The organism is Phaeocystidibacter luteus, from assembly GCF_008933115.1.
In the GTDB taxonomy this organism is placed as follows: Bacteria; Bacteroidota; Bacteroidia; order Flavobacteriales; family Schleiferiaceae; genus Phaeocystidibacter; species Phaeocystidibacter luteus.
Genome location: NZ_WBVO01000007.1, coordinates 57,672 through 115,342, shown reverse-complemented (window position 1 = coordinate 115,342; position 57,671 = coordinate 57,672). Strand labels below are relative to the sequence as shown.

Annotated in this window: 43 protein-coding genes (2 of these 43 cut by a window edge); 28 read left to right on the top strand and 15 right to left on the bottom strand. The window is 46.4% G+C overall.

Translation table 11 applies throughout. From position 1 onward, the window contains the following. Positions 1-533: the 5' portion of a methylmalonyl Co-A mutase-associated GTPase MeaB gene (gene meaB / locus F8C67_RS09630; protein WP_189660811.1), read on the bottom strand. Its footprint begins 532 nt before the window's first position; the window shows 533 of its 1,065 coding nt (coding positions 1-533); the start codon lies at positions 531-533; its stop codon lies off the left edge, out of view. 73 nt (positions 534-606) lie between these two features. Between meaB and F8C67_RS09625 the strand changes: the two genes are divergently transcribed. Further along, positions 607-2,646 carry a T9SS type A sorting domain-containing protein gene (locus F8C67_RS09625; RefSeq protein ID WP_151667626.1) on the top strand — a complete coding sequence of 680 codons (2,040 nt, stop codon included), beginning with the start codon at positions 607-609 and terminating at the stop codon, positions 2,644-2,646. 3 nt (positions 2,647-2,649) lie between these two features. On the opposite strand, the gene F8C67_RS09620 is transcribed toward F8C67_RS09625, so the two are convergent. From F8C67_RS09620 to F8C67_RS09610, 3 genes are all read right to left on the bottom strand, one after another. Continuing rightward, positions 2,650-2,955, bottom strand: coding sequence for a YbaB/EbfC family nucleoid-associated protein (locus F8C67_RS09620; RefSeq protein WP_151667682.1), 306 nt, complete (start codon positions 2,953-2,955; stop codon positions 2,650-2,652). 442 nt (positions 2,956-3,397) lie between these two features. After that, positions 3,398-5,536, bottom strand: coding sequence for a methylmalonyl-CoA mutase (gene scpA, locus F8C67_RS09615; protein ID WP_151667625.1), 2,139 nt, complete (start codon positions 5,534-5,536; stop codon positions 3,398-3,400). A 2-nt stretch (positions 5,537-5,538) separates the two neighbouring features. After that, entirely contained in the window at positions 5,539-6,924 is a 1,386-nt protein-coding gene (locus F8C67_RS09610; protein ID WP_151667624.1) for a methylmalonyl-CoA mutase family protein, read from the bottom strand. A gap of 111 nt (positions 6,925-7,035) precedes the next feature. On the opposite strand from F8C67_RS09610, the gene F8C67_RS09605 reads away from it, so the two are divergent. The 5 genes from F8C67_RS09605 to F8C67_RS09585 all read left to right on the top strand — a co-directional run bounded on the left by F8C67_RS09605 (position 7,036) and on the right by F8C67_RS09585 (position 9,221). Then, complete coding sequence (locus F8C67_RS09605; RefSeq protein ID WP_151667623.1) at positions 7,036-7,305, top strand: hypothetical protein; 270 nt, start codon at positions 7,036-7,038, stop codon at positions 7,303-7,305. A gap of 2 nt (positions 7,306-7,307) precedes the next feature. Next, on the top strand, positions 7,308-7,934 hold the full coding sequence (locus F8C67_RS09600) for a hypothetical protein (protein WP_151667622.1): 627 nt from the start codon (positions 7,308-7,310) through the stop codon (positions 7,932-7,934). A gap of 14 nt (positions 7,935-7,948) precedes the next feature. Continuing rightward, on the top strand, positions 7,949-8,209 hold the full coding sequence (locus tag F8C67_RS09595) for a hypothetical protein (protein WP_170266425.1): 261 nt from the start codon (positions 7,949-7,951) through the stop codon (positions 8,207-8,209). A 20-nt stretch (positions 8,210-8,229) separates the two neighbouring features. Beyond that, positions 8,230-8,835 (top strand): hypothetical protein, encoded by a 606-nt coding sequence (locus F8C67_RS09590; RefSeq protein ID WP_151667620.1) that lies wholly within the window; start codon positions 8,230-8,232, stop codon positions 8,833-8,835. A gap of 74 nt (positions 8,836-8,909) precedes the next feature. After that, entirely contained in the window at positions 8,910-9,221 is a 312-nt protein-coding gene (locus F8C67_RS09585) for an FtsB family cell division protein (RefSeq protein ID WP_151667619.1), read from the top strand. A gap of 1 nt (position 9,222) precedes the next feature. Here F8C67_RS09585 and F8C67_RS09580 read toward each other — a convergent pair whose 3' ends face one another. Then, positions 9,223-10,218: a glutaminyl-peptide cyclotransferase gene (locus F8C67_RS09580; protein WP_151667618.1), complete on the bottom strand. Its 996-nt coding sequence runs from the start codon at positions 10,216-10,218 to the stop codon at positions 9,223-9,225. Continuing rightward, positions 10,218-12,032 carry an ABC transporter ATP-binding protein gene (locus F8C67_RS09575; protein ID WP_317132318.1) on the bottom strand — a complete coding sequence of 605 codons (1,815 nt, stop codon included), beginning with the start codon at positions 12,030-12,032 and terminating at the stop codon, positions 10,218-10,220. The genes F8C67_RS09580 and F8C67_RS09575 overlap by 1 nt, the downstream gene beginning before the upstream one ends. 142 nt (positions 12,033-12,174) lie before the next feature. On the opposite strand from F8C67_RS09575, the gene F8C67_RS09570 reads away from it, so the two are divergent. Next, positions 12,175-18,060 (top strand): PKD domain-containing protein, encoded by a 5,886-nt coding sequence (locus F8C67_RS09570; RefSeq protein WP_170266424.1) that lies wholly within the window; start codon positions 12,175-12,177, stop codon positions 18,058-18,060. Positions 18,061-18,131: 71 nt separating this feature from the next. Here F8C67_RS09570 and F8C67_RS09565 read toward each other — a convergent pair whose 3' ends face one another. The 5 genes from F8C67_RS09565 to F8C67_RS09545 form a co-directional block, all read right to left on the bottom strand. Beyond that, on the bottom strand, positions 18,132-18,944 hold the full coding sequence (locus F8C67_RS09565; protein WP_151667616.1) for a hypothetical protein: 813 nt from the start codon (positions 18,942-18,944) through the stop codon (positions 18,132-18,134). Positions 18,945-18,995: 51 nt separating this feature from the next. Further along, a complete protein-coding gene (locus F8C67_RS09560; protein WP_151667615.1) occupies positions 18,996-20,168 on the bottom strand; it encodes a kelch repeat-containing protein in 1,173 nt (390 codons plus the stop codon). Between the two features lie 4 nt (positions 20,169-20,172). Then, entirely contained in the window at positions 20,173-21,006 is an 834-nt protein-coding gene (locus F8C67_RS09555; RefSeq protein ID WP_151667614.1) for a 2OG-Fe(II) oxygenase, read from the bottom strand. Position 21,007: 1 nt separating this feature from the next. Beyond that, a complete protein-coding gene (locus tag F8C67_RS09550) occupies positions 21,008-21,790 on the bottom strand; it encodes an SDR family NAD(P)-dependent oxidoreductase (RefSeq protein ID WP_151667613.1) in 783 nt (260 codons plus the stop codon). A gap of 85 nt (positions 21,791-21,875) precedes the next feature. Next, entirely contained in the window at positions 21,876-23,546 is a 1,671-nt protein-coding gene (locus tag F8C67_RS09545) for a T9SS type A sorting domain-containing protein (protein WP_170266423.1), read from the bottom strand. A gap of 280 nt (positions 23,547-23,826) precedes the next feature. Between F8C67_RS09545 and rpmH the strand changes: the two genes are divergently transcribed. From rpmH to F8C67_RS09515, 6 genes are all read left to right on the top strand, one after another. Next, on the top strand, positions 23,827-23,985 hold the full coding sequence (gene rpmH / locus F8C67_RS09540; protein ID WP_151667611.1) for a 50S ribosomal protein L34: 159 nt from the start codon (positions 23,827-23,829) through the stop codon (positions 23,983-23,985). 98 nt (positions 23,986-24,083) lie between these two features. Then, entirely contained in the window at positions 24,084-26,933 is a 2,850-nt protein-coding gene (gene carB / locus F8C67_RS09535) for a carbamoyl-phosphate synthase large subunit (protein WP_151667610.1), read from the top strand. Then, positions 26,933-27,178 (top strand): hypothetical protein, encoded by a 246-nt coding sequence (locus F8C67_RS09530; RefSeq protein WP_151667609.1) that lies wholly within the window; start codon positions 26,933-26,935, stop codon positions 27,176-27,178. The genes carB and F8C67_RS09530 overlap by 1 nt, the downstream gene beginning before the upstream one ends. A 9-nt stretch (positions 27,179-27,187) precedes the next feature. Continuing rightward, complete coding sequence (locus F8C67_RS09525; RefSeq protein WP_151667608.1) at positions 27,188-28,474, top strand: glycosyltransferase family 4 protein; 1,287 nt, start codon at positions 27,188-27,190, stop codon at positions 28,472-28,474. A 34-nt stretch (positions 28,475-28,508) separates the two neighbouring features. Continuing rightward, positions 28,509-30,494: a LamG-like jellyroll fold domain-containing protein gene (locus F8C67_RS09520; RefSeq protein ID WP_151667607.1), complete on the top strand. Its 1,986-nt coding sequence runs from the start codon at positions 28,509-28,511 to the stop codon at positions 30,492-30,494. An 81-nt stretch (positions 30,495-30,575) separates the two neighbouring features. Further along, entirely contained in the window at positions 30,576-32,561 is a 1,986-nt protein-coding gene (locus F8C67_RS09515; protein ID WP_151667606.1) for a LamG-like jellyroll fold domain-containing protein, read from the top strand. A 52-nt stretch (positions 32,562-32,613) separates the two neighbouring features. Here F8C67_RS09515 and F8C67_RS09510 read toward each other — a convergent pair whose 3' ends face one another. Beyond that, positions 32,614-35,112, bottom strand: a complete 2,499-nt coding sequence (locus F8C67_RS09510) for a hypothetical protein (RefSeq protein ID WP_151667605.1) — start codon at positions 35,110-35,112, stop codon at positions 32,614-32,616. A 176-nt stretch (positions 35,113-35,288) separates the two neighbouring features. Between F8C67_RS09510 and F8C67_RS09505 the strand changes: the two genes are divergently transcribed. The 8 genes from F8C67_RS09505 to F8C67_RS09470 all read left to right on the top strand — a co-directional run bounded on the left by F8C67_RS09505 (position 35,289) and on the right by F8C67_RS09470 (position 45,319). Then, positions 35,289-36,536, top strand: a complete 1,248-nt coding sequence (locus F8C67_RS09505) for a DUF7033 domain-containing protein (protein ID WP_151667604.1) — start codon at positions 35,289-35,291, stop codon at positions 36,534-36,536. 49 nt (positions 36,537-36,585) lie between these two features. Beyond that, a complete protein-coding gene (locus F8C67_RS09500) occupies positions 36,586-37,452 on the top strand; it encodes a sulfotransferase family protein (RefSeq protein ID WP_151667603.1) in 867 nt (288 codons plus the stop codon). A gap of 8 nt (positions 37,453-37,460) precedes the next feature. Further along, entirely contained in the window at positions 37,461-38,942 is a 1,482-nt protein-coding gene (locus F8C67_RS09495) for a lipopolysaccharide biosynthesis protein (protein WP_151667602.1), read from the top strand. Further along, positions 38,939-40,060, top strand: a complete 1,122-nt coding sequence (locus tag F8C67_RS09490; RefSeq protein WP_151667601.1) for a glycosyltransferase — start codon at positions 38,939-38,941, stop codon at positions 40,058-40,060. The genes F8C67_RS09495 and F8C67_RS09490 overlap by 4 nt, the downstream gene beginning before the upstream one ends. After that, positions 40,057-40,884 carry a sulfotransferase gene (locus F8C67_RS09485; protein ID WP_151667600.1) on the top strand — a complete coding sequence of 276 codons (828 nt, stop codon included), beginning with the start codon at positions 40,057-40,059 and terminating at the stop codon, positions 40,882-40,884. The genes F8C67_RS09490 and F8C67_RS09485 overlap by 4 nt, the downstream gene beginning before the upstream one ends. 5 nt (positions 40,885-40,889) lie before the next feature. Next, positions 40,890-41,774 (top strand): hypothetical protein, encoded by an 885-nt coding sequence (locus tag F8C67_RS09480; RefSeq protein WP_151667599.1) that lies wholly within the window; start codon positions 40,890-40,892, stop codon positions 41,772-41,774. Between the two features lie 93 nt (positions 41,775-41,867). Beyond that, positions 41,868-42,761 carry a sulfotransferase family protein gene (locus F8C67_RS09475; protein ID WP_170266422.1) on the top strand — a complete coding sequence of 298 codons (894 nt, stop codon included), beginning with the start codon at positions 41,868-41,870 and terminating at the stop codon, positions 42,759-42,761. A 104-nt stretch (positions 42,762-42,865) separates the two neighbouring features. After that, a complete protein-coding gene (locus F8C67_RS09470) occupies positions 42,866-45,319 on the top strand; it encodes a LamG-like jellyroll fold domain-containing protein (protein ID WP_151667597.1) in 2,454 nt (817 codons plus the stop codon). A gap of 32 nt (positions 45,320-45,351) precedes the next feature. Here F8C67_RS09470 and F8C67_RS09465 read toward each other — a convergent pair whose 3' ends face one another. After that, positions 45,352-45,798 carry a DUF2147 domain-containing protein gene (locus F8C67_RS09465; RefSeq protein ID WP_151667596.1) on the bottom strand — a complete coding sequence of 149 codons (447 nt, stop codon included), beginning with the start codon at positions 45,796-45,798 and terminating at the stop codon, positions 45,352-45,354. A 127-nt stretch (positions 45,799-45,925) separates the two neighbouring features. Between F8C67_RS09465 and F8C67_RS09460 the strand changes: the two genes are divergently transcribed. Continuing rightward, on the top strand, positions 45,926-46,843 hold the full coding sequence (locus F8C67_RS09460) for a DUF6263 family protein (RefSeq protein WP_151667595.1): 918 nt from the start codon (positions 45,926-45,928) through the stop codon (positions 46,841-46,843). A 1,118-nt stretch (positions 46,844-47,961) separates the two neighbouring features. Here the strand turns inward: F8C67_RS09460 and F8C67_RS09450 are convergent. Further along, entirely contained in the window at positions 47,962-48,909 is a 948-nt protein-coding gene (locus F8C67_RS09450) for a YihY/virulence factor BrkB family protein (protein ID WP_170266421.1), read from the bottom strand. Continuing rightward, positions 48,906-49,757 (bottom strand): carboxylating nicotinate-nucleotide diphosphorylase, encoded by an 852-nt coding sequence (nadC, locus tag F8C67_RS09445; protein ID WP_151667593.1) that lies wholly within the window; start codon positions 49,755-49,757, stop codon positions 48,906-48,908. Before nadC ends, F8C67_RS09450 begins: the two co-directional genes overlap by 4 nt. A gap of 61 nt (positions 49,758-49,818) precedes the next feature. On the opposite strand from nadC, the gene rlmH reads away from it, so the two are divergent. The 6 genes from rlmH to F8C67_RS09415 all read left to right on the top strand — a co-directional run. Continuing rightward, complete coding sequence (rlmH, locus tag F8C67_RS09440) at positions 49,819-50,292, top strand: 23S rRNA (pseudouridine(1915)-N(3))-methyltransferase RlmH (protein WP_151667592.1); 474 nt, start codon at positions 49,819-49,821, stop codon at positions 50,290-50,292. Positions 50,293-50,343: 51 nt separating this feature from the next. Continuing rightward, a complete protein-coding gene (gene holA / locus F8C67_RS09435; RefSeq protein WP_151667591.1) occupies positions 50,344-51,342 on the top strand; it encodes a DNA polymerase III subunit delta in 999 nt (332 codons plus the stop codon). A gap of 78 nt (positions 51,343-51,420) precedes the next feature. After that, complete coding sequence (locus F8C67_RS09430) at positions 51,421-53,757, top strand: TonB-dependent receptor (RefSeq protein WP_151667590.1); 2,337 nt, start codon at positions 51,421-51,423, stop codon at positions 53,755-53,757. A 79-nt stretch (positions 53,758-53,836) separates the two neighbouring features. Continuing rightward, positions 53,837-55,462: a CTP synthase gene (locus tag F8C67_RS09425; protein ID WP_151667589.1), complete on the top strand. Its 1,626-nt coding sequence runs from the start codon at positions 53,837-53,839 to the stop codon at positions 55,460-55,462. A 3-nt stretch (positions 55,463-55,465) separates the two neighbouring features. After that, positions 55,466-57,244, top strand: coding sequence for a membrane protein insertase YidC (yidC, locus tag F8C67_RS09420; protein WP_151667588.1), 1,779 nt, complete (start codon positions 55,466-55,468; stop codon positions 57,242-57,244). Positions 57,245-57,593: 349 nt separating this feature from the next. Further along, positions 57,594-57,671, top strand: the 5' end (the start) of a protein-coding gene (locus tag F8C67_RS09415; protein ID WP_170266420.1) for a hypothetical protein. It continues 597 nt past the right edge of the window; the window shows 78 of its 675 coding nt (coding positions 1-78); its start codon is at positions 57,594-57,596; its stop codon lies off the right edge, out of view.

Below are 57,671 nucleotides of genomic sequence, written 5' to 3'. Positions count from 1 at the left end.
TACCCTGCAGCTTCACAAAGAATCATGGTTTCACGCGTCTTTCGGGCAACACCTCCAAGGCTGCCGGCGCTTGGGCTAGGGCGAATGAAGGCGTTTTCATTTTGAGAAAGACGATTCATGCGTGTTTTATCTCCAAGGATACTTCCGCCGGTTTTAGCTGAGCTTGGGTCGACCGCCAATACGGCGACTTTGTGATTTTTCTCAATCCACTCCAATCCAAAGCGCTCAACAAATGTGCTTTTCCCTACCCCTGGAACACCAGTAATTCCGATTCGAATGCTTTTGCCTGAGTGCTCTAGACACGCTTGCACGAGCTTGTCGGCGGTTGGAAAATCTGATGGCCGAGTTGATTCAACCAAAGTGATGGCTTGAGAAAGTGCGGTGCGATCACCTGCCAAAAGTTTCTCGAGCGTTGATTCAACATCAATCTGCTTGCGCTTGATGTTTCGCTGCTTCAAGTTTGGATTCAGGCTCGCTTGTGCGTCAACACCAGGAACTTCAGAAAGGGCGGATTTGCTTGGCTTCTTAGTCACGAGATAAAGGTAGGGAATAGGGGGTGACTTTGGGAATTAGTTTCGTTTTGTAACTTTCTTGAAAATTCTCAGCATGCTCTCTCGCAAACTTATCATTGCGTTAGCAATTGTCATCAGCCTTCCTGTCAGTTCACAAACCTTCACGGAGCTTTTTCGGACGAGCTCTCCATGGCCTACAACCAATGTGAAATTCGGCAGTCATGTGGAGCTCAATTATCCCTATTTATTTGTTGCCAATCCTGAGCGACCGGATACTGTGAATGGTTCAACTGTATATGATGTAGGTGGAATTGCTGTCTATAAACCAGATGCGCAAGGTCAATGGCAACTTCTCCAAACTCTTTCGCCGGATACAGCCGTAATAAACACTTATTTCGGAAGGAATATAAGCTCATATGGTGATAGAATGGTTTGTACGGGAAGTAAGCATACTACATCGACTGGTTATATGTATTCTTTTGTGAAAGGAGCAAACGGAATGTGGGTGCTTGATCAAGTTCTAACACACCCTAACCCAATAGATTCCATAGGTTTTGGCTCTAGCACTGCTATGAATGACAATACTCTAGCGGTTGGTTGTTTGGGGTATGATTTTACATCAAATCAAAATGGAACAGTAGCACTTTATTCGTTAGACTCTTTGGGTCAATGGCAGTACGATTATTCTGTTACTGATACCTCGGCTTCAGCTTTCGGATCTTCCGTTGCACTTGAAAAAGATTGGTTATTAGTTGGAGCAAGAGCAACGAATCGTTCATCCGCTTGGGGTGGTATTCAACAACAAGCTGGATCTGCACATTTCTTCAGACAAGATTCAAGTGGCCAGTATGTCTATTATCAGGATGCAATCACTTATCCGGCTTGGCAGTCTTTCATAGGTACCGACGTAGCTATGGATGGAGATCGAGCAGTAGTAGGGGCATCAGGTACAGATACGTATTGGTGGTATGGCTCAGCCCAACCTGGGGCAGTTTATTGTTACTCATGGAATCCGACTACTGGCGCTTGGGGGCTCGATGATTACTTGTCTGAATCCATGGGGATTTATGGATACTCAGTTGACGTTTCGGGCGACAAGGTATTTGTCGGATCTCCTTATCACTTCCGCACCAATCCATATAACAGTCGAACGGGTAAAGTATTCATTTACGAATATGACAGCGTAACCAATCAATATCCTAATATTGGTGAGTTGTCTTCGGGGTCTCTAGATTCTAACACATTCTTTGGCTTCTCCATTGCGGCGGATAAGAATACAATCTTAGTAGGTGAATCAAGCGTTATTCAAGTTTCATCGCGGCCGGGGAGGGCATTTCTCTTTGGTGATTCATGCCAAGTTTCAGTCTGGGATACTGTTACCAACTGTGCCGGTTCCTACACTTGGAGAGATAACGTCACTTATGCGCAGTCGGCCGATACACTTACATATTTGCACTATTCAACTGTCGGTTGTGATACACTCTATAACTTACATCTGACGGTTAATTCCGCGGATACGGCAATTCAAATCATCGTTAGTTGCGAACCATATACATGGATTGATGGTATCACGTACACCACCACAACCGATTCAGCTTCGGTCTCCTTTCTAAATAAAGCTGGTTGTGATTCGACAATTCTACTCGAATTCTACTTGAATGCGCCCGATAATTCGGTTACCCAAGTTGATTCTGTGTTAACCGCTAACGATCTATTCGCCGATTATCAATGGGTTGATTGCTTAAACGGTTATACTATCATTCAAGGAGAAACGAATCAGACATTCACCGCGAGTGCGAATGGGCAATACGCAGTTATTGTCAATCGAGGCAGTTGCTACGATACATCCGCTTGTTATATTGTTGAAGGTATCGGAGACGATGAGTACTTTTTGCTTGGCGACATTGTGTTAACCCCAAATCCGAGCAATGGTAGTTTCAGCCTACAATCCTCAAATTCGCTAGGCGGTTACATAATGCGTATCGTAGATGTTCAAGGAAAAGTATGTACGGAAAAGCAGTTGGGAAGTGAGACGAATTACCGCTTTGAGACGGAGCTTATTCCAGGCGTGTATACGGTGCTATTGATAGGTGAGAACCGAACGAATCATCACTTCAAACTAATCATCCAATAGAGTTTACTTCCCAAACATTCCACCCATTCCCGGCATGGATGATTTGGCTGCAGCACCCATTTCGGCTTCATTGACAGAGTTGGCCTTTTCAAGTGCGTCGTTCATGGCGATGACCATGAGATCTGCGATTTCGTCCGTATCCGATAAACTCTCGTCAATCACCACATCCGTAACCTTGCGGTTACCGGTCATGGTTACGGTTATCTTCCCGTTGCTTGACGAACCTTGAACGGTTATTGTATTCAAGCGTTCTTTCGCTTCTTCTACCTTGGCCTGAGCTTCTTGTAGCTTAGCCATCATGTCTTTCATTCCTCCGAACATCTCTTCTTTCTTTTAAGTGATTCTCGCTTGCTAGCGAGAAAAGGGTTCTCCGCTTGGCAGCGCAGAAAGGATTTAACGACTTGCGTCGTAAAAAAGGCCAGGAGTTGTTCAAGCCGAACTTAAGTCCAAAAGTCTCCCAAATCGGCTGCGCCTCTCGGGATTCCTCCTTGCAGTCGGAACATAGGTCCAACCCTCTCCCGAATCGGCTGCGCCTCTCGGGATTCCTCCTTTCAGTCGGAACATAAGTCCAACCCTCTCCCGAATCAGCTGCGCCTCTCGGGATTCCTACTTTTAGTCGGAACATAAGTCCAACCCTCTCCCGAATCGGCTGCGCCTCTCGGGATTCCTCCTTTTAGTCGGAACATAAGTCCGACCATCTAAAGGTCTATTAGTCCAACCCTCTAACCCTCTAAAAGTCTAACCCTCTAAATTACTGTCTCGACTCAATCAAAACATCCAATATCGCCCCAGCGGCCTTCGCGATCATTGTGCCTGGACCGAATATTCCAACGACTCCAGCGTCGTACAAGTAGGCGTAGTCCTGTTGCGGGATCACACCACCAACCACCACCATAATGTCGGAGCGGTCGAGTTTTTCTAATTCCGCAATTACTTGTGGAACGAGAGTTTTATGTCCGGCTGCGAGTGAACTTACACCCAGAATGTGAACGTCGTTTTCTACGGCCTGACGTGCCGCTTCGGCTGGAGTTTGGAATAGTGGACCAATGTCTACGTCGAAGCCTAAATCAGCAAAGGAAGTTGCAACGACTTTGGCTCCGCGGTCGTGGCCATCTTGGCCCATTTTGGCGACCATAATTCGTGGTCGGCGACCTTCGAGTTCTGCGAACTTGTCGGCCTTGTCTCTAGCTTCTGCGAACATCGGGTTCGATTTAATTTCCTTTGCGTAAACGCCTGCAATAGAGTGTATAGTTGCCGTGTACCGACCAAAGGCTGTCTCCATGGCATCGGATATCTCACCGAGCGTTGCTCTATTTCTCGCAGCTTCAACTGCCAAAGCGAGTAGGTTGCCGTTGCCCGATTTCGCCGCTTCCTCTATAGCTTTCAAGCTTGCCTGAGTCTTCTCCTCATCGCGGTTGGCGCGCAGTTCTTTCAATCTTTCAATTTGAGAATTGAGTACGCGAGTGTTGTCAACCTCAAGAATGTCAATTGGATCTATGGTGTCAGGCTCAAAGGCATTCACACCAACAATGATATCAGATCCTGCATCGATTCTGGCCTGCTTTCTGGCAGCCGCTTCCTCAATTCGCATTTTCGGAATACCCGCCTCAATGGCTTTTGTCATGCCGCCGTGCTCCTCTACTTCTTGAATCAAGGCCCAGGCTTGGTCTGCAATCTCCTTCGTGAGAGTTTCTACGTAGTGACTACCGCCCCATGGGTCGACAGTCTTCGTGATTCCCGCCTCCAGTTGAAGGTGAAGTTGGGTATTTCGGGCGATACGTGCAGAGAAATCGGTAGGAAGAGCAATAGCCTCATCTAACGCATTGGTATGCAAACTCTGCGTTCCGCCGAATGCGGCGGCTAGTGCTTCGATGCTCGTACGAGCTACGTTGTTGTATGGGTCTTGCTCCGTCAAACTCCAACCTGAAGTTTGAGAGTGGGTTCGCAAGGCCATCGACTTTGCGTTCTTTGGGTTGAATTGCTTCACGAGCTTTGCCCAAATCATTCGAGCGGCTCGCATCTTGGCAATCTCCATGAAGTGATTCATGCCAATGGCCCAGAAAAAACTGAGTCGTGGTGCGAAATTATCAATGTCAATTCCAGCAGCCAATCCGGTTCGGATATATTCTAACCCATCGGCCAAGGTGTACGCCAATTCGAGGTCGGCGGTCGCTCCAGCTTCTTGCATGTGGTATCCTGAAATGGAAATGCTGTTGAAGCGCGGCATATTCTTGGAGGTAAACTCAAAGATATCCGCAATGATTTTCATGCTGTGCTTCGGCGGATAGATGTACGTATTTCGTACCATGAATTCCTTCAGGATATCATTCTGAATGGTCCCTGAAAGCTGCTCTGGTTTAACACCTTGCTCTTCGGCTGCGACGATGTAGAAGGCCATTACCGGAATCACCGCTCCGTTCATCGTCATGGAAACCGACATTTCGTCGAGAGGAATCTGATCGAATAACACTTTCATGTCCTCTACGCTGTCGATAGCCACTCCCGCCTTACCAACATCACCAACCACTCTCGGGTGATCTGAGTCATAGCCGCGGTGCGTGGCAAGGTCGAATGCTACGGATAAACCCTTTTGACCAGCAGCCAAGTTTCTTCGATAAAAGGCGTTGGATTCTTCAGCTGTGGAGAACCCTGCGTATTGTCTGATTGTCCACGGCCTGGAAACATACATGGAACCGTACGGACCGCGGAGGTAGGGAGGAACCCCTGCTACATAACTGAGGTGTTCGAGGTTCTTATCGTCCTCCGCGCTGTATTCACGTTTAATAACGATGTTCTCTGGGGTTGTCCACTGCGTGTCCGCGTTTTGTCCACTGTTTGTCCCCGTCTTTGGAGCCGACCAATCGATGTCGCTGAAATCTTTCCTACTCATGATTACTCGGCGTTTAGTCGTTCACGTTCCATAGATTCTGAAAGCCTGACAGCTTGGATTTTTTCAATCACGTCGCCATCAGAAGTGCTGAGGTTGAAGAGAGGCGTTGTTGCTACTTCACCCATCTTTTCGTCCTTGTTCGGGAATTTGTTGGTTCCAACCAGAACGATGTCTCCGCGTTCGAATGCGTCATACTCGGCATCTGCTTCCTCCCTAATGCGGGATTGAATCCATCCGTCTTTCAATCCTTCTAATAACCCGCCTTTAGATTCTATTTCTCTGAAGAAATCCCATGCCTTTTCACATAATGATTCTGTCAGAGTTTCAATAGCATAGCTACCAGAAGCTGGATCATGGACCTTGGTAGCAAACGCTTCATATTGCATGACCAAGGCTTGATTTCTTGCGATTCTCTGTGCAAGTGGGGTAGGCGTTCGGTAAGTTAGGTCGTAAGGTAGAATCATCACCTCATCTGCGCCACCAACTAAGGCGCTCATGGCCTCAGTTGTGGTTCTAAGCATGTTCACATTTGGATCGAAGATAGTCTTGTTTCTCAGTCCAGTTTCCGCATAGATGTGCAGTGGTGAATCCGCGTTGTACCCTTCGAGCAATTTGGCCCATAGTAAGCGAATAGCTCTGAACTTGGCTACTTCCGTCAGGTAGTTTCTTCCAATAGCAAGATTCATCCAGAATCGATGGGCGTGCTCTGGACCGAACTTCGCGATAAACTCATGGCCATGCGCAAGGGCTAGACCAAGCTCAGTTGAGGTGGTAGCACCGGCATTGTGGTACAAGTTTGCATTCACACAAAGCGTTTTCATCGAGCTGAGCGAAGTTGATAGTAGTGCTCCGAGCTCTTCGAAATCTTCAATTTCATCTTCAAACCAATCGCCAGAACGGGCTAGGTTTTCAATAGGATCTATATTAATACTTCCTCGGATTGAGGATAGGTCGAGATCTCGTTCTACCGCGATTCCTTCAATCTGCTTCGCGATTTCAGATCCGTTGCCTTCTACCACGTAATGAACGGCAATATGCTGAATGAGAACGTCTTTCAGAAGTACAGAAAGATCAACATCTTCTTGAAGGTAAAGGAGGATGGAACTAGCACCTCTGTTGAGCACATCCAGAATCTTCTTGTTCGATTCACTCTCGTTATACACCTCAATAGCTTCAACGAGGTCTACGTGTGATTGTCCTTTTGCAGGTAGTTCTACAGTCTCGATTAGGTCTTCTTTCGTGTAGGCAGGCTCGAGTACGATTCCACCTTCCAAATCTGTATGAAGGCTGCTCCATTCGGCACCGCGAAGTTCTTTTTCTATCTGCTGAGTCCAGTCCGATTTTTCATTCGGGCCAAACTCTTGGAAGGATAGTTTGGACGTTGACATGAACGTGTGTTTTATTTGATTCAAAGGTAAGGTATATGCATGGTCTAGGCGAATTCAGATTTAGCGAGAATTTCGTATATTCCTGTTCGGCTCTCTAATCAACTATCATTCATGGGTTTCATAGGATTTGGTGCGGTTCGCGCCATGCAAGATTCACTTAAGAACAATAAGGCTCTGCGCAATTCCAATAGCTTCAAGCGTGAGGCGAATGGAATAAACCTCACAATGGAAAAGATGGGGGGAATGGATAAGGTAGCTTCAGAAGAAGTGCTTTCTAACATCCGAGCGCGTGCAAGAGCCGAACGAAGAAGAAACGCCACGGTATTCGTTGGGATCTTCATTGTGTTAGGTACGGTGTTGTATTTTGTGATGAACGCTTAACTATGGGATATTCAGGAAACAATGGGCCGGAGCAGCTTAAGGCTATTCGGAATCTAAAGGGACGGCATGCAGCCAATTCCTTCAAGAACTTACGGAAACGAACAGAGCTCAAGATTGAAGAGCTTCATGTCGACCGTTCATCTCCCGCGGTAATGGCCGCTATACGTGCAGATATTGAGGCTGAACGGAAGAGGCGGAATCGTTGGATTTATGGAGTCATGGCGGCTTGTATTGCTGTGCTGTTTAGTGTGTTTTATTACTTGGATACGACACCGATGACACATGGAGTGATGTCCAGTATCGATGAATGTAATCAGATTGAGAATCCAACACGCCGCTTTGAATGTCATTTGAGAAAAGGCAAGCTGAATATGTCCCGATATCCAAGCTTGTCTACTGTCCACTTTGAATCTGCGGTTCAAATTATGCCTCAAAACATCAGAGCTAGGGAGTATTTCATCCAAAGCTTAGTCGATGGACCAATTTCTCCGGAGAGCCTAAGTAAAATAGATGGACAGATTTCCGAATACAAGAGTATGCATGGATATACGAGATTCATTATTGATTACGAACAACGGTTTGAAAGGATTCTTCAGAGTGAAAATCGGTGGACTAAATCTGAGAGTTAAGAATTATGGGTTATATGGGTTCAAGCGGAACCGATCAGCTTAAACAGCTTCGGCAGCTCAAAGGCCGTCGGACGAACGGAGTATTTAAACCACAGGCAGGAGCGAGAATGGAGGGGAGTCCTGCTGTCGAATCTGACCCCAAAGTCGTCGCTCAGTACAAGGCATTAGCAGAGAGAAGTAGAAAGCGCAGAAGAATCGTCACTTTTGTGGTATTGCTAAGCATCGGCGCCTTGTTTGGCGGTGTGATGTATTGGTTTGGTCACACTAGTATGTGACGTTATTCAAAATTAGAATAATGGGAGGTTATTTCGGAAGTCACGGTCCAGAACAATTGAAAAAACTCGCGCAGTTCAAAAAGCGCCGAGCCAAGGTGGCGTTCCCCAGACTAAAGGACCGCACCACATTCAGTATCAAACCAAATAATGTTGTAAAGCTCTCTGTGGAAGAAAGAGCTAGATACGCCATGCAAGCCAATGCCGATCGACGAAAGCGAGTGGCAAAAGCCCTGATCATCACCTCTGCGCTTCTGCTTATGCTGGGTTTTACTGCTTTCAAATACGGACATTTGGATTCCGGAATTAATGCTGGTCTAGTAGGTTCAGTATGCCTTGAAGAGACAGATTTGCAGCAGAAATACCTGTGCCACATGGAGCATGGACGCAGCTATCGGATCCAGAAGCTTTGGAGAAAATCCATTTCCCAATACGAGCATGCGCTCGAGATTAATCCTCACCATCTTCGAGCACGTGAAGTTGTGATTGAATCGCTTTTCATTCTTCCTCCTTCGGACGAACTCAGGATGCGAATAGACGAGCATCTTGACGCCTATTTGAAGTTTCATGGCGAGACAGATTTTTACACAAAACACAAGGCGGAGCAAGAAAGAAGGAGGTCATCCTAGAACGAACGCCCCACTGTGGATAAGTTGAAATTCTACTGCACCATTCGAGCTTGAATTGCCGTTATCTTTGAATCATGCTCAAGAAATGGCGCTCATCCCGATGGTTTAAAATTGTTAGCAACAGCTACGTGCTGGCTACTATCATCTTTGCGTTTTGGATGCTCTTTCTGGATCGAAACAATGTCGGTCTGCACGTTGAGCTCGATGAGCGAATTGACGAACTCGAGGAGGCCAAAACTTACTTTGAGACGGAACTAGAACAGAATCAGCGAGAACTCGAAGAGCTAGAATCAGACCCCGAAAAGCTAGAGAAGTTTGCTCGTGAAAAGTACTGGATGCACCGAAAAGGCGAGGAAGTATTTCTAATTGAAATAGAAGAGGAGTAAACTACCAAGTAAGCTTCAATTCGTACATCACCGGCCAGTTCTTGCCTGTAACTATCAGGTTTTCACCATTGACCATCATGCCGTTCAACACACCTGCATTTCTATGTCGGTCGGCCAACTCATTCAAATCAAGGACGTGATCTACCAAGCCATTCTCGGGATTGATGAATGCAATTCTGGATGTCTGCCAGAGGTTCGCAGCCACTCTGCCATTGTACATTTCCAACTCATTCAAGTTGGCGAACCACCCCAAGTCTGAAAGTACTTTTACGGTTCGTTGAATCGACATGTCTTGAGGGTCTACAAAGCGAAGTTTTTCGGATCCGTCTGTCCAGAGCAACATGCCATTCAAAGAGGTAAGTCCCCAGCCTTCTCTATTTTGATAGCGGAAAGCGCGTGTTACTTCGAACTTGGTTCCATCCCAATAGTAGGTTTGCCCTTCACCACGTTTCCATGTCACTTGAAAAAGCGTATCTCCAAGTATAGCAAGTCCCTCGGCAAACCAGCTTCCTGGAACTTTGTGTTGTTGAATTATTTCATCGCTTCCGAGCTTATATACGGATAGCGCCGATTCGCCGTACTGACCCGAGCTTTCGAGAACCATGTCGCCATCGAGAATTAAGCCTTGGGTAAAGAGCTCTTCCGGATGCGGGTAGGTGTTTACAATCTCGTACTGAACTGAGGTCGGAGACTCACTTGGGATGACCGTTACCCGAAACTCGGCATCGGTAGTGTCCTCACCGCGGTAAACTGCCATTCGAACCTTGTGAACGCCAAAGTCAAACTGATTGAAATTCAATTGATTTGAGTTCGATACAACGTTTCCGTCGTTTAAGATTACAACGCCATCTCCATTGTGTTCTACGGGGAATGTAGCCGTTCGATTTTGCTGAAACAGTTCGCCTTCAACACCACTCAGATTGAACTTGGCACTTAGCTTTTCTTCGGAGCAACCAAAGAGGACGAGCAGAGGGAGAATGTAAACGAGCTTTTTCATCAGTCGGTAAATTGCATGGAAGAGAGTTGCTTGTACAGACCTTCTTCTTTAGAGGAAAGTTCGGTGTGTGTGCCAGACTCCACAAGTTCGCCGTTTTCAATCACAACGATTTTATCGGAAGAACGCACGGTGGCAAGTCGGTGGGCGATGACGATCGAGGTTCTGCCTACCATCAGCTTATCCAATGCGTCTTGAACCAATCTTTCTGACTCAGAATCGAGTGCCGAAGTGGCTTCATCGAGAATAAGAATACACGGGTCTTTAAGTACGGCGCGAGCGATGGCGATACGCTGACGTTGACCACCACTGAGTTGAACACCTCGCTCGCCAACGATAGTATCTAGGCCTTCAGAGAAATCTGATATGAACACCCAAGCGTTGGCTTTTTTGGCTGCCTCGATGATTTCACTTTCAGAGGCATCGGGCTTTCCGTAGGCAATATTCTCGCGAATCGAACCTCCAAATAGGAGTACATCTTGCGGAACCACGGCCATTTGATTTCTGAGTTCGGATAGTCCGTATTCGGTGGCGGGTTTGCCGTCGAATGAAAGTCTACCCGAAGTTGGTTCGAAGAATCGCAAGACTAACTGAACTAAGGTAGATTTCCCCGCACCAGATGGACCTACCAATGCTACTTGTTCGCCTGATTTGATTTCTAACGACAGGTTTTTGATCACATTGGTTTCAGCTCTAGTGGGGTAGGCAAAAGTCACATTGTCGAAGTGGATATTACCCTTGAAGTTGGTAATCGGATTTGGGGTAGGGGTAAGGTCTTCTTTCTCTTCGTTGAGGATGTCCATCAACTCTTCCGTAGCCCCAATTGCTTTCTGGATTCTCGCTACAACATCAGCGAATCCAGCCATAGAGCCACCAATAAAGACACAGTAAAGAATGAATGAGAAAAGACTTCCATTGTCGAGATCGCCTTCCTGAATCATAGTGGCAGCTCTCCAAATAACGGCCACGATAGCACCGAAAACGCCCACAATCATAAATGCAGAAAAGGCTGCTCTGTAAGTACCGCCTTTGATACCTGTTTTTGCTACACTGTCTGTCTTTTTAGAATAGCGAGCAACTTCTAGGAACTCATTTGCAAACGCTTTCACATTGTAGATGCCTTGTAGACTTTCCTCAACAATAGTGTTACTTTCAGCAACTTCAGCTTGGAACTTTTTCGAGTATTTTCGAATGAAACGTCCGAAGAAAACAGCCACTACAACCATTGCCGGTAAGATGGCCAATGTGAACAGCGTCAATTTCCATGAGGTATATGCCATAAGACCTATACCGCCAACGATTATTATTGTCTGACGAATGAGTTCCGCCAAAGTGGTCGTCATTGTCTCTTGAAGCTGAGTGATATCGCTTGAGATACGAGAATTAAGCTCACCTACTCTTCGTTGGTTGAAGAATGTGATGGGCAATTGTATGAGGTGTCTATATGTTTCCTGTCGAAGTGATGCCAATGCCCCTTCTGTTACATTAACAAAGAGCTTTACACGCATGAAGCTAAAAATTGCCTGGGCTAGAAGCACAGCAAGTAGTAACAGTGCATACTGATCAATATCATCCAAAAACACATCTTCGGTCTCCCTATCTATGAGTTGACCAAGAAGTAGAGGGAATGCCAAGTTTGCTAAGCTGGAGAGTATGAGGAAAATAAGTCCAATTCCAAATGTGGTTTGAAATGGCTTGATGTATTTATAGAGTTTAAGAATCTGTCTCAAAGAGTCCTTAGAGATTCTTGTTTTTTGCTTTTCTTCTTGCATGACCGCAAATGTCGCAAGTTCATTCGAATTGAACACTAAATTCATTCGTAAGCTTCATTCACTCATTGAAATGGTACGCTATTTGAGTAAATGGCAGCGATTAAACAGTTTGTGTTAAAGTTCACATAGCGGTAAACCTACCTGCCTGTCTATGAGTTACTTTTGCAAAACCTTTAAAAACTACCAGATGCTAAAAGCGCTACTCGCTGGCTTTGCAATTCTCTCTAGCATAGCCGTTGTTGGTCAGACCAACATGCCCTACCAAGGCGTGGATTCTACTTCTTCTTGTACGGGAACACTTTACGATCACAATGGACCTTCCGGGAGCTACTTCAACAGCGCGAACGGTACATTCTATATCAACCCTCCAGGTGGAACGCTAACTGTAACCTTCACTTCGTTTGGACTAGAGTCGTGCTGCGACCGTGTTCGCGTGTACGACGGTATTGGTACGAGCGGTTCACTACTCATCAACCAAGGTGGGTATTCACTTCCGAATGGTGGAAGTGCCTTGACCATTCCCAGCGGTCAAGCGACGATTGTGTTTACTTCCGATGGTTCGGTTACTGGTTCAGGTTTCGCAATGAACTGGAGCGCCGGTGGGTCAACTGCTCCGGTAGCTTCATTCACCATGTCTACCACCAACCCACCTCTAAATTGGGCGGTGAATTTCACCAACACCTCAACAGGCAGCGGTGATTTTGATTGGGATTTTGGCGACGGCACTACGTCTACAGATGCCAATCCTTCACATACCTACACCACATCGGGTACCTATCAAGTTCGATTGATCGCATCTGGATGTATTGGAACACCCGATACTATCACTCAATCGGTTACGGTTCAAGGTAACCCGACATACACCGTTACTCCAGATTCCCTTTACAGCACAGTAAGCTGCGGTGGCGTTGCCAGCGGCTCGTTTACGCTTAGCAGCACGGCATCTACACTTGGGTATTCAATCTCTAGTCGTGAGGTTCCGGCGCCTGCGCCATTTGCCTTGAACGAGAATTTCGAAGCATCCCTTGGAGCGTTTACCGTTTCGCCAACGGCAAGTACTGGTTTTACCACAAACCGAGTTATCGGGAATGCACCACAAGGAAGCACCTTCATGCAGCTTTCTGGATATACTTCTTCCGATAATGGAGTGGGAGCTCAGTTTCCATTGGCGCAGCCACAAGAAGTTTCGTTCTACATCAATCCAATCGTCTACACCTCTTACCAAGGTTACATTGGCTTGAATGAAGATCCAACGAATCCGGCTAGCTCGAGAATGGCGTACTTCTACATGAGATACAACTCTTTGCGAGTTTACACGGGAACGACCACGTATTACTTGACTATGACGACCAATACGTGGAGCTTCATCGAAATCAAAAACATCGACTGGACTTCCAAGACGTTCGATTTGTATCAAGATGGAACCTTGATCGCTTCGAATATTGCCTTCTATCAGTCATCCATCAACGGACTACGTCAGTTTACAGCTTGGACTGGAACGAGCGCAGCGTCGTTGGGACTCGATCAAATCAGAGTGGGAACTGTACACCCAGAACCACTGACGCTCACGTCTAACAGCGGAACACTTACCAGCGGGAATAGCGCCAGCATTAATGCCACTATCAATACCAGTGGAATGATGGCCGGAACGTACAACTACGAGGTTGTGGTTCGAACGAATGCCTCGGGAGCAGATAGCGTTAAAGTGATTCCATACGTAGTTGACGTAACCGGAGCGCCTTCCATTTCACTCGATAAATCGTGCATCAACTTCGGAAACGTTTATACGACTCAATCGTACCAAGACTCAATCCGCGTAGTGAACTCAGGATGTGATTCGCTCAATATTTCGAGCATTGTTTCCACCAATACCGATATCACTACGGATGTGTCGTCCTTAATCGTACCGCCATTTGATACCGCCTTCATTTATGTTGATGTTGCGCCGAGTATGAGTGGCGCTTATAATGACACTATTTATCTCAACAACGATGCAACGAATACCCAAGTTTGTGTTCAAGGAACCGGTTTAGCATCGCCTATCGCAAGTATGGATACCACGGGATTCAACTTGGTGTCAAACGGTTGTAACGATAGTTTGAACTTCGGATTTTACCTGTATAACCAGGGCGCAGCTAACATGACTTGGGATGCAATCTCAGGTTCGCTTCTCGCAGATGATTTTGACGCGAGCACCTCACCGAGCTCTATTTGGCAGTCTATTGGCTCGAACGTTATTGGTGCTAACTGTTGGACCAGAAGCGGCGCCAACTCGATGGCCTTCACGGGGTCTAACCGATTTGCGGTTACAAATTCTTTCAACTCAACAGGGAGCGATTCAGTAACCTTCTGGGCTATTCCAGGCTTTTCTGGCGCAGGTTGTGAGAATCCCGATGGATCAGAGCAAGTGATTGTTGAGTACTCATTGAACGGAGCAAACTTTGTGTACATGGGATTCATTCCATCTACCAATACCACCGCACAATACTTTGCCTTCCATATTCCGGTGACCGGCAACGTTCAAATCAGATTGCGTCAGTCCTTCTATTCAAGCTCTACCATTGATAACTATATCATTGATGATTTTGAAATCAAGGGCGTCAATAACCGCTTCACTTTTAACCCATCTACAGGTACAGTTCTTCCAGGAGATAGCGTTTGGGTGAACGTAACCGCAATTATTAGTGATTTGACCACTGGTGTGTACAACTATCCGTTGTACGTCGAAACCAATGATCCGAACCAGCCACTGTTGGTGACGAACGTGAATATCACAGTCAATGGAACACCGCAAATCCAGCTCTCTCAAAGCGGTTGTATTGATTTCGGAAGTGTGATCAACGGCAATACTGTAACGGATTCAGTTCTTGTTTATAATGATGGCTGTGCGGATCTCAATCTTACAGGGTTCCTATCCACGAATTCCGATTTCTCGGCAACGGCGGATACGACCACTTTAGGAGCCGGAGATAGTACAATGATTCGCATATCGTTCAACTCCAACATGGTGGGTGCGTATGCTGATACAATCACCGTCCAAAACAACGACACCGTTCAAACGATTTGCGTAACAGCAATAGGTGTTGGAGCTCCGAACTTTGATGTGAATCCGGACTCTGTTTATGTTACCTCTACCAACTGTTCGGATTCAATTTATGTCCCGATTACCGTTTCAAATTCAGGTGGATTAAGTACGCTTCACTTCACAGTAGACTCGTTGCAATCGGGTGGAGGTCCTGGGTTGAATCTTACCGTCCTGAAAACCGGCGGTGATGTGAACAGAGAGTATCCGTATACCATGACGGCTATTACCACCTACCTTCCGAATGCTAACGTACTCGAGTCGGTGGCTACCACTGCTTCGGCCATGACGGCCGATCTCGCCAATGCCGATGTATTGCTGATTCCTGAGCAAGAGTACTTGAGCTCTAGCGTTAGTTTGGCAATCCGCCCAGCAATTCAAGCGTATGTGAATCAGGGAGGACAAGTTGTAGTGATGTCTAACACCGTGAACAACCTCTTTGGTCTCTTTACGGTGACAACTTCTACGACATCGGCTCCTACTTATTTAAATGTTGCCGATGCTTCGCATCCAATTTTCGCGGGGACGAACACCTCTGCTTTTCAGAATTTGGGCTTGGTTCAGAGTTATACCATTTCCACTCCTGGAGCGAATATTCTAGGTACGGCTTGGAGTACTACGAACCACACAATTGCGGAGATGAGCTACGGAAGCGGAACGGTAGTGTATTACGGTTACGATTTCTTCAGCTATAGCACCGATATGCAGCTTGGATTGGCTAATGCGATTAGTTATCTCAAGGCCAATGGAAACGTTGATTGGGCATATGCTACATCCTATCAGGATAGTGCTCAGGTGAACGATTCTACCACTTTTGGTTTGGTCATCTCAGCTGACGGACTTACAAATGGTCGCCATTCTGGAACAATGACGATTCGAACAAATGATCCTAGTTACCCAATCGTGGAGGTTCCATTTGTATTCGATTTGAATGGTCAGGCTGAAATGGTATTGCCAACGACTTGTACGGATTTCGATTCCATTATTGTGGGTCTCCAGGTTCAAGATTCTACATGGGTTTACAACTCTGGTTGTGATACGCTAGATATTACGTCGTACGGAAGCTCTACGGGAGACTATATGATTACTTCTCCACTTCCAATCAAGGTGGCTCCGGGTGACTCCATGAATGTTGGCATTGCTTTCGCCCCGAGCGTAATGGGAGTGTTGAATGATACCCTACACTTCTACGCGACTTCTGACACTGCAGGGATTTGCGTTACCGGCAAGGGCTTAGGTGCTCCGCTTCTTACCACAACTTCCGATTCTATTGAGGTCGTGCTGAACAAGTGCGATAACTTCATAATCGATACCTACGACGTGTCCAACACTGGGCAAGGAGCCATGACGTATGATATTTTCTTCGGTCAGTATCAGGAGGATACCAGTTACACATCGTTTACTACGAACTATGCTTCGACGAATCATTCCTTCAGCAATACGTTAACCACGGCAGATTCTATTGTGGTGACGGTCATCTACCAAGGAGATTTTGATTGGTGGAACGAGTACATCACGCTTTCAATTGAAGGAACTACGATTGGTAATACCAGTGGTGTTTACACACCGTTCGGAACGCCTGATACGGCAACTTTCGTAGTGACAGGAGCAAACGTGAATACCTTCCTCGCTGACGGTACACTTTCTCTTGATGTACAGAACTCCAACTGGGTTACATATACCTCTTCGTATGTGAATTTCCACGATGTTAAAGTGCAGATTTACAATTACGGTCTTCCTGCTTGGTTGACATTCCCATCCACTACGACGGGTAGCTTGGGTATTGGTGCGACGGATACGAAGAGTATGATATTCACAGCGGTTAGCCTCGCCGCTGGGGTGTACACCACGGACATGAACATCCTCACAAATGATCCTACGCAGCCGCATAAGATTGTGCCTGTAATCTTTGATGTGAGAGATGAGGCATCTATTGCGTTGTCTGACACATGTGTGTCGCTTCCTTCTACTCAGATTAACGACACGAGTACGACATCGATATGGGTAATCAACGATGGTTGCCAGCCGTTGAATGTCACGAACATCACATCCACTATTAATGTGTTTAAAGCAGCACCGAAGAACTTTACGGTTCCTGCGGGTGATAGTGTACAAGTGACCATCAGTTTTGTGCCAACTGTACCGGCTACGTATTCGGGCAATATGACTGTAGTAAGTGGTGCAGGTTCTGAAACCTTCTGTGTGAACGGAACTTCAACTGCACGTCCAACGGCGGATTGGCAATGGGGAATAATTGACCCGTGCGATGGACAAGTCCTCTTCAGTGACCATTCACAAGGAACCGTTACCGGATACCTGTGGCAATTTGGCGATGGCAATGCCTCTCAGGTGCCAAACCCGACGCACTCTTATGAGCGCCCGGGAACGTACAGGGTAACGCTTACAGTTTCCAATACCTCTGGATTTGATACGTTGACTCAGTTCATTACCGTGAATCCGTTCTACGCCGGGTATAGCGTTGAGATGAACGGTTCGATCATCGTGGACGATACCCTTTACATCAATACGCCAATCACGTTTAATGACAGTAGCATTACGGCTAGTCAGTGGACATGGTACTTTGGCGATGGAAACTTGTCGAATTCACAGAACCCAACCCATACGTATTTGAACTCAGGTGTATATCAAGTTACGCTTGATGCAGAAGATACTGCCGGATGTAGAAAGCTCATTTCTAAATCCTTCTGGTTGGTAAATGGAATTAGTGTTGAGGAGCGATTAGCTCAGTCGCTTAGAGTGTATCCGAACCCGTCGTCGGGAGTATTTACTATTGCTTCTGATAATGTGGATTGGAGCGGCGTGACGCTCAACCTCACAAGCATGAATGGCGAATTACTCCTTCATGAAGAGGCGGCAGCGAATGCACCAATTCAGCAAATGGATATCACGCATTTGCCTCCGGGAGTTTACATGCTGCGCATTACGAGTGAAGAGGGCTGGACGACAGTTCGCAGAATCATTCGAGAATAATACATACCATCTAAATGCAAAAAGGCTGTCCGTTATGGGCAGCCTTTTTTTTTGATAGTTGAATGAGCCTTTTACTGATGAATGGGGTTTGAGCTAATCGCCCAGGAGTCCAAATACAGTATATGGCTATTCGGCCAAGCGTACTGCCAGTTATCACGTTTGAAGCCATATTTAATCCATCCGAGATAGACATCCTCTCCTCGGGTGACCTTGATCATGAAGTAACCTTCGGTTGTATACAAAATCCCATTACCGCAACTCGGGATCCCCCAGCTGTAATGGATGTAGAGAGAGGTGTCTGGCCTCGATGTATCAACTCCATAGGGAGCGTTTGATCCAGAAGAGAGGTGCAGCAAGTCGAATTTCTTCGGTTGGTTCCAATCACGGTTCAGGTCGATTGTGTCGCCGTGTCCGTAGGCATAGAAGTGCTGTGTTCTCCCTATAGGATTCGAAGAATTGCATCGGTAGTTGTAGAAAATTGAGCCAACCCATGTAGACCCCGCCAAAGTGAAAGTGGATCCAAGTACGGTGTCTAACCCCAATCCGTAATCGATTTCTTCACTACACAGCTCTAATCCTCCTTCGCCCCAGATTCTAATACGCTCTGGAACGGAAGAGCCAGGGCTGTTTAAAGGTGAGGTGACCTCAATTTTGAAATCATGACCTTCATAGGGAAACGTGTGAATCTTGTACTCCGAATCCCATGGAATGGTGTCATTTAATTGATGCACATCCATGCCCGCAAATTGTCCAGCTTTTACATAGGACAAGGTAGGCTCTTCATGACTGCAGCTTACTAATGCGCCAACAAGTATGAGACATTTGCAACCATATAGTGCCATTTTTGTCAAGCGTGTCGCGAAGTCTTTTATTCTGTTATTCATAGTTTAAGAGAGCTGTATTTCTTCAAAATTAATCATCCATTTTGAATCGAGTCACTTCTGAATGATGAACGGATACGTTTGTTCACGTCCGCCGACGGCAACTTTTATAAAGTATTCGCCCTGAGCGAGCTTCGTCACATTCAGATTTAACTCTACCTCTGCCATGTCTAAATCAGCCATGACGAGTCTACCCATCGAGTCGTAAATCTCATATCTATTTATAACGAGCGGACTGTAAACCGTCAGTTCGTGTGAAGCTGGGTTTGGAATTAATCGAACATCAATCTCATCATTAAAAGGCCCGAAGCTGTATTTCCAAGCTTCTTTGGTTCGTGTTAAGTCTTCCGTGAGACCGCTCACATAGTAAATGGAGCCTTCGTTTATAAACATCAGACCTCCACGTCTGCCTCTGCCCGGTAGGGATGCATGCGTGCTCCAAGCGTCTTTTTCGATGCTGTAGCCATGTAGGTCGTTGTAAAAGTGACCTGCTGAATCAGACCCGCCGAAGAGGTAAATCCGATTGTTTTCATCGCATACGAGTGATGCATGTGATCGTCCGGGCCCCACAGGCGACGTCAACTGTTTCCAGCCCACCGTAGGGCGATAGCAGTAGAATTCGTTGTGGTAGGTTCCAGCAGAATCTCGACCGTATATCAGGAATCCGGCTGTGTCGTTTTGTGTGCAGGCTGGCTTCCATCGAGCTCCAAAAGGAAGGTCAGGGCCTCTTGTCCACGTTCCTGATCCAATGTGGTACTTCCAAAATTGATCCGTGGCGTAGCCCTGAGGAAGGAGACCACCGATGAGGTAAAGTGTGTCTCCAATTCGAAACCCGCCGCTTCCACTTCGGCCTGAGTCGGGAAGAGTAGCAATTTGTTGGTCGATTACTGCAAAACCGAATGACCGCAAATCTCGTTTGAACTCGACGCCAGTAATTCCCCCGAAATAATAGGCTTCATTTCCGTTGGGATTGTCCCAAGCCACCGCGTATTGTCGTGGTGAAAGACCAGGCGAAACAACAGCCCACGATTCATCCGAGAAATATTTTAGAAGCTCATCTGTGATTTGGAAATTTTCATCCAGACCAGTAGCGAGGTATATGCCTTCGTTGTACTGCATCACTATTCCGTCGTCAAATGCCGGAATGGGGATGTCGGCAATTCTCTCCCACTGACCAAGGAGAGGGATTTGAAGTAAGAGTAGAAGTGAGAGAGCGCTGTACTTCAATGCATCAGTATTTGTTCTTGTCCTGGAAGTCGAGGCTTTTCACACCTAGCAACTTCAGAACCCTTTTTGCATTTATTTTGATGGCTTCCTTGACGCTAGTAGCGGTTTTGCGCACTACGTTATCGTCGGGTCGAGAAACAAACCGACTGTCCGAATAACGGAAGCCTTCGCCAACTTCGGTGTAGAAGTAGGTGTAAAACGACTTGCGAGATTCGCCTTCCGGAATATCGATTTTCGAATATCCGTGAGGAGAGTTTTCGTCCGTATAGAAGATTACTGCGCGATTGTGCCAAGGGGCAACGCGTTGCTCGCAGTTCTTCATTTCTTTATCCCAAAGCTCCAGGTGGCCACCGTACTCATCTTTCCACTCCTTGTTTAGATAAACGAGCAGGTTGATGCGTCTCCAAAGGTTTGTTTCTGGATTGTAGTTTACATCAATATGAACATCAACATAGCTGCCTTGCCCACCTTGATGAACGCCAGATCCGAGAGAGTCGGGCGTAGTTTTCAGACCTTCAATTCCGGTGATTTGTGACATGTATTTTGCAAACTCGTCGCTTTGCACGGTGTCGCGCACTTCGCCAAAGATGGGGTCCCAACGCTCGAAATGGTAGTCTTCCGACTTGTTTTCGTTTAGGCTTTTGCGTTTTACGTTGAGTGATTCAAGAGGCGGGAAGCTCGCAAACATTTGGTCTGCCGCAGCTTGGTCGAAGAAATTATCGAGCACGAGGTGTCGACAAGGATGTCCGGCGTCGAACTGCTTGCGAAGTTCGGTACGCGCTTCTTCAGATGTATATTTTGGGTTGATGTGTTTCATCGTGTCAATTGTAGCTTCCATGTCAACGGTAACTTCTACGTAATAGTTTATACAAGAGGCCTCTGGCAAAGGTATGGATTGGGATGGCCAATAATTCTTTGCGACCAATGTAGTGGTGGAACTTGGAGCTACCCATGACTTTCATCATTTTCTTGGCAAAAGTGGAGGTAGGCATTCCAGCTTCTTGTGCTTTGCTGTTTTTGTTGATTTTGGTGCCGTCTGGACGAAGGCTATTGACCGTAACTTGGGTTTGAATGAAGCCTGGGCTTACGGATTGAACAGTAATGCCATTGGTGTAAACTTCTTCACGTAAGCTCTCCAGCCATAGAATAACTCCTGCTTTTGAGGCCGAGTATGCGGCAAGGTTTCGCTGACCAAACTTCCCGGCGATAGATGCGATACCAATAATTCGTCCTGACTTTCTCTCCGTCATATGAGGAAGTACGGAGCGAACGACGGCCATCGTGCCTAGGAGGTTAATGTCGATGAGCTTCTTTTCTACGGCCCATTCGTTTTCTGTTACGGAACCAAACTGGCCGATACCGCTGTTTGCGATGAGCGTATCGATATGACCAAAGGCGGCAATCGCGGCTTTACCAGAATTTTCAATCGAGGAGTGGTCTTCCTGATCGAGTACAACCACGGCGGCGTTATCGGGAAACTGGCACTCAGAGGCGACGCGATCGAGTTCTTCTTTTCTCCTTGCGGAAAGAACGACGCGATGTCCGAGACTATTGAGGTGCTTTGCCATTGCCTCTCCAATTCCGGAGGATGCGCCGGTAATCCAAACAACTTGATTTTGCATCCTGCTAAGGTACAAAGGTGTACTACAAATAGGGCAATAAAAAAGGCGGAGCAAAACTCCGCCTTCTTCGAATCCGACTCATGGGTTATCGGATTACTACTCTCTCAGTGAAACGCTCTCCGTTTGATTCTACGCGCAATAGATACACGCCCGGTTGTAGTCCTTGGATGTTGAGCTCCTCAACACTGTTTTCCCAATTTCTAACGGTTTGACCGGTAATATCGATGAGTGAAGCACTAGTTGCTTCGATTCCTTCAATTGTAATGAAGTCGCTCGCAGGATTAGGGTAGATGGTGAGTTCATTGGTGCCGAACTCGTCTACGCTCAAACCTGAGTTTACTGGAAGTTCAATTAGCGGACCTCCGTTTGGAAGTGCTACCCAAAGTCCGAATCCAGCGCCGCTGCTGTTGTTAGCAGGGTTCAAGAATCCTGATGCAAGTGTTACCAAGGCGGAATCTTGAAGACCGAGTGTGCTCAACGGTGCATCGTATGAGGCGAACAAGGTAGCTCCGTCTTCGCTACGAACCTCTAGTGTGATATCAGCTGTAGCTACTTCTAGGTATCCGGCAAAGTCGCCATAAGCAAGAGTGTCAACTACATTACCAACGCCGGCAACGTCGATGCTCACATTTGGCGCATCAGTTGAACCGTGGAATACAAGGACATCTGTATTTCCTGACATAGAAGCTGCTTCGCGACCCATTGCGTTGATGTACAAATCGAATGCAGGGGCAGGCGAATATCCAGAACCGCTCACAATACCATTGGCAACAATCACATAGGTCTCGTTTTCTGTAAGGGTTGCAGTCAGACTATAAATAGTATCTGTTACATCAGAGCTGTTCTTAGGTGCAATTCCGATGGTGATAGGATCGGTTGCTGGAGCATCGATGAACGGTGTTGCTGTGCGGAAGGCAAAATTGTCGAGCAGTAGCGTAGATCCTAAGTATACGTCAACTGAATCGGCAGCGAGATCGGCACTGTTATGAATTACCTGTACACGCGCTGTTGGGTTAGCCGAACTTGCTACTGGAAGCTCGATTAGCGGACCGCCATTTGGAAGGGCTACCCAGATTCCAAAGCCTTCACCCATGCTGTTCATGCTAGGATCGAAGAAACCGGAGGCTACGGCAACGAGTGCTGAATCTTGTAGTCCGAGTGTGCTCAATGGCGCGTCGTATGCTGCGAGTACGGTTGAACCGTCCAAGCTTCGAACCTCCAATGTGATGTCGGATGTAGGGACTTCAAGATATCCGGCGAAATCGCCATAATCTAGAGTGTCGACTACATTTCCCAAACCTACTACGTCAACGCTTACAGAAGGCGCATCGGTAGAGCCGTGGAAAACAAGAATGTCAGTATTTCCCATCATGGAAGCTGCTTCGCGACCCATGGGTTGGATGTACAGGTCAAAAGCAGGGGCAGGTGAATATCCTGAACCGCTAACGATACCGTTGGCTACAACGACATAGGTTTCATTTGGGGTTAAAGTTGCGGTCAGGCTGTAGATTGTGTCGCTCACATCGATACTGTTCTTTGGAGCGATACCGATAGTGATAGGTGACCCGGCGGTTAAGTTCACGAACGGAGTTGCGGAACGGAATGCAAAGTCATCTAGTAGAAGTTGGGAGCCTAGGTAGACGTCGACTGAATCGGCGGCGAGGTCGGCACTGTTGTGAATTACCTGCACGCGGGCTGTTTGTGCAGAAGCTGCTGTTGTGGCAGCGATAGCAAATAGAGTAAGTAACTTTCTCATCTCTTTAGTTTTGGTTAAACAACTGAACAACGATTCCATTTTGTTTAATGTTTTCAGAAAATCGTTAAACAATATCCAATTCGATGTTTAAACACATAGGGTTGCCTTGGACGTAAAAAAAAGTTGAAAGAAGATTCTTACGGGGTATATTTGTCGGTGTAAAACAGCCACTCAAAAGAGAGGTAGATTTATTTCAAGTCTATGCTTTGTATTTCGAAAGAGTGCTGTATATTTGCACCCCAGTTGGAGAAAGAGGTCACGATCAAAGTATATAAGAGATATGAAACGCACTTTTCAACCTTCGAATCGCAAGAGAAGAAATAAGCACGGATTCCGTGAGCGCATGGAGTCGGCTAATGGCCGTCGTGTTATTGCTGCTCGTCGCGCAAAAGGACGTAAGAGACTTACTGTATCAGACGAAGGAAATCACAAAGGCTGATATGTGAGTGCTATATGATTCAAGAGGTGTTGCCATTGGTAACACCTTTTTTTTGTGCCTACTCCGTACCTTAGTTCATTCTAAAACAAATTCCGCTTATGCCAAAAGATAACTCCATCCGCTCCGTACTTATCATTGGTTCAGGTCCTATCGTAATCGGTCAGGCCTGTGAATTCGACTATTCTGGGTCGCAAGCCTCTCGCTCACTGCGCGATGAAGGCATCGAAGTAACGCTCATCAACAGCAACCCAGCTACGATTATGACGGACGAGGTGGTTGCGGACCACGTATATCTCCTTCCTCTCGAAGTTGAATCACTTGAAAAGATTCTTCAAGAACGTCAGATTGACGCTGTCCTTCCTACCATGGGTGGGCAAACCGCTCTCAATTTGTGTATCGAAGCCGACAAGCAAGGTTTGTGGGAAGAGCACAATGTGAGAATTATTGGGGTTGACATCGACGCCATTAACATCACGGAAGACCGCGAAGAGTTCCGCCTCCTCATGGAGAAAATCGGAATCGGAATGGCTCCTGCAGAAACAGCAACTTCCTACCTAAAGGGTAAGGAGATTGCACAAGATTTCGGCTATCCACTTTGTGTTCGCGCCAGTTATACCCTCGGAGGTTCGGGCGCAACTTTCGTACACACCAAAGAGGAGTTTGAGGAAGCACTAAAGCGTGGACTTGAAATTAGTCCGATTCACCAAGTAATGATCGACAAAGCTCTTCTCGGATGGAAAGAGTACGAGCTCGAGCTACTTAGAGATAAGAACGACAACGTTATCATCATCTGTTCGATTGAGAACATGGACCCGATGGGTATCCACACCGGTGACTCGATTACTGTTGCTCCTGCCATGACCTTGTCTGACGCAACCTACCAGCGTATGCGCGACATGGCCATTGAAATGATGCGTTCCATCGGAACTTTTGCTGGAGGCTGTAACGTTCAGTTTGCAGTAAGCCCAGACGAGAAAGAAGAGATTTACGCAATCGAGATTAACCCACGTGTTTCTCGTTCATCTGCACTCGCATCTAAAGCTACGGGTTACCCAATTGCAAAGATTGCCGCTAAGCTCGCTATCGGGTATACACTCGACGAGCTGGATAACCAAATCACCAAGACTACCACAGCGTATTTCGAGCCTACACTCGATTACGTAATCGTGAAAATCCCTCGCTGGAACTTCGACAAGTTTGAAGGAGCTAACCGTCGCCTCGGTATTCAAATGAAATCCGTTGGTGAGGTAATGGGTATCGGTAGATCTTTCCAAGAAGCACTTCACAAAGCCGCTCAGTCACTCGAAGTGAAGCGCAACGGTTTGGGCGCTGATGGAAAGGGAATCACCAATCAAGATACCATTATTGAGAAGCTTGAGTACGCTTCTTGGGATCGTGTATTCGTTCTTTATGACGCGATGCAGATGGGTATTCCACTTCGCCGAATTCATGAGATTACGAAAATCGACATGTGGTTCTTGCGTCAGATTGAAGATCTCGTTCAAACGCAACGCGAAATCGAAGAGCACACGCTCGACACCATTCCGCGCGACCTACTTCTCGATGCCAAGATGAAAGGTTTCGTCGATCGTCAACTTGGTCACATGATGCACTGCCTTGAAAGTCAGGTGCACGACAAGCGTGTGGATATGGGAATCAATCGCGTTTGGAAACTGGTAGATACTTGTGCCGCAGAGTTCCCAGCACAAACCCCATACTACTATTCGACGTTCGAACTCAGCATGGATGCTCCTGGAATTGAGCCTTATGCAGAGAACGAAAGTGTCGTTAGTGATCGTGAAAAAGTAATCGTTCTTGGTTCAGGTCCTAACCGAATTGGTCAAGGTATCGAATTTGACTACTGCTGTGTACACGGCGTACTTGCGGCGAAAGAATGTGGTTATGAAACCATCATGATCAACTGTAACCCAGAGACGGTTTCAACCGACTTTGACACTGCCGATAAGCTATACTTCGAGCCAGTGTTCTGGGAGCACATTTATGACATCATCCTTCACGAGAAGCCAAAAGGTGTTATCGTGCAGCTAGGCGGACAGACCGCCCTTAAACTCGCAGAAAAACTCGAGCGATTCGGAATTCCAATCTTGGGAACATCTTATGATGCACTCGACTTGGCCGAAGATCGCGGACGTTTCTCTAATACGTTGAAGGACAATAAGATTCCTTATCCGAAGTTTGACGTTATCACGAATGCTGACGAAGCACGTGCCGTTGCTGAAGACCTTGGCTACCCAATTCTTGTGCGTCCGAGCTACGTTCTCGGTGGAGCAGGGATGAAGATTGTAATCAACCACGAAGAGCTCGAACATCACGTAGTGGAGTTATTCAAGGATTATCCAGGCAACCGCGTACTACTAGACCATTATCTAGATGGTGCCATTGAAGCTGAAGCAGATGCAATTTGCGACGGTGAAGATGTTTACATCATCGGAATCATGGAGCACGTTGAGCCATGCGGTGTGCACTCTGGAGACTCAAATGCAACACTTCCTCCATTCAACCTTGGAGAGCTCGTGATGCAACAGATTAAGGATCATACTAAGACTATCGCCAAGGCGCTTAATACAGTGGGACTGATCAACATTCAGTTCGCTGTGAAAGACGACACGGTATACATCATCGAGGCGAACCCACGTGCATCTCGTACCGTTCCGTTCATCTGTAAGGCTTACGGAGAGCCGTACGTGAATTACGCCACTAAGGTTATGCTTCGCGAGAATAAGGTGAAGGACTTCACTTTCAATCCAGAATTGGAAGGGTGGGCCATCAAAATGCCGGTATTCTCGTTCGATAAGTTCCCGAATGTGAACAAGAACCTAGGTCCGCAAATGCGATCAACAGGTGAGAAGATTCACTTCATCAAGAACTTGAAAGATCCAGTATTTAAGAAGATTTACAGCGAGCGTAATCTCTACCTCAGTAAGTAATGTTGAGATTCGTTTTCTACCTGTTCATTGCATGGGCAGTATTTAGAATATTAGACTTTTGGTGGGCTTCGCGCAGAAGAGCTGAGTATGCGCGAAGACCCCACACGTCTAACCCCAATACCCGCTCCCAAAAGCAGCAGGAAATTGTGGTGACCTATGATCCGCGCCAAACCCGCAGTGCAGTGAAGCAAGATGCCGGCGAGGTTGTGGATTTTGAGGAGATAGAAGACGATTCGAAATCTTAACTTGTCGCCGTGACAAGCGATGTATCCAAGGTTTTAATTCTCACCTATTACTGGCCTCCGGCAGGCGGACCAGGCGTTCAGCGTTGGTTGAAACTCTCAAAGTATATGGCCGAGCAGGGATGCAAGGTTTATGTGGTTACGGTTGACCCCGAAAGGGGAACTTACCCGCTACGAGATGAGAGTTTAGCGGCCGACGTACACCCAAATGTTGACGTTATTCGAACGAATACTTCGGAGCAATTTGGCGCATACAAGAAGGCCACGGGCAATAGTGAAGTTCCATTTTCTGGATTTGCCAATGAAAGTGAGAAGGTGAGCTTTATCCAAAAGCTTGCGCGATTTGCACGTGGTAATTTCTTCGTCCCAGATGCTCGAAGAGGATGGAATAAGCACGCTTATCAGGCAGCTGCTCGGCTTATAGAGGAACACGGTATTGAGAATGTAATCACGTCCTCACCTCCTCATAGTACGCAACTAGTCGGACAAAAGCTAAAGAAGAACTTTGGGGTGAAGTGGATTGCCGATATGCGTGATCCGTGGACCGACATCTACTACTACAGGCGATTCTATCCAACCGCTTTCACAAGGATGAGAGAGGCAAAGATGGAGGCCAAGGTGCTCATTGAAGCGGATGCCATACTCACCGTTTCAAACGCACTCAAAAAGCTCTTTGCTTCAAAAGATACGGCCATTAACGAGTCAAAAATTCATGTCCTTCCAAATGGATATGACCCAACTGACTTTGCAGAAGTTTTGGCCAATAAAGAAACACATGACGTTCCTGTAGTCACCTATGCCGGAACCATTGGTCGCCAATATCCAGTTGATGGCTTGGTGACCGCCTTGCAAAATTTGAACTCCAAGCTGGTCCTCCAGATTATTGGCAAGTGGGACGAACATACAAAGAGTCGGTTGTCGGCGCTTCCGTCTAACATTGAAGTTCGATGGTTAGATTATATGCCAAAAGCCGAGCTTAATTCGTACGTAGCCAACAGTGAGGCTCTTTTACTCGTGATACCTGATATAGAGAACAATGAAGGAATCCTCACTGGGAAAATCTTTGATTATCTAGGAACAGGAAATCCAATTCTAGGTATTGGTCCGAGCAATGGCGACGCCGCCGAAATTCTTCGGACGTCACAAGGAGGAGAGATGTTCGATTATGGCGATGCCAACGGTATGAAGAGTTTTCTGACTAACATTTCCAGCCGCACATCCTCTAGTGAAGATCTACGAAAGCAATTCAGTAGACAAGAACAAGCTTCTAAAGTGCTCGCCTACTTAAAGAATTCCTAGGGTATTCCTTACATTTGAAACAAATATCTCTCTCATGTTCAAGAGAATCGCAACTATTATTTTTAGCCTAAGTGTTTGTGGGCTATTTGCTCAGAATAACGTGGGGCCGGGTAATGCGCTCGACTTCAATGGTAGCGGTGATTACGTAGACCTAGGTCCGAACCTTCAGAGCATGACGTTGCCCATCACGGTGTGTATGTGGGTTAATCCTGATCAAGCTTCGCATAAAACGGTTTTCGCATCTAATGCAACAGCTACACAGAGTACCTATCACGGTGTGTGGCTGAATGTGGGAAGCGATCGCGTGGGTCTTCACATGGGCAATGGTACAGGAGGATTTGGCTCGAGCTCAAGGAGCACATATCTCGTCATGTTCCCGAATGATTTTTATGGTGAGTGGATTCATATCGCGGCCGTGTACAGAGGGATCGGAAATATGGATTTGTATATCAATGGTGAAATTCAGTCTGGTTCTTATTCCGGAACCACCGCGGCCTGGTCAAATAGTTTTAGTGGAAACGCTTGGTTGGGGAAGGGGCAAAGTGACCTAACCGGATACTACACAGGGGAGGTTGACAATTTTAGTGTTTGGGGTAGAGAACTGACCATCACGGAGATTAGAGATTTGATGTGTTCTAAGCACGTGGGTGGACAACCAGACCTTCTCATGGCATATGATTTTAACGAAACCGCGGGTGCTACGACTTTCTCGAACTCGGGCTCAGCTGGGGCTTCAGGAACTAGAGTAGGACCCACTACTACTCAATCTACTGCTCCCATAGGAGACACGTCGGTTCATGCATACGCTGCAACGGGCAGTGGATACTTCACAAATCAAAGCGTGACGTTGACCATTGCGAATCAGGATTTTACGGCAGCCGGGCTTGCAATGCCTTCGCGAGGTGTACACTTATATAGAATTGATAACGACCCTTCCATTTCCGCAACGGGATGTACTTCACCACACGCATGGGGAGTGTGGGTGTCTGATTTTGATTTTTCGAATGACGACCCCTTCGATGTATCTGCGAGTCCATCGAGTATCGCTGAATCTCGAGATAATATCGGTGACACTTGGCAGACGAACCCCGGTCCTGTAACGGGTATTACCTATCAATCGGAGTTCATCGTTTCTGGGTCGCTGACCGTCCAACTCCTTCCAGAGGATACAACGGTTTGTCCAGGGGAAACTGTTCCGATTACCCTTCCGAATGGATTGACATACACATGGGATGACGGAAGTACTTCGGCAAGCAGAACACTTGGCCCAGGTACCTATATCGTTACAGCGTCATCCGGAGGTTGTTCAACCGAAGATACCATTGTGATTACTGAATTTACCGTGAATGCACTTCCATTCACGGATACGACAACCTGCGATAGTGTGCTTTTCATTGCGCCAGCTGGAACCACCGTTATGTGGCCTGATGGAGGGGGAGGCAACAGGTACCTCTTCCCAGGAACTTATGTGGTGTCTGTCACTAGCGGCACTTGTTCTTTTACCCAAGTGATTACTGTGGGTGTTTCATCACCGGCGTCTATCAGTTATTTCCCCGTATACAACATTTGTGATGATGAAGACCTCACCTTCACCATTCCGAGTGATTATTCTACGGTTGATTGGTCAGACGGAGAAACAGGCAACACCAGGGTGATTACAGAGTCGGGCACCTATGATTTCACGGCCTATTCGGCCTGTGGAACAGTCACGGGGAGTTTCGAAGTGTTCGTAGAGGCTTGTCAAGATCTTCACCTATGGATTCCAACCGCATTCTCGCCGAATGGTGATGGAACCAACGATTACTTCTTCATTCCAAATTTAGGCGGAGTAGACTTCCGTTGGAGAATCATAAACCGTTGGGGTGCGGAAATCTTTGCCACTTCGGATCCAGACGCCTTTTGGGACGGAACTTTTAGAGGAGAAAAAGTTCAGGACGGGGCATATGTTATGATCATCAATTACATCGACAGGTCCGGAACTCCACAGGTGAAGCGCCAGTCATTAACTGTAATACATTAAATGTTTTGGCTCAAATTGTAACGTGAACTGTCTGAAATAGAGCTGTTTCACAATTTGTATATTCGCATAAAGCTCTCTACTATGCCCAACTGGTTCATCGCTCTCTTTCTAAGCATGTGCTTCCTGCCGGCCGTAGCCCAAAACTCAGTTGGACCTGGTAATGCATTGCACTTTGACGGTGTTAATGACCATGTCGACTTAGGTCCGTCGCTTCAAAACATGACACTACCCATTACTGTGAACGTTTGGGTAAAACCGGCTACCCAGCTTCAATCTACTGTCTTTTCTTCGAACAGAAATCCAAGTATGGTTACGTATCACGGATTGTGGCTAAACGTAGCTTCTGACAGAGTGACGATGAGTTTAGGCAGTGGTAGTGGAGACTTCAGTCCGACGTCCAGAAGTTCCTATGTTGTTGTGACACCGAATAGTATGGCAGGGGAATGGATTCATATCGCCGCTGTGTTTAGGGGTATGGGCGACATGGATATGTATATCAATGGTGAAATTCAAACGGGCTATTATACGGGTACGGGTACAACTTGGTCGAACTCTTTAAGCGGTAACGCTTGGCTGGGGAAGAAGCGGGCAACTGGAGGAAGGTTTTATGAAGGAGAGTTAGATCACCTAAGTGTTTGGGATAGAGAGTTGACCCTTACTGAGATTCGGGACATCATGACGACGAAAATTACGGCAAGTGTTCCCGATTTACTGATGGCGTACGATCTTAACGAAGCTGCGGGGTCGAACACCTTCACAAATATTGGAAGTGCAGGGACCACAGGGACGCGTATTGGCGCAACGACTATTCAGTCGACCGCTCCAATTGGCGACACTTCCGTCTATGCATATGCTACCTCAGGGAGTGGCTATTTTACGAATCAATCGGTGACGTTGGAAATCGCCAATCAGGAATTTATTGTTTCATCACTTGCGCAACCATCGCATGGGGTCCATTTATACCGAATAGACAATGATCCTTCTATAACGGGTTCAGGATGTGTTTCACCTCACGCATGGGGAATCTGGGTGGCCGATACAGATTTCTCAACGGATGATCCATTTGATGTGGTGTCTAGTCCATTTATTCTGAAAGAAACAAGAGATAACATCGCTGATACTTGGCAATCTACATCTAGCCCAGCAACCGGAATTACATCCCAAGCCGAATTTAGTATTGAGGGGCAACTCACCGTTCAATTATTTCCTGAGGATACAACCATTTGCCCGGGCCAAACCGTTCCGATTTCTCTTCCAAATGGATTCTCCTATGCATGGGATGATGGTAACACTTCCGCAAGTAGAACACTGGGTCCTGGTACATACATCGTCACAGCTTCGGCTGGAGGATGCTCTGCAGAAGATACCCTTGTGATTACGGAGTTCTCTGTGAACGCACTTCCATTTACCGATACTACCACGTGTGATAGCGTACTCTTTGTTACTCCCGCAGGCACAACGGTTATTTGGCCTGATGGGGGAGGTGGAAATCGATATCTTTTCCCTGGGACGTATACCGTTTCAGTAACAAGTGGAAACTGTTCGTTTGTTGAAACTATAGTTGTCGGCACGGCATCACCTGAAAACATACCGTTCTTCCCGACTTATTCCTTCTGCGAGGGTGAATCTTTGAATTTTTCAGTACCCTCGTCCTATTCAATTGTCACATGGAGTGATGGGTATGTGGGAAATCAACGTACCATTAGCGAATCGGGGACATATGAATTTACGGCATCGTCAAGTTGCGGAGATGTTGATGTCGATTTCCAAGTGTTTGTGGAGAACTGTGATGATGTGTACATCTACTTACCGAATGCATTCACGCCAAACGGCGATGGTATGAATGACGTGTACTTCATTGAAAATCTCGCTGGACTAGAGTTTACCTGGACAGTATTCGATAGATGGGGCGCGAAAATATATCAAACTTCAGATCCTGATGGGTACTGGGATGGAACATTTAGAGGACGCTTAGTCTCTGAAGGAGCATATCCCATCATTCTTAAATACAAAACCCGATCTGGAGAGTTTGCCGAGAAGACAGCATTTATAAACGTCTTCAGATAAAAAAAGAGCCACTACAACTAGTGGCTCTTCTCATTTTATCCTTTGCTTTTGACTATTCGGTTGCGGCCTTTTTGGCACTTCTATATTCTTGAATTCCCGCTCCAATGAGCGCAAGGAACAAGAGAATGGAGAATACTAGGTCTACTTGCTCGCCCATGTAGTACGTCTTCGGCTCAAACTTCATTACAATTTCGTGCTCACCCGCCGGGATGACGGCTGAACGCAACAAGTAGTTCACTCGGTAGAGCTCTGTTTCTTCGCCATCAACGTACAGTTTCCATGGCTGACCAGGAGCATCGTACCAGATTTCCGAGAAAACGGCAAGTGCCGGTTGGCCCTGTACTTTTGCGGTGTAATGCATCTCCTTTGGATCGTAGGAGGTAAGTGCAATCGTGTTTCGCACGTTAGAATCCATTCGAACGGTTCCGTCAAGTGCCTCGCGCATGCTTTGATCGATCACAACGTCCGTCAAGGCTTTGAAGTCATCTAGGGCATTCATTTCATTCACTGGACCATCTACCCAAATTGCATTGGTAGGGAACCAAGCGTTACCTGCAGCACCAACGTTAGCTTCGGCCATGGTTTCTCCATTTGCATCGTAAATAACCCACTTCGTGTTGAGCATATTGAACACCTCCATGTTTTGTTGCGAAAGCTGTTCATTGATGAGATCTTGATATCGCGCCAATTTAGCTCCGTGATACCCGCCAATCGACTTATGGTAAAAGCTAGTGCGTGAATCGCTGGTCAAGCCTTGAGTGGTGTTCCAAACCCGGTAGTGAGGATCGGTATCCTTGAGGATGAATTGATCGGCGCGAGTAGGGCGGAATTCGTTGAGGTATTGACTCGAAGAAACGAATGAATCCGCGTTGAGGTGATCTTTGTCGAACGACCATAAGTCAACCACGACTAAACCGATAACAACGAAGCCCAAAACTTGAGCTTTCAAGGTTCCTCTCAAATAGAGGAAAAGGGCACCAAATGTGAGTCCAGCAAAGATCAGTGAAGTAAATGCAGAACTGCGCATTAGGCTGGCTCTCGCATCGTCGATTTCATTGATGCTCAACGGCATTTGAATTTGGGACCAATATTGAACCATCTGCTGGTCACGGTCACCCTCGAGCGAGAATAACGCAGGTCCGACCAACGCAATAGCTAGAAGAATTCCACCTGCCACGTAAAGTGAGCGCATGAGAATCTTCTTGGCGGCATCCTTGTCATCCTTAGCGAGGTTGATGAAGCGTTGTAGACCCACAAATCCGAAGAACGGTATGACAGTACAAACGATAACCACGGCCATACTTGGAACGCGGAACTTGTTGTAGAATGGAAGGCTCTCAAACATGAGCCTGTTGAACCATTCCAGGTTCTTCCCCCATGCAAGCATCAAGGCGATAATTAGGGATGCCAAAACCCATTGTCTGGTTGTTCCGTTTACGGTGAACAAGGCAAGAACGAATAAAAAGAACACCACTGCTCCTAAGTAATATGAGCCGTTTGTCATGCTTTCTCCCCAATAGAGCGTGCTGCCAATGAGGCCGTTTATTTGCTCTTTTTGATTGTCGGGTACCGTTCTTCCTTGGGTAACTTTATTGTAAAGATCTGTGCCTTCGTAGTTCTCCTTACTTCCGCCTCCAGCAAACATTGGGATGAAGAGGTTGAACGTTTCTGACTTCGTCATGCTCCAGCCCATGGCATAGTCAAACGAAAGACCTTCGGCTGTGGATGAGCTTGCCGCTTCAGAGTTTTGTTCTGTTTCACTCTGCTCTTCAACGAGGGCAGTATGTCCACCACGCATCGTTTCCTTTGAATATGCCATTGTGCTCCACAGGTTCCCGATGTTTGGACCAACACCGATGGCTGCGGCTGCGGCCAGAATAAGCGATCGTTTGATGAATGCGTTGACTTGTCCATCTTGAATCATCTTAATCCCATACACAACCAGAATTGGGATGATGATGAAGATGGAGTAGTAAGTGACCTGGAAGTGGTTGGAGTTAATGCTGAGACCAACCATCAAAGCTGTTAATGCAAAACCTAGTAATTGTCTACCTCGCAGTGTGAGCAGAATACCCATGAGCATAGGTGCAATGTACACTGCTGTACGAACCTTTGCGTTGTGCCCAGCTGCCATGGATATGATGAAAAAGGCTGAGAATCCCAAGGCTATCGCGCCTGCTACACTGAGCCATGGGTCGACATTGTACGTTCGCAGCAAGAAAAACATGCCGAGCATCATGGATGCAATCATGTAAATCGAGCTGTTTTTAACCAGAACGGTACTGATTGTGCTTTGAACATGCGAAAGCCAGTTGTTCGGGTACTTGATAGAGAGCTGGAAGGTTGGCATACCACTGAACATGGCGTTTGTCCAAAGCGGTTCCTCTCCATTATCCTCTCGGTAGTCTACAATCGACTTTCCCTTGGCCTTTCCCAGGAGGATATCATCTTGTATCAACTCCTTTCCCTGTATGGCGGGATAGAAGTAAATGATGTTTGCAATAACGATAGCCAGTACGGGCAAAAGCCACTTCAAAACATTCGAACGCATATTCGCAGTGTTAGATTCGACCACAATAGTAATAAATCTATCCTGTGAAATTGTCCTTCGACATCACTCAATATCACCTCAAGCAAGCGTTTTCCATGTTAATTTTCTTTCCTTTGAACTTGGAACTATTCTCCATTGACCTTGAATACAACCCCTAGTAATATCTACAGAGACGCATGATCACAGAAGTCATTCAGCACTACGTGTTCACTCATTTCTGCATGGTGTATCGTTTTATAGACGCTGAGGGAGCCAAAGCAGCACAGGGGCATTTCAAATTGTCAGATCAAGCGTCTACCTATTTTGAATCTGATGACAAATCGATTCCGAGTTCAGAACGTGTAGAGATAAACGGAAATGAAATTCCGGTACTCTTTCCGTCGGACTCAAACGGCGATCTAATCGCTAGTTCGTTCTACTTTTTGTCGGCATACCATGAGTACATCCAGTATAAAGGTCAGTCCAGGACTGCCGCTTCACAAACAGGTCCGGGCTATTTTGGTGTAACCCGAACGCCAGTGGTCAATTTCTATTTTGAACTTTTGGCCCAAAGGATGAGTGCTGCGGGAATCAAAGTAGAAAAGAAGCATAAGCGACCCGCCTTGTGTCTTTCACACGATATAGATCGCATGAATTCCGGATGGCTAGAAGGTGGATTGAACGCTGTCAAGAAGCTCCAGTTTGGAAAGGCGTTGAAAGGGTTTCTGCATCGATTGCGTGGGCGCGACCCATGGATGAATCTCGACGAGATTGCCGACGAAGAAGCACGATTTAATCGGACCTCTACTCATTTCATGCTCTGTAGAAAAAGCGCTGATAATGCCGATTATGATGTTCGAGCTCCAAAAGTTCAAGCCTTGGTTTCCGAGTTGAGACAGCGCGGGTCGGAGGTAGGCGTACACGGCAGTACGGGAACCCATGCTGCGATTCCTATCCTGCTATCTGACATACATGCGGTTGGTGGAGAAATCAGCTCAAACCGATTTCACTTTTTGCATTTCGATATTTTGAATACGCCCAATGTGCTAGAAGAAGCTGGTATAATGGCTGATTCAAGTCTTGGTTTTTTTGATGAGATAGGCTTTCGAACAGGTTTTACCTATCCCCATTACCTCTTCAATTTTGAAAAGAGGGAGATGAGTTCGGTGATGGAACTTCCGTTGAATGCGATGGATACGACTTTCCGAAAACAGAGCTATTTGGGCACGACCATCGGGGATGTTCCAAAGTTGATTGATGAAATGATGACGACCTTTGAGGTGCACGGTGGTGTGTTCAGCCTACTCTGGCACAACAACTACTTCTCAGAGTATAAATTTGGTCCCTGGAAATCACTTTACTCGGAAATATTGAAGCTTGCAGACGGCCGATTTGAAAATTCGGGTGTGACGGATGCGGTTACGAAATACGCTAACTTGAAGTGATTCCCGTTGTAAAGTCTCAAAATCCCTTAGGGTAAAGTACATTTGGTGCATGCAAGTGGAAAAGAAGTATCCTAGCTTCATTATTGGAGGTGCGCCCAAGTGCGGAACGAGTTCGCTTTACTTTTGGTTAGCGGCGCACCCAGAAGCCTGCGGTTCTAAAATCAAAGAGCCCTATTATTTCGACAATAGAATCACCCGTTTCAACGAAAACGCCAGTTATCTCAAAGATGGCTTGGATGCCTACGACCAGTATTTCAAGCATTGTTCGACAGACAGTAAGGCCTTCGAGGCATCTGCTGGGTATTTGTACGCCACAGACACGGCCGTGGAAGGTTTTCAAAAACTACCCGAAGTTCCGAAAGTCATTTTCATATTAAGGTACCCATCCAAGCAATTGGTGAGTCATTACAAAATGACCAAGTACCGTTTGAATAGGAAGGTCGACCACCTCATGGAGTATGCCACTCGAGAACGTGTGGACCTCTTTTGGCATTACAGCAAAAGCTTGGAGGCTTGGTTGGACAACTACCCCAAAGACAAGCTAAAGGTGGTCCTGTTCGAAGATCTGATTTCGAATAAGGTTGAAGGAATGAAGGAGATTGCTCGGTATTTGGACATTGACCCTTCGTTTTACGACGAGTTCGACTTTGAACATCGCAACGAATCGGTAGCCATTAAGCGCAAAGGGCTTCACGATTTTGGCTTGAAGGTACAGCGATACATTCCACACTTTATACAGAAGCGCTTGCTGCCCCTTTATTTGAAGACAAATTCGTCTAACATCCCAAAACTTTCCGAAGCTGAAGAACAGTTTCTTGTTGAGATGCAACCGGAGTTCGAAGCAGAGCGGAAGCGATTAGAGGAATTGCTACCACAGCAATCCTTTGCATCTTGGGATAAGTTTGGCGTTAAGTAGAATCTGAAGTGGAAAGAACAGTAAAGCAGAGCTTCCTCGGTACCCTGGTATCCTATTTTGGGATAGTCATGGGGATGCTCAATCGCATCGTCCTGTTTCCACTCGTGTTTGTTGGCTCAGAAGCGGATCTCTGGGGCTTGATTGAGCTCTTCATCGTCTACGCAACGGTGATCTCCTCTGTATCTAACTTGGGACGATCGAAGGTTATTCAGAGATACTTGCCAGGATTCAAGGGCGACACAAAATCGCTCTTAGCTTTTGCGTGGCGAGGCACCTTACTTGGAACGGTTGTCACTTTCACCACGCTTCTGCTATTGAAGAATCAGGTTGCGGCCTTGGCGGATGATCCAGGCCTCTTCTCGGAATACTACTGGGTTTTCTTGCTCATCCTGTTGGGAATGACCTTTTTCGAATGGTCATCCGGAATTCTCATTTCGAAATTTCGGACACACATCCCGATGGTGTTCAATCAGTTCATACTTCGACTGTACACCCTTATTGCGCTCCTCCTCAAATGGCTAGATATACTCACGGCAGTTGAACTCCTTTATGTCATTGCCATCGGATATGTAGTGGTTTTCGGAGTCATGTTCTTTTATGCGAAGAAGACAGAACCTAGAATGACCAGCTTGAAGGTTGAGAATTTGCCAGATAAGAAGAAGATCAACGATTTTGGCTTGTTCTCGATGGTGAATGGAAGTTCATTCTTCCTGTTTCAGCATATCGATGCTATGGTTATGGGAGGATTTTCACTTGTGAATGTGGCGTTCCTGACCGTTGCAAAAAGCATCGCGAATGTGTTCTTTTTACCGGGACGATCGCTCATCCAATCACTAAGCCCGGTAGTCTCCAAAGCGTTTCAAGAAGAAGATTTCGAGAAGTTAGAGCGGGTATACAAAAAGTCGTCTGGCGCACAGCTTTTCGTAGGAGGATTCATCTTCCTTTTCATTTGGGCGAACTTGGATGTGATATTGCTACCCATAGATAAGTTTGCGGGTGGAGAATCCGATCTCAAATGGGTGGTGTTTTTACTCGGTGTCGGGCGACTCGTTTTTATGTCTACAGGAGTCTCAAGTCTCGTATTATCAAGATCTAAATATTACAGATTCGCTTTCGTGGCCAATGTTTCGCTCATAGGTGTGAGTGTTGCAGCTATGCTCATTCTGATTCCTATGTATGGCATTTTAGGTGCGGCCATTGCTCAAGGCGGAGTAATGGTATTGAATAGTGTGATTCGCATTGTGTTCATTCGCAGGAAATTAGATCTATCGCCATATACGGCTTCGCTTCTTCCTACAGCACTAATCATCACTACAGTACTTGCCGCGCTCGCTCCGTCATGGTTCGATTCACTGTGGCTTTCATTCTTTGGCAAAAACGCGCTTGCATTAGTGGCCTTGTTCGTTTGCTATAGGTTTTTTCCGCCTATCGATGACTTGTCGAACCTCGTAGGAAAAGTGACCAATCGTTTCAAGAAAAAGATAAAATGAGTACCCGTGTAGCTTTTATACAGAACAGAGTTCAGCGCGGCGGCAGATTTCAGGTCACGGTGGAAATGCTCAAAGTGTTCAATGCAATGGGCATTACGCCCGACTTTTATTGCTATCGCACCCGAATCACTCAAGATCAAATTAAAGAGGCATACGGAGCTGATGTGAAGGTGAACTTCATAGAAATCAATGAGCCATTATCTCCATTTGAGTGGAATATTGTACTGTTCAATTCTCAGATAAACCGACGAGTAGCTGGTTACGACTTGATTGTCAATAGTAACAACACCAGCTTTGGACTATCGAGAGGATTGAACATCATCAGCTACGTTCATTTTCCTCGGAAGTACAGGATGAGGTCTTCCGACAGATCAATTCACTTTCCAGGAAGACGTAAAAGTTTGTTCGACTTCGCAAACGATCCGTTCAAGTTCTTCAGTTGGCTGTATCGGTTTGACAAACGGTTGAGCGATAAGGATTATCAAATTTGTAATAGCCAGTTTACCGCCGACGCATTGAAATCGATGTACAATCGGGAAGCAGATGCTATTATCTATCCGCCCGTTGATGTAGAAATTGAGTCTCGACAAAAGGAAGCTAGATCCATTGTTTCACTAGGGCGGTTTTCTCCTGATAAAAGGCAGTTGGAACAGGTGCTAATGATGAGAGAATTGCCGGATTACAAATTGTACTTGGTAGGTTTTTCTGATAATCAAGCCTACTTCGAGAGATGCCAGAAAGCTAAGGAAGAGTTCGGACTGGATAACGTCGTTTTAATGCCAAATGCCACGGTCCAGGAGCGAGATGACATTCTCAATTCCTCGCAATTTTTCCTGCACACTTTGGTGAACGAACCTTTCGGAATTACTGCAGTTCAGGGAATTGCGAAGGGATGTATCCCACTGGTGCATGATAGTGGGGGACAAGTTGAAGTGGTGCCCATGTGTGAACTGAGGTACAGTTCGCTCGAAGAAGTTCCCACCTTGTTACAGGAGGTGGCAAAGTTAGACCTGTCAGAAGCGATTGCTGAATTGCAACAGAACCTCCACCGGTTTTCTTCAGCTGAATTTCGTGCTGCCTTTAAAGTTGTAGTTTTGGACAAACTAGAGGCGGAATGAGAAAAGTTGACATCCTAAAGGAGTGGTGGGAGCACAATGTAGCGTTCCTTTCGCAACTTAAGCATAGAGCTCAAATTCACGGCAGAATTGAGGATGCTCAGGATGTTCCGATGAATGTTCTCGAAACCGCCCCGGTGTTTGTGTTGTCTACCGGCAGAGCAGGTACCATGTTGCTCACTCGAGTTTTTGAGTTGATTGATGGTGTGGAGGTCTTTCATGAGCCCTACCCAGACCTCTTATACGCGGGAAAGGCGGCCTATCAAAACTCTACAAACCTAGAGTTTGCCAAAGGAGCCTTTATGGGGGGACGCTACGAATTGATTCGCGATTCGTATATCCGTAACTCCCGTTACATAGAGACCAACAACCGCATTACGTTTTTCGCGCATGCGATTGCAGAGCTATTTCCCAATGCGGTATTTATTCATTTGATTCGCAAACCAGAATCGTTTATTGCCTCCGGATTAGAAAGGGGTTGGTATACTGGAAAGTCGATCACAGATGAAGGTCGAATTCGCCCGGAAGACTCTAGTTTTGATGCCTGGAGGACAGAGGATAAGCTGGCTTGGCTTTGGAATGAGACCAATCACTTTTGCGAGAGATTTCGAAGTAAGTACCAAGACCGGACCTATTTTCTAAAGTCTGAGGACCTTTTTAGCAATCCAAAGGCCCTGGTTGATTTATTGAAGTGGCTCAATTTGACAATTCCATCGACTTCTGAACTGGAGAAGGTGATACAAAAACCTGTGAACTCAGGTGGAGGTCGTTCAAAAGAGATCTCCTATAACGAAAAGCTTACGCCATTGGCGTCAAAATACTATTAAGAAGAATGAAAGCACGTATTCAGCGCTGGAAGAAGCTCATTCAACAGGTGAAAGGGATTGAGAAGGAAAGGGAAATGCGGTCAATCGCGTCCGAGAACTTCTTAAAGGAGCGCTTCGAAACGCTATTGCCCACGCAAACATTCAAAGAGGTGTTCGCCTCAAATGAACTAAAAGTATATTCTCAAAATGGGGAAGATGGATTGCTACTGTACCTGCTCCAACAGGTTGGGATTCATAACCGAACCATGATTGAGTTTGGCATTGGCGATGGACGACAGTGCAATTCTGCAAACCTTATTCTGAATTTTGGCTTTAAGACGTTGCTTCTAGAGGGGAATCCCAACTTCGTGAAGTCGGCAAAAAGGTATTACCACGATCTGCGTTTTGTGGAGAAGAACAGGCTTACCATTAAAGAAGCATTCATTACAAGAGACAATATCAACGGTCTATTTGCCGAGGCTGGGTTCGAAGGGGAAATCGACATTCTCAGCATAGATATAGATGGTAATGACTATTGGATTTGGAAGGCGATTAATGTTGTAAATCCACGTATAGTAGTCATGGAATACAATGCGTCTGTTGGTCCGGATGAATCGCTCACGGTCGCGTACGATCCTTCATTCAGCAGAATGGAGAAGCACCCTTCGGGTTGGTACCATGGAGCATCCTTACAGGCACTTACAAAGTTGGGTTCCGAACTTGGGTATGAACTCGTGGGATGTGATAGTTGCGGGGTCAACGCATTCTTTGTTAGAAAGGATTTGGTTGGGAATGACCTTCAAATTCAAAAGCCGGAAGACGCGTATTACCATGAGCGTAAACGCACGAAACGAATGCCTACCGAAGAGCAATTTAAATTGGTGAGCAACCTGGATTGGCAAAAAGTTTAGTAGAAAACACTTCCTGCTGCGGATATGCATACTTGGTTCAGAAAGTTCAAATTTCAATTTCTTGTCCCGTTGTTCTCCTTCCTTCTGGGTTGGATGAACACTATGGGACCGAAGACCTTTGCCAAGTACAGCAGGCGGTCGCTATTCATACTTGGTTCAGGTAGAAATGCGAGCACGCTTATGGCTCTGTTGCTGAACAGACATCCTGAGGTATTCCTTCCACCAGAGCAGTTCGCATTGCCATATTCTGTTATTCGATGGAAGCTTGGTGGCTTTTTGAGGAAAGTGAAATTTGCTTCCTCGACCCTCGAGATGTATAAAAAGAAGAACCAAAATTGGAAGTTGCCGGCGGATCGATATGATGAGATTCGTCAGGTTATTTCGAGTGATACCAAACGCCATTCAAACCCAGTTTTCATTTTCGAGGAGGTAATGGCCAAGTACGCTTCCTTTGCGAAGAATTCGAATCCAAGGTGGCTCGGGGATCACAGTCCGCTTACTACTGTGTTTGGTAGAATGGTACTTCCGCTGTTTGTGGAGTCGAAGTTCATCTTCATGGTGCGGCACCCATTGGACGTCATTCAATCTTACCAAAACATCCCTGTTAATCCGGCATCTAAGCTGGAGTATGCGGCATGGAAGTGGAACAACAGCATTCGGGAATACGAGCGTTTAATCAAGCGTCAGAATACAAGTGTTTTGTTGGTTCGATATGAAGATTTTGTGGCTGCTCCTTCTGAAACTATGACACAGGTTTTCAACTTTTTAGAGATTGAAGCCTTGGATGTGGTCAGCTTGGTGACGGATGAAAAATCGTCGGACCCTATGGGTGCTAATGACAAGAGTAACCATCAAAAACTGTACGGGCCAATTACGTCGGATGCCGTCAATTCTTGGCGCACGAAGATGTCGGACAATGTATATGAGCGGTCAGTTCCTCTTGTTTCGAAGTACGCGAAACGTTTCAATTACGACCTATCTAGGTAGCTAGTATTCGTTCCCTAATTAGGGGAATTAGATACTCCTGTGAACCCATCCTTTTTCCTATTCGTTACGTATAGATAGCAAGACCCCTTTTTGACCTAAATGCTTTGCGACTTATAACGTTTACATTGGCCTTGGCCATTGCTCTTTGCGCTAATGGGCAATCGTCTTCTGGTAACAGTATCGATTTCACTTTTGCCACAGACTATGCGCGCTCACCCGCGAGTAATAGCCTCTCTAACATCAACTTCCCCTTTACTGTGATGGTTTGGATGAAGGCGACTACGAGCACTTCTGTTTCGCCCATATTCTCTACGGCAAATTCAACCATAGGTTACACAGGAATCAACTTGGTTTACGATCCGGTAGGTCAAGAGATTCAAGTGATACTTGGAAACAATAGCGGTTTTGCGGCGGCAAACTACATCCGTATGAGCGCCTCCACGCCAGGATTAACCGGCAAGTGGGTACATGTTGCTGTTACCATGAACAATGCGACTACGGGTAGTATTTACATCAACGGTGTTTCGCGTACGGTTACTTTTGATGGGACTGCGAATAACGCTTCGTTTCCTGCCGGAATAGAAACTTCGATTGGCTTCTCAAATGCTGGTGGAGGAGATTACTTCAGCGGAGAGTTAGACGAACTCACGCTTTGGGATCGTGTCTTGCCTGTCAACGATATTCGTCAACGCATGTGTGAGAAGGTCCCCGCAAATGCGAACGGACTTGTGGGACATTATCAATTTGACAATACAGGCGGCGTTGTGGTGGATGCATCGACTTCCGGCGTAGACATGCTTTATTTACCCGGCCAGGGAGTTTCCAATCAGCTTTCGGGGGTTCCGTTAGGCGACCAAAGTGTTTTTATTTACGGGATTGGTACAGCTACTATCTCTTCGCCCACAGGAGTATCTCTGACTGTCTTCAATAATACCACGCCACAAGACGGGGTCCATGCGTATTTCATTGCTGACCACCCTGACCAAGCGCAGGGCTTGGGTGCGCTTTGTGATACGATAGGTCATTTTGGTCGTTTCATTGCAACTAATCCGGCGCAGCCTAATATCCCTGGGGTGATAAGCCTGAATCCTGCGATGTCGCTCATCTTCACAAGACCTAGTGCTAATCAAGGAACCTGGACTACTGCTCCAGTTACACAGACCTTATTTTTCTCAGATATTATTCGTGAATTCCTGTTTGATCCCGGTGCTTATCCCGCTGTTTCAATTGATGATAGAGTGCCCATTTGTGCTTCGGGAACGGTAACAGCTCCTGCATTAATTGGAGCTACGTATAACTGGTCCACTGGCCAGATGGGACAAACCATTTCAACTCCTCCGGTAGGCACACACTGGGTTACAATTGCGACAAACTGCGCCTCGGTAGTAGATACTTTTGAAGTATACAGGGACACTGCATTTGACGCCTCAGCACTTCCGGCCACGGCATTTTATTGTCCAGGCGATACAGCCATCCTAACGGTATACAATTCTACGGCACGTCCACCGATTGACTCTGTCGTTTGGAGCGATGGAGTGAAGGGTATTTCGCGAGATGTCTTCACACCTGGATGGTATACGGCGTATACGGCTGTTTCTGGAACATGTTGGCAAGTTGATTCAATATTTGTTTCAGAAGGAAATCAAAGCTTTGAACTTGGGAATGATACAACCTTGTGTGGTGGAGAAGAGATTCTATTAGAAGTTCCTCCAACGGCAAACAATGTGCTTTGGAGCACGGGTGATACGACGTTTTCGCTCAGAGTAGATCAGCCAGGTCAGTATTTCGTCAATTTTGACATAAACGGATGCAATTTGGGAGATACTATTCTGGTGAATGTCTTGAATTTTCAGATTACACAACCGCCCATTGTGGCGTTTTGTATTGGAGAAGACGCGACTATCACGGTAAATGCCAACTCTACGCCTGACAGTATTTACTGGTCAACGGGTTCAAATGATCCAGCCATAACCGTTACAGCTGCAGGGGTGTATTGGGTTGAAGCGTTTCGGGGAAACTGTTACGACAGCGATACTACAGTTGTTGAGGTTTTGGAGGGAGTAACACAAGTGAATGATCAAGACTACATTTTGTGCGAAGGTGACACTCTTGAACTGCGGTTAGATGGGCTTGTGCCTGAGGTTTATATCAACGATATCGTTTGGAATACAGGAGATGTAGGAGACAGCTTACTGGTGACTGCGGGTGGTTTTTACACGGCAAACGGTATCTCGCCATGTGGACCATATGAAGTTGGATTTTTTGTTGATGAGGTGAACTGCACGGTTCTCACGTACTTTCCGAACGCTTTTACGCCTAATGGAGATGGGCTAAATGACTACTACGAATTCCAGGTCGGTGGACTTGAAGAATACCGCATAACGATATTGGACCGCTGGGGAAATGTGGTCTTTGAATCGTACAATGGTGAAACGTTGTGGGATGGTACTATTGGAGGAACGACAGTACCGAATGGGGCGTATGTCTACAGGCTAGTGGGGACATCGTACCGCGGAGAGGTGATTGACGAAGCGGGAACATTGATAGTTAGCCCCTAGCAGTACTAGAGGCTAACTCAATCAATATTTATTTAGAGTGATGAGCGAGTCCAAACTGTACTACGCCCAATCAATGAAAATCCGATATATCCTTTCATGAAGAGCTTTCCGTCCTCTTGGATGTATCCATAAAGGGAGTACGTCTTGCCAGAGCGCGGATCGTAAATCTCACCATCGTCATACTCCTCATCGTCGGCATCCCATACCAATCCACGTAGGATATTGATTCCGATTACTCTTCTTGAGCGGAGGTTTGCATTTGGGTTTTTATCGTCGAGATTTGGAGTTGTTCCATCATCCTCTTTATCATTTTTCAGCCAAACAATCTTTCCGTAGTACTTGCCATTTTGCTTGTACACTTCAATCTTGGCATCTTCTCTTTCGTTCAGCCAAATTCCGAGGATATCGTCTGGAGACTGCGCCATTGCAGAAAAGCTTGCAATGAGATAGGCGAACGTGAGCGTGATCAGATGTTTCATTGTAAATAAGATTTGAATTTCATGTTGATGCTCTAATATACAGCAAGAAGAGGTATTTGTTTGTCTGTATGGGAATAGAGATATCAAAACCTATCTTCGCTTCAGAAATGAAATAACAACGGTACACATGAAATTACGTACTTCTCTCCGCAGCTTATCGGCTCTTAGTCTTGTAGTTGCACTTGCTTCTTGCTCAAATGAAAGCGCAGTTCTTCGTTTGAATGTTGATGAAAACTTCTCAACTACTGCTACGACCACAATGCACATGGCGATGGACATCACCCAGGGTGCGGAAGGTCAGCAAATGGAATCCGACATGGAGTTTGAGCTTGGTTTGACTGGAAAGGCAAAATCTGAAGCTGGAAACCAGGTATTGGTCATGTCTTTCGAAAACATGCGCACTGAAATGACCATGGATACAATGCACGTTGTATATGATACGCGTGATGGTGCAACAGAGCTTAGTGAAGATGCTATGGCTATGGCTGCGCTTCGCGGTGTTCGCATGGAAATTGAGTTTAGCGATCGTGGTGATGCGCTTCAGCTGTTGAATAAGGATGAGTTCGCAGACAAGGTTTTGGACAACTTGGACCAGCCAGATTCCATGAAGGTGATGATGCGTGGCGTGATTGCTCAGCAATTCAACATCGAGCAGGTTCAGTCTCAAATTGGAATTTACAACCTCGGCTTCCCTGAAGAGGCGGTTACTAAGGGTTCTACTTGGACAACTGAAAATGCGCAAGGCGGACAGCTGCCGCTTCTTATCAAAACTACCTATACGGTTGTAGGCGTTTCTGATTCTGAGGTTGTGCTCGACGTAACTGGAGAAATCATGGTTGACCCTTCGGCGGGTCCGATGGCTTCCATGATGGAAATGTCAGGAACTCAAACGGGTTCAATGACAGTTGACCGCGCAACGGGATGGATTAAGACTCAGGAAGGTTCACTTACTGTAGATGGAAGTGTGAACATGCCGGGCGCTCCGCAAGGAGGAATGACGCTTAAAATGCAGGCTGATTACACTACAGAGTCATCTGGAATGTAAGAGCGATTAGAATGAATATGGGAAGCCCTGCCGTTATGGTGGGGCTTTTTTATTTGGAGGGTTGGAGGGTTAGAGGGTTGGAGGGTTGGAGGGTTGGATGGTTGGAGGGTTGGAGAGTTGGATGGTTAGAGGGTTGGATCGTTAGGCTGTTGGTAGGTTGGACGGATGTTTCGACTGAAAGGGGGAATCGCGAGAGGCGCAGTCGTGGCGCGATAGGTTGCAGGCGCGCGAAAATTAGGGGGGCTATTCAACCCCTCCCCGTTCTGAAGTTAGCGTTGAAAATTGAGACTCTCCGGATTCTCAGTCCGTTAATTTTGGAAAACCTGCAGTGTTGAAAACTACCCGTTTGTAAACGTTCGCGGTCCGACTATCTGCGTTTGGAATCGTAGCTTGAGAACGGGGTGGGGTTTGAGGCCCCCCGGAAAAAGACGCCCGACTGCTAAGGCTTCATGTGACAGATCTCGGAGCGCAGCCTTCATGGACCGGCAACAGTAGTGAGGCAACGGATACTGCCTGCGGGGCTATTCAGCCCCTCCCCAGTCTGAAGTTAGAACTTGAAATTGAGACTCTCCGGATTCTCAGTCTGTGAATTTTGGAGAACCTGCAGTGTTGAAAACTACCCGTTTGTAAACGTTTGCGGTCCGACTATCTACGGTTGGAATCGTAGCTTGAGAACGGGGTGGGGATTGAGGCCCCCGGAAAAAGACGCCCGACTGCTGAGGCTTCAGGTGACAGACCTTAGGCCTTGGGCTTCATGGACCGGCAACAGGCGTGGGCTCATGGACCACGATTCAAGGGGCTATTCAGCCCCTCCCCGGTCTGAAGTTAGTGCCGGAGATTGAGACAATGGTCATTTTCACTGTGCTTTCTATCAAAACTTGGAATGTTGAAAACTAGCCGTTTGTAAACGTTTGCGGTCCGACTATCGGCATTTGGAATCGTAGCTTGAGAACGGGGAGGGGTTCTGATACCCCCAAATAAAAAAAACATCCCACAAGGCTAAACTCCTCTGCACCAACACCAACCCCATTAGCGCAAATCTAAGTCTCCAAAGCTCTCGCAAGAATCCTCACGCCCGAAGCCTCTGGTCTAAAGACCCTCGCCTGTCACCTTTTACCTCAGTCCAGACCCGGTCCCTCCAACCTCGACCTCCTCTTGCGCGCTCCAGCTATACTCGCATTTAACTCAAAGCCAACCACAATACTGATACTGTTGATGTAGATCCAAAGCATGATGACCAGCAAGGCGCCGATCGAACCGTAGAGTTTGTTGTAGCTGTTGAAGTTGTCGACGTAAATGCCAAACCCAAAAGAGGTTACGACAATGAGTAGCGTAGCCAATACTGCACCCGGCGAGAAGAAACCCCATTCCTTTTTCTTGGTGGGGCCGTAGTAAAATAGAAGTGAAATGGCCACAAGAACGGCCAAGAGAAGGATGATATACCGTGCAAACTGTATCAGAACCTGACTTTCTTCCGGGATGTAATCACGAGTAATCATCCATTCCGTGAAATTCGAGCCGAAGAGGATAGCAGCGACAGCAATCAGTAATAAAACTCCTAGTCCGATTGTGAGTAGAAGCGCAACCAAGTACTGCTGCCAAAAGACTCTAGAATCAATTTGATGGAAGGTGATGCTCACATTAGAGATGAGCGACATCGTTCCGTTTGTCGCGAAGAATAAAGTAGCAAGGAACGTGAAAGATAGGAGGTCGCCTCGACGATGATTCAGAATGTCATCTATGGTCGTTCTCGCCAACTCATATGTCGTTGGAGGCAAGACGTCCTCCATGATTTCGAAAATCTCTCCTTGGAACCCTTCGAGCGGAATGAATGGAATCAAGTTGAAGAAGAAAATTATTGCCGGGAACATAGCAATGAAGAAGCTCCACGAGATAGATCCCGCTCGCGTCGTAATCGCTCCCTCAAAAAGCCCCTTGAAGAAGAAGGAGGCAACATCAAATAGGCTCAGACCATCAAAGCCAGGCAACTTGATACGTCGAGACTGACGTTCAACCCAGTTCGTAACAGGAGAAATACTTTCGAGGATGCGGTCTACCGCTTTCATAGGGCTTTGAAACTCATATCCAGGCCGTACACGCTGTGCGTCAGCGCTCCAACAGATATGAAATCTACGCCACATTCAGCGTAATCCCTAATTGTCGATTCGTTAATTCCCCCAGAGCTTTCAACTTCTACTTTTCCATTGATGAATTGAACAGCTGCACTCGTTTGAGCTGGAGTGAAATTGTCAAGCATGATCCGATCCACCCCCTCAGCAGCAAGCGCTTGAGCTACTTCATCCATATCTCGTGTTTCCACCTCAATTGGGATGCTGAGGTTTTTCTCCGAAATATATGTACGTGCTCGTTCCACCGCCTGTGGAATTCCACCAGCAAAATCGATGTGGTTGTCTTTCAACATAATCATATCATACAACCCCATGCGATGGTTATGTCCACCTCCTTGGGTCACCGCCCATTTTTCCAAATAACGCAAACCAGGTGTGGTCTTTCGTGTGTCTAAAACCTTTGCGTTGGTACCTTCGATTAGTTTGACAAAGTGATTCGTCTTGGTCGCAATGGCGCTTAAACGCTGCATATAATTGAGAAGTAGACGTTCAGCTCTCAATAGTGCGACGGTAGGCCCTTTGGCGATGAAGGCGATATCTCCCTTTTTGATAGACGAACCATCAGTGATCAAAATCTCCACTTCAATAGTTGGGTCGACTTTTTTCAAGATGATTTCGGCCAATTCAACACCAGCAATGATGCCATCTTCTTTGATGAGCAATTTTGCTCCTCCCATGTGGTCTTCCGGAATACAACTGAGTGCACTGTGGTCGCCGTCGCCAATATCTTCTCTCAAAGCTTGATCGATCTGTTGGTCGAGGAACGGGATTTCTGAAATCTTCATGAATACTGGTGTTTTCGCTATCATTGCAAGGTGAGCGCCACGCGCCGTAAAGCACAAATTTATGGAGATTGTATTGAGGGTGATGGGTAAAACTTCCGAAAAATATCTTCGAGAAGGTACCGAGGTCTATTTAAAGCGATTGAAGCGGTATGTGCGATTCAGTATGACCGAAATTCCCGATTTAAAAGGGATGAAGAATCGCAATCCTCAAGAGCAAAATTCCGCTGAAGGCGAAGTGCTTCTAAAAGATATCGCTCCTTCAGATTTTGTCATTCTACTGGATGAAAACGGCAAACGCTATTCGAGCCGTGGTTTTTCCGATCAGCTGCAAAAATGGATGAATGCTGGTCCGAGTAAGATTGTGTTTCTCGTAGGTGGACCTTTTGGCTTTTCAGAGGAAGTGTACAATCGCGCCAATGGCAAGGTAAGCCTAAGCGATATGACCTTCAGCCATCAAATGATACGTCTGTTTTTCACCGAGCAAATCTATCGCGCATTCACAATTCTCAAGAACGAACCCTATCACCACGATTGATTTTGTTTGAGATTTCTAGTCTTCCCAACTCCTTAAATTATCTTTGGCCGTATGACGTTTGAAGCGATTTCGAAGGAGCTTGATCAAAAGGTCTATCGCCCCATCTATTTCTTGATGGGCGAGGAGCCGTACTTCATCGATAAGATTACAGAGAGAATTGAACATGAAGTTTTGGAAGAAGCCGAAAAGGGGTTCAACCAAAGCGTTATTTATGGGAAAGAAACCACTGTTCAAGACATTGTTTCGGAGGCCAAGAGATTTCCGATGATGTCCGAGAAACAGGTGGTTGTTGTCAAGGAAGCACAGCACGTTCGCAATATAGAAGACCTCAAATCTTACGCTGAACAACCCCAACCGACAACCGTGCTTGTCATCGCGTATAAGTACAAGAAGCTCGACAAACGAAAGGCGCTTGCCAAAGTACTTGCCAAGGATCACGTTTTACTTGAAAGCAAGAAGCTTTACGACAATCAAGTTGCAGACTGGTTGAGCAATCAAATTCGTCAGAATGGGTACAAAGTATCTCCTAAGGCTGTCGCACTACTCACCGAGTTCGTGGGAAGCGACTTGGGGAGAATGACGCAGGAGTTGGATAAACTCATGATTGTAGTTCCGAAAGGAGGAGAGATTTCCGCAGATGTGATCGAAAGAAACATCGGCATTAGCAAGGACTACAACAACTTCGAGCTTCAAAAAGCAATCGCCGAAGGGAACGTGGTGAAGGCAAATAAGATCATCCATTACTTCGCTCAAAACCCGAAAGACAATCCACTTGTAGTTACAATCAGCTTGATCTTTTCCTATTTCACGAAAGTGATTCAGGTACACACTAATGCTGGGAAGAGTCAAAGTGAGTTAGCCGGCGCACTCCGCGTGAACCCATACTTTTTGAAAGACTACCTTGCGGCCGCTAAGCGCTATCCACTCAATAAATGTTTGCGGATTATCGGTTACCTAAGGGAAGCCGATGGGAGAAGCAAAGGACTCGGTGGAGGAGATATTTCTCATGAAGATATTCTCCGCGAATTGATTTTTAAAATACTCCATTAGCAAACCCGAGGCTGAAAATGGACGTTAGCCTCGTATGGTTTCCTATTTTTGAAGCCTTCTGCTAAGACACTTGAGAGAATGAAGACCCTTAACACGAGACTTTTTAGTCTGTTGTTCTTTACGGCGATGTCCCTTACCACTTTTGGTCAAGGAGTCGTTCGAGGAAATATTTATGAGAGAGCAACGGAAACACCCATTCCGTTCGCCGCGGCTACCCTTTACAACAATGGAGTAGAGGTAGAAGCTACAATTTCCAACATCGATGGATTCTACCAAATAAACAACGTCCCTGCAGGCACATATACGCTAGTCGTTAATTATATCGGCTACAGCGAGGGTAGAGAGACTATAACAGTGAAGAATGGTGAAAACACTTTTACTTCATTCTATCTCGACGAAACAGCCGAAGTGTTAGAAGATGTCGAGGTTTCAGCAGAACGTCAAATTCGACAAACCTCAGTAATGACCGCTACGGTCAATCTTTCTTCCAAAAACATCCAACAGTTCTCCATTGGCGGTGAGCCAGATTTGGTTCGCGCCCTCCAAGTACTGCCAGGGGTTGTCACAACGGGTGACCAAGGTGGACAGCTCTATATTCGTGGTGGCGCGCCTATTCAAAACCTCACGTTGCTAGATGGAATGATTATCTACAACCCATTCCACAGCATTGGTTTTTTCTCTGTTTTTGATACCGATATTCTTCGCTCGGCAGAGGTCCATTCCGCAGGTTTCAATGCCGAATACGCCAGCCGAAATAGTTCGGTTCTCGACGTTAGAACTCGTGCAGGGAACCGCCAGCGTGTAACAGGTAAAGTGAGCGCCAGTACGTATTTGGGTAAAGCACTTCTCGAAGTTCCAATTGGTAAGAAAAATGAACAAGGATTCGCTCCCGTGAGTGCACTCGTGTCCTACAAGAGGTCCTTCTTAGCAGAAAGCTCGCAGATTTTCTATCCTTATGTTGAAACGGAATATGACGGCCTTCCGTTCGAATTCCAAGACATCTATGGTAAGATGAGCTGGCAGTCGGGAACAGGTTCAGAAGTGAATATCTTCGGGTTCAATTTCGCCGATCAAGTTCGATTTGCAGGAGATAAAAGCATTGCGTGGAATAGCCTTGGGTATGGTGCTGACTTCACAGCAATTCCTCCTTCTTCTACCGTAATTATCAACGGTAACTTCGCATTTAGCGAATACGATATCACCTCCAATGAGATTGAAGGACAACCCCGCAACAGCTCCATTACAGGCTTTAACGGCGGACTTGATTTCACGTATTTCATGCGCGACCATGACGAGTTGAAGTATGGCCTCGAAGCAATCGGATACAGCACGAACTTCAACTATGTAAACTCCGCAAACAGAACCCTCACCCAAGAGCAGAGCACATCTGAACTCGGTGCTTATTTCCAATATAAATTACAGCTAGATCGCTGGTTGATTGAACCAGGAATTCGATTGCACTACTACAGCGCATTGGCAGAATTTAGATTTGAACCAAGATTTGGCGTGAAGTATAACGCTACCGAGTGGTTGAGATTCAAGGCTTCAGGGGGTATGTACTCGCAGAACCTTCTTGCTGCAACCAGTGACCGTGACGTAGTGAACCTCTTCTACGGTTTCCTTTCAAGTCCAAACGAACAACCTGCGACTTACACGGGCGAGCCACTTGACACCCGACTTCAAACCGCCAACCACGGTGTATTCGGAGTTGAAATTGACTTTGCTGACGATTGGACGCTTGACTTGGAAGGTTATGTTAAAGACTTCCAGAATATCACAACAGTTAACAGAAACAAGATTTATCCGGATAACTCGAACTACTTGGACCGTCCGGAATATTTGAGAAGAAGCTACATCGCAGAACGCGGTTTAGCTTATGGATTCGACGTTCTCTTAAAGTACAGCGGCAAGCAGTTCTCATTCTGGGGAACGTACAGCTACGCCGAAGTTACACGTGATGACGGTCAGCAGGTTTACAATCCGCATTTCGACCGTAGACATAACACGAACCTAGTTGCGGCTTATAAGTTCGGTAAGTCGAACAGTTGGGAAGTAAACGTGAGATGGAACTTGGGTACGGGTTTCCCGTTCACTCCAGTTGCCGGCTACTATCAGCAACTTCCATGGACAGATGGCGATGGGCAACCGGTGATCGACTACCCATACGAGACAGAGAATGGTCAGCTCGGAACGCTGTACGGAGACTTGAACAGCAAGCGATTGCCGACGTATCACCGTATGGATGTTACGATCAAAAAGACTTGGAAACTCTCCAAATACTCGACATTCGACTTGGCCTTTGCGGCAACCAATGTGTACAACAGAAACAACATCTTCTACTACGATTCTGCGGAGAGAAAACGTGTTGATCAGTTGCCGATTATGCCAACTCTTATCGCTACCTACGGTTTTTAATTTCAGAAAGGCTGCATAGCGGTTTCCCGTACGATTGCATTTCCCTATTTTTGCCGAGATTTTTTGATTCAGGCAGACAATGGGGAAATCCAACACAAAGTACATCTTCGTAACCGGTGGGGTTACGTCATCCTTGGGTAAGGGAATTATTTCATCCTCTTTGGCAACGCTTCTGCAGAGCCGAGGGTATTCCGTTACCATTCAGAAGTTGGACCCATATATCAATATTGATCCAGGAACCCTTAATCCTTACGAGCACGGTGAGTGTTTCGTAACCGATGATGGGGCCGAAACAGATTTGGATCTAGGGCACTACGAGCGATTCCTAAACCGACCTACATCTCAGGCGAACAACGTTACCACTGGTAGAATCTATCAGTCGGTAATCGACAAAGAACGCAGAGGAGATTACTTAGGTAAGACCGTACAGGTGATTCCTCACATCACAGATGAGATTAAGAATCGCATCAAGATGTTGGGAAATACAGGCGAATTTGAAATCGTCATCACAGAGATCGGCGGGACAGTTGGTGATATCGAAGCTCTACCTTACATCGAGACCGTTCGTCAGCTTCGCTGGGAACTCGGGTCCGACTGCGTAGTTGTTCACCTCACACTTGTTCCGATGCTCGGTGCTACAGGTGAGCTAAAGACTAAGCCTACTCAGCACTCTGTGAAAATGCTCCAAGAGAGCGGTGTTCAGCCTGATGTGCTTGTTTGCCGTACAGAACATCACATTGGTGATGAAATTCGTCGCAAGCTTGCGCTCTTCTGCAACGTGACAAAAGATTCGGTTATCGAGAGTATCGATGCTGAAACGATATACGAGGTTCCAGTTTTGATGCGCAAAGAAAAGCTCGATGAGGTGGTTCTCAGAAAACTTGAATTGCCAACAACAGGGGAACCAGACCTTACGCGCTGGAAGGACTTCCTTTACAAGTTGAAGTATCCTAAGCACGAAATTGAAATTGGCCTCATCGGTAAGTACGTGGAGTTGAAAGACTCTTACAAATCGATTTACGAAGCATTGATTCACGCTGGAGCAAATGAAGAAACTACGGTCAATGTCCGCTGGATCCACAGTGAGGATTTGGAGCCGGATAACGTTGCTCGTTTCATGCGTGACCTCGATGGGATTCTAGTAGCACCAGGATTTGGTGAGCGAGGTTTTGAAGGAAAGATCGAAGCCGTTCGATATGCACGTGAAAACGGTATTCCATTCTTCGGAATCTGTTTTGGAATGCAGGCCTCGGTAATTGAATATACTCGTAACGTGCTCGGAAAGAGTGAGGCGAATTCTACCGAAGTGAATTCTTCTACCACCGACCCTGTCATCGACCTTATGGAAGAGCAGAAAAAGATTAACGAGATGGGGGGAACCATGAGATTGGGTGCCCAAGCTTGTGATCTTGACGAAGAGAGTAAGGTTTACAAAATCTATAAGCGCAAGTCGATTTCTGAAAGACATCGTCACCGCTATGAATTTAATAACGCATACTTGGAAGATTTGAAGGCCGCCGGTCTTCGTCCAAGTGGAATCAATCCAGAAACTGGGTTGGTTGAAATTGTTGAAATCGATTCACACCCTTGGTTTATCGGGGTTCAATTCCACCCTGAATACAAGAGTACCGTAGCAAACCCACATCCACTTTTTGTTGGGTTCGTTAATGCCGCGGTCAAGTACGCAGTGAATCAACAATCTTAAATAATGGAGAACAAGTCTGGCTTTGACAGAATGCAGTTCATCGGCCTGTTGCTGATTGGTGCCGTATTCTTTTGGTTCAGCTATTCGAGCTCAAGCGATAGCGAACAGCCGCAAGAAACACCAACCGAACAGGTTTCTGATTCAACCCGTGTTGTAAATCAACCTGCAGCAAGCGACACAAATGCCGTTGTCGTTGCTGGAGGAGATTCAACCGAGAAAGTAGTTCAAGTAGAAGAGTTTTACACGATTGAGAACGACCTCATCAAGATGGAGATTTCCAACTTGGGAGCTCAAATCACTCAAGTTCAACTCAAAGAATATCAAACTTGGGATTCGACCGAACTCTATCTCGTAAATGAGGGCAACCAAAAGCTTTCATTCGAGTTGGGCGATTGGAGCACGAAGGAGGTATTCTTCGAAATTTCGGAAAGAACTGCAACAAGCCTCGCCCTATCGGCAACCGGACCGAATGGTCCATTTACGGTGAGATGGGCATTGACACCAGGCGAGTATCAAACTGAATTCTCCGTAAAAGGACAATCAGCTGGTCGTAATCCGCTTGTGCTAAACTGGGAACAGAGCACAATCAAGCACGAGAAGTCAAGAACACTCGAAAACCAGAAGACTCAAATCTCCTACTGGGAAATCGAAGATGGAGAGCGTGAAGACCTCTCAGAAACTACTGCAGATAGCGAGAGCGCATCGAATATTCGTTGGGTGGCTCACCAAGAGCAGTTCTTCTCTACCATCATCACAGCTCAAGGTCGGTTCGACAGCGCGAGCATGGCTTCATTCGCATTTGATGGCGGACCGTATATCAAAGACCTGAAGTCGCGAATCTTCATTCAGGAGGTGGACGGAAACTTCGGAGTGAATATGAACATGTACTTGGGTCCAAACAAGTACGATATCCTCAAGCAGTACAATCTTGGATATGACAAGATCATTGACTTTGGTTGGGGCATCTTCGGATGGATATCTCGTGGAGTGGTTGTTAAGGTCTTCAACTGGCTTGACAGCTATGGCTTGAATTACGGCTTGATCATCTTCTTGATGGCATTCGGAATCAAGTTTATCCTTTCACCACTTACATTCTCAAGCTACCGCTCAATGGCTAAAATGCGCGTATTGAAGCCGGAGATTGATGAGCTCAACGAGAAATACAAGGATGAAGATCCGATGAAGAAGCAACAGGCCATGATGGACCTGTACCGCAAGGCGGGAGTGAATCCACTCGGTGGATGTATTCCACAATTGGTGCAATTGCCAATTCTCTTCGCCATGTTCCGCTTTTTCCCAGCGTCGATTGAACTTCGTCAGGAGAGCTTCTGGTGGGCAACCGACCTATCAACTTACGATGTAATCGCGCGTTTGCCATTCGAGATTCCATTCTATGGAGATCACGTCAGCTTGTTCACTATTCTCATGGCCATCTCTACTTTCATGTACTCTTACATGAACCAGCAGATGACTGGAAGCCAGAACAGCCAGATGCCGGCGTTGAAGTACATCGTTTACATCATGCCATTCATGTTGCTGTTCTTCTTCAACAGTTACCCAGCAGCACTTTCATATTACTACTTGATTTCAAACTTGTTGACTTTCGGACAACAGTTCGCCATTCGTCGCTTCATCGATGAAGATGCACTGCATGCGAAGCTTCAAGAGAACAAGACTAAGCCTAAGAAGGAAAGCAAATTTCAGAAGCGCCTAAACAAGGCTATGGAAGATCAGAAAGATCAGCCAGGAACGAACCGCAGAGTTCGTAGAATGAATAAATAGGCCAGAGGCAAGAGGCCAGAGGCAAGAGGCTTGAGGCAATAGGCTTGAGGCCTGAGGCAAGAGGGTTGCAAAGTCCGGAGCTGAAAAGAGTTTTAGAAAAGGCACTGACTTAGGTTGGTGCCTTTTTTGGTTTTGTGAAGTTGCATTGGTCTTAGGAGATACGGTTGCGAACCGTGTGAACTTATTACCGTGGAATCGTCTGAGTGAGCGGATTGATGGTCTAGTAATTCTTATCTTGATAATCTTACTCTCTCGCTAGTCTCATATGTCACTTAGATTGCAATTGGTTGTAAAGTCTTTCCATCTACTATCTCTGAGGAAGTTGTTCGCACTTCTTTTACTTATACTCATGATTGGGTGTGGACAGGTTTACGTCAAGAACATCAGTCGCACAGTAAAGCGTGAGGTTGAATCCGATTTAAGAACC

Bases quoted from the DNA above. Each gene is read 5' to 3' on its own strand.
- carB (WP_151667610.1), top strand. From the start codon at position 24,084: ATGCCAAAAGATAACTCCATCCGCTCCGTACTTATCATTGGTTCAGGT.
- F8C67_RS09585 (WP_151667619.1), top strand. From the start codon at position 8,910: ATGCTCAAGAAATGGCGCTCATCCCGATGGTTTAAAATTGTTAGCAAC.
- F8C67_RS09530 (WP_151667609.1), top strand. From the start codon at position 26,933: ATGTTGAGATTCGTTTTCTACCTGTTCATTGCATGGGCAGTATTTAGA.
- F8C67_RS09425 (WP_151667589.1), top strand. From the start codon at position 53,837: ATGGGGAAATCCAACACAAAGTACATCTTCGTAACCGGTGGGGTTACG.
- yidC (WP_151667588.1), top strand. From the start codon at position 55,466: ATGGAGAACAAGTCTGGCTTTGACAGAATGCAGTTCATCGGCCTGTTG.
- holA (WP_151667591.1), top strand. From the start codon at position 50,344: ATGACGTTTGAAGCGATTTCGAAGGAGCTTGATCAAAAGGTCTATCGC.
- F8C67_RS09600 (WP_151667622.1), top strand. From the start codon at position 7,308: ATGGGATATTCAGGAAACAATGGGCCGGAGCAGCTTAAGGCTATTCGG.
- F8C67_RS09545 (WP_170266423.1), bottom strand. From the start codon at position 23,546: ATGAGAAAGTTACTTACTCTATTTGCTATCGCTGCCACAACAGCAGCT.
- rpmH (WP_151667611.1), top strand. From the start codon at position 23,827: ATGAAACGCACTTTTCAACCTTCGAATCGCAAGAGAAGAAATAAGCAC.
- F8C67_RS09480 (WP_151667599.1), top strand. From the start codon at position 40,890: ATGAAAGCACGTATTCAGCGCTGGAAGAAGCTCATTCAACAGGTGAAA.
- rlmH (WP_151667592.1), top strand. From the start codon at position 49,819: ATGGAGATTGTATTGAGGGTGATGGGTAAAACTTCCGAAAAATATCTT.
- F8C67_RS09500 (WP_151667603.1), top strand. From the start codon at position 36,586: ATGCAAGTGGAAAAGAAGTATCCTAGCTTCATTATTGGAGGTGCGCCC.
- F8C67_RS09610 (WP_151667624.1), bottom strand. From the start codon at position 6,924: ATGTCAACGTCCAAACTATCCTTCCAAGAGTTTGGCCCGAATGAAAAA.
- F8C67_RS09465 (WP_151667596.1), bottom strand. From the start codon at position 45,798: ATGAAACATCTGATCACGCTCACGTTCGCCTATCTCATTGCAAGCTTT.
- F8C67_RS09550 (WP_151667613.1), bottom strand. From the start codon at position 21,790: ATGCAAAATCAAGTTGTTTGGATTACCGGCGCATCCTCCGGAATTGGA.
- F8C67_RS09555 (WP_151667614.1), bottom strand. From the start codon at position 21,006: ATGGAAGCTACAATTGACACGATGAAACACATCAACCCAAAATATACA.
- F8C67_RS09515 (WP_151667606.1), top strand. From the start codon at position 30,576: ATGCCCAACTGGTTCATCGCTCTCTTTCTAAGCATGTGCTTCCTGCCG.
- nadC (WP_151667593.1), bottom strand. From the start codon at position 49,757: ATGAAGATTTCAGAAATCCCGTTCCTCGACCAACAGATCGATCAAGCT.
- F8C67_RS09575 (WP_317132318.1), bottom strand. From the start codon at position 12,032: ATGAATTTAGTGTTCAATTCGAATGAACTTGCGACATTTGCGGTCATG.
- F8C67_RS09460 (WP_151667595.1), top strand. From the start codon at position 45,926: ATGAAATTACGTACTTCTCTCCGCAGCTTATCGGCTCTTAGTCTTGTA.
- F8C67_RS09565 (WP_151667616.1), bottom strand. From the start codon at position 18,944: ATGAATAACAGAATAAAAGACTTCGCGACACGCTTGACAAAAATGGCA.
- F8C67_RS09485 (WP_151667600.1), top strand. From the start codon at position 40,057: ATGAGAAAAGTTGACATCCTAAAGGAGTGGTGGGAGCACAATGTAGCG.
- F8C67_RS09570 (WP_170266424.1), top strand. From the start codon at position 12,175: ATGCTAAAAGCGCTACTCGCTGGCTTTGCAATTCTCTCTAGCATAGCC.
- F8C67_RS09625 (WP_151667626.1), top strand. From the start codon at position 607: ATGCTCTCTCGCAAACTTATCATTGCGTTAGCAATTGTCATCAGCCTT.
- F8C67_RS09520 (WP_151667607.1), top strand. From the start codon at position 28,509: ATGTTCAAGAGAATCGCAACTATTATTTTTAGCCTAAGTGTTTGTGGG.
- scpA (WP_151667625.1), bottom strand. From the start codon at position 5,536: ATGAGTAGGAAAGATTTCAGCGACATCGATTGGTCGGCTCCAAAGACG.
- F8C67_RS09475 (WP_170266422.1), top strand. From the start codon at position 41,868: ATGAACACTATGGGACCGAAGACCTTTGCCAAGTACAGCAGGCGGTCG.
- F8C67_RS09580 (WP_151667618.1), bottom strand. From the start codon at position 10,218: ATGAAAAAGCTCGTTTACATTCTCCCTCTGCTCGTCCTCTTTGGTTGC.
- F8C67_RS09590 (WP_151667620.1), top strand. From the start codon at position 8,230: ATGGGAGGTTATTTCGGAAGTCACGGTCCAGAACAATTGAAAAAACTC.
- F8C67_RS09605 (WP_151667623.1), top strand. From the start codon at position 7,036: ATGGGTTTCATAGGATTTGGTGCGGTTCGCGCCATGCAAGATTCACTT.
- F8C67_RS09620 (WP_151667682.1), bottom strand. From the start codon at position 2,955: ATGAAAGACATGATGGCTAAGCTACAAGAAGCTCAGGCCAAGGTAGAA.
- F8C67_RS09595 (WP_170266425.1), top strand. From the start codon at position 7,949: ATGGGTTCAAGCGGAACCGATCAGCTTAAACAGCTTCGGCAGCTCAAA.
- F8C67_RS09490 (WP_151667601.1), top strand. From the start codon at position 38,939: ATGAGTACCCGTGTAGCTTTTATACAGAACAGAGTTCAGCGCGGCGGC.
- F8C67_RS09450 (WP_170266421.1), bottom strand. From the start codon at position 48,909: ATGAAAGCGGTAGACCGCATCCTCGAAAGTATTTCTCCTGTTACGAAC.
- F8C67_RS09430 (WP_151667590.1), top strand. From the start codon at position 51,421: ATGAAGACCCTTAACACGAGACTTTTTAGTCTGTTGTTCTTTACGGCG.
- F8C67_RS09510 (WP_151667605.1), bottom strand. From the start codon at position 35,112: ATGCGTTCGAATGTTTTGAAGTGGCTTTTGCCCGTACTGGCTATCGTT.
- F8C67_RS09505 (WP_151667604.1), top strand. From the start codon at position 35,289: ATGATCACAGAAGTCATTCAGCACTACGTGTTCACTCATTTCTGCATG.